Source organism: Aeromonas sp. 5HA1 (genome assembly GCF_029237245.1).
Lineage (GTDB): Bacteria > Pseudomonadota > Gammaproteobacteria > Enterobacterales > Aeromonadaceae > Aeromonas > Aeromonas salmonicida.
In genome coordinates this window covers 1-55,672 of record NZ_JAACFW010000026.1, presented here as the reverse complement: position 1 = coordinate 55,672, position 55,672 = coordinate 1, and the positions used below count along the sequence as shown (strand labels likewise).

Annotated in this window: 54 protein-coding genes and 1 pseudogene (1 of these 55 cut by a window edge); 27 read left to right on the top strand and 28 right to left on the bottom strand. The window is 59.4% G+C overall.

What is annotated here, in order from left to right; all coding sequences use genetic code 11:
• The 5 genes from trxA to fre all read left to right on the top strand — a co-directional run.
• Nucleotides 1–235, top strand: the 3' portion of a protein-coding gene (gene trxA, locus GWQ27_RS19300) for a thioredoxin TrxA (protein WP_275908094.1). Its footprint begins 92 nt before the window's first position; the window shows 235 of its 327 coding nt (coding positions 93–327); its start codon lies off the left edge, out of view; the stop codon is at nucleotides 233–235.
• Nucleotides 236–441: 206 nt separating this feature from the next.
• Complete coding sequence (gene rho / locus GWQ27_RS19295; protein ID WP_005320670.1) at nucleotides 442–1,707, top strand: transcription termination factor Rho; 1,266 nt, start codon at nucleotides 442–444, stop codon at nucleotides 1,705–1,707.
• A gap of 106 nt (nucleotides 1,708–1,813) precedes the next feature.
• The gene (locus GWQ27_RS19290) at nucleotides 1,814–2,821 is read left to right on the top strand and encodes a hypothetical protein (protein ID WP_275908093.1); all 1,008 of its coding nucleotides are present in this window, start codon (nucleotides 1,814–1,816) and stop codon (nucleotides 2,819–2,821) included.
• Nucleotides 2,822–2,854: 33 nt separating this feature from the next.
• The gene (ubiD, locus tag GWQ27_RS19285) at nucleotides 2,855–4,324 is read left to right on the top strand and encodes a 4-hydroxy-3-polyprenylbenzoate decarboxylase (protein WP_005320666.1); all 1,470 of its coding nucleotides are present in this window, start codon (nucleotides 2,855–2,857) and stop codon (nucleotides 4,322–4,324) included.
• Between the two features lie 143 nt (nucleotides 4,325–4,467).
• Entirely contained in the window at nucleotides 4,468–5,166 is a 699-nt protein-coding gene (fre, locus tag GWQ27_RS19280) for an NAD(P)H-flavin reductase (protein ID WP_275908092.1), read from the top strand.
• Between the two features lie 169 nt (nucleotides 5,167–5,335).
• On the opposite strand, the gene GWQ27_RS19275 is transcribed toward fre, so the two are convergent.
• A complete protein-coding gene (locus tag GWQ27_RS19275; RefSeq protein WP_005320662.1) occupies nucleotides 5,336–5,593 on the bottom strand; it encodes an accessory factor UbiK family protein in 258 nt (85 codons plus the stop codon).
• A 300-nt stretch (nucleotides 5,594–5,893) separates the two neighbouring features.
• Here GWQ27_RS19275 and GWQ27_RS19270 point away from each other — a divergent pair, with 300 nt between their 5' ends.
• Nucleotides 5,894–8,314 (top strand): VolA/Pla-1 family phospholipase, encoded by a 2,421-nt coding sequence (locus tag GWQ27_RS19270; RefSeq protein ID WP_275908091.1) that lies wholly within the window; start codon nucleotides 5,894–5,896, stop codon nucleotides 8,312–8,314.
• 66 nt (nucleotides 8,315–8,380) lie between these two features.
• Here the strand turns inward: GWQ27_RS19270 and glpG are convergent, their stop codons facing one another.
• Both glpG and glpE read right to left on the bottom strand, forming a co-directional pair.
• Nucleotides 8,381–9,214 carry a rhomboid family intramembrane serine protease GlpG gene (gene glpG / locus GWQ27_RS19265; protein ID WP_265458000.1) on the bottom strand — a complete coding sequence of 278 codons (834 nt, stop codon included), beginning with the start codon at nucleotides 9,212–9,214 and terminating at the stop codon, nucleotides 8,381–8,383.
• The gene (glpE, locus tag GWQ27_RS19260; protein ID WP_096117913.1) at nucleotides 9,211–9,534 is read right to left on the bottom strand and encodes a thiosulfate sulfurtransferase GlpE; all 324 of its coding nucleotides are present in this window, start codon (nucleotides 9,532–9,534) and stop codon (nucleotides 9,211–9,213) included. The genes glpG and glpE overlap by 4 nt, the downstream gene beginning before the upstream one ends.
• A gap of 169 nt (nucleotides 9,535–9,703) precedes the next feature.
• Between glpE and GWQ27_RS19255 the strand changes: the two genes are divergently transcribed.
• Nucleotides 9,704–10,297, top strand: a complete 594-nt coding sequence (locus tag GWQ27_RS19255) for a LysE family translocator (RefSeq protein WP_265431603.1) — start codon at nucleotides 9,704–9,706, stop codon at nucleotides 10,295–10,297.
• Here the strand turns inward: GWQ27_RS19255 and GWQ27_RS19250 are convergent.
• From GWQ27_RS19250 to GWQ27_RS19225, 6 genes are all read right to left on the bottom strand, one after another.
• Complete coding sequence (locus tag GWQ27_RS19250; RefSeq protein ID WP_275908090.1) at nucleotides 10,276–11,124, bottom strand: AraC family transcriptional regulator; 849 nt, start codon at nucleotides 11,122–11,124, stop codon at nucleotides 10,276–10,278. The genes GWQ27_RS19255 and GWQ27_RS19250 overlap by 22 nt on opposite strands.
• Before the next feature lie 3 nt (nucleotides 11,125–11,127).
• Nucleotides 11,128–11,829 (bottom strand): ATP-binding cassette domain-containing protein, encoded by a 702-nt coding sequence (locus GWQ27_RS19245; RefSeq protein ID WP_005320651.1) that lies wholly within the window; start codon nucleotides 11,827–11,829, stop codon nucleotides 11,128–11,130.
• 10 nt (nucleotides 11,830–11,839) lie between these two features.
• Nucleotides 11,840–12,616, bottom strand: coding sequence for a high-affinity branched-chain amino acid ABC transporter ATP-binding protein LivG (gene livG, locus GWQ27_RS19240; protein WP_275908089.1), 777 nt, complete (start codon nucleotides 12,614–12,616; stop codon nucleotides 11,840–11,842).
• Complete coding sequence (locus GWQ27_RS19235) at nucleotides 12,613–13,881, bottom strand: high-affinity branched-chain amino acid ABC transporter permease LivM (protein WP_005320647.1); 1,269 nt, start codon at nucleotides 13,879–13,881, stop codon at nucleotides 12,613–12,615. The genes livG and GWQ27_RS19235 overlap by 4 nt, the downstream gene beginning before the upstream one ends.
• Nucleotides 13,878–14,804 carry a high-affinity branched-chain amino acid ABC transporter permease LivH gene (gene livH, locus GWQ27_RS19230; RefSeq protein WP_275908088.1) on the bottom strand — a complete coding sequence of 309 codons (927 nt, stop codon included), beginning with the start codon at nucleotides 14,802–14,804 and terminating at the stop codon, nucleotides 13,878–13,880. The genes GWQ27_RS19235 and livH overlap by 4 nt, the downstream gene beginning before the upstream one ends.
• A 63-nt stretch (nucleotides 14,805–14,867) precedes the next feature.
• Nucleotides 14,868–15,989, bottom strand: coding sequence for a branched-chain amino acid ABC transporter substrate-binding protein (locus GWQ27_RS19225; RefSeq protein WP_021139526.1), 1,122 nt, complete (start codon nucleotides 15,987–15,989; stop codon nucleotides 14,868–14,870).
• Between the two features lie 435 nt (nucleotides 15,990–16,424).
• Here GWQ27_RS19225 and GWQ27_RS19220 point away from each other — a divergent pair, with 435 nt between their 5' ends.
• On the top strand, nucleotides 16,425–17,429 hold the full coding sequence (locus GWQ27_RS19220) for a substrate-binding domain-containing protein (RefSeq protein WP_005320642.1): 1,005 nt from the start codon (nucleotides 16,425–16,427) through the stop codon (nucleotides 17,427–17,429).
• An 80-nt stretch (nucleotides 17,430–17,509) separates the two neighbouring features.
• On the opposite strand, the gene GWQ27_RS19215 is transcribed toward GWQ27_RS19220, so the two are convergent.
• A complete protein-coding gene (locus GWQ27_RS19215) occupies nucleotides 17,510–18,835 on the bottom strand; it encodes a 6-phospho-alpha-glucosidase (RefSeq protein WP_275908087.1) in 1,326 nt (441 codons plus the stop codon).
• Nucleotides 18,832–20,421: an alpha-glucoside-specific PTS transporter subunit IIBC gene (locus GWQ27_RS19210; RefSeq protein ID WP_275908086.1), complete on the bottom strand. Its 1,590-nt coding sequence runs from the start codon at nucleotides 20,419–20,421 to the stop codon at nucleotides 18,832–18,834. Before GWQ27_RS19210 ends, GWQ27_RS19215 begins: the two co-directional genes overlap by 4 nt.
• Before the next feature lie 284 nt (nucleotides 20,422–20,705).
• Here GWQ27_RS19210 and GWQ27_RS19205 point away from each other — a divergent pair, with 284 nt between their 5' ends.
• Entirely contained in the window at nucleotides 20,706–21,413 is a 708-nt protein-coding gene (locus GWQ27_RS19205) for a GntR family transcriptional regulator (protein ID WP_275908085.1), read from the top strand.
• A gap of 108 nt (nucleotides 21,414–21,521) precedes the next feature.
• Here the strand turns inward: GWQ27_RS19205 and norR are convergent, their stop codons facing one another.
• A complete protein-coding gene (norR, locus tag GWQ27_RS19200) occupies nucleotides 21,522–23,051 on the bottom strand; it encodes a nitric oxide reductase transcriptional regulator NorR (protein WP_275908084.1) in 1,530 nt (509 codons plus the stop codon).
• Between the two features lie 171 nt (nucleotides 23,052–23,222).
• On the opposite strand from norR, the gene norV reads away from it, so the two are divergent.
• The 8 genes from norV to GWQ27_RS19160 all read left to right on the top strand — a co-directional run bounded on the left by norV (nucleotide 23,223) and on the right by GWQ27_RS19160 (nucleotide 30,842).
• Nucleotides 23,223–24,788, top strand: coding sequence for an anaerobic nitric oxide reductase flavorubredoxin (gene norV, locus GWQ27_RS19195; protein WP_265422473.1), 1,566 nt, complete (start codon nucleotides 23,223–23,225; stop codon nucleotides 24,786–24,788).
• The gene (norW, locus tag GWQ27_RS19190) at nucleotides 24,785–25,951 is read left to right on the top strand and encodes an NADH:flavorubredoxin reductase NorW (RefSeq protein ID WP_275908083.1); all 1,167 of its coding nucleotides are present in this window, start codon (nucleotides 24,785–24,787) and stop codon (nucleotides 25,949–25,951) included. The genes norV and norW overlap by 4 nt, the downstream gene beginning before the upstream one ends.
• 51 nt (nucleotides 25,952–26,002) lie before the next feature.
• Nucleotides 26,003–26,344 (top strand): DUF1971 domain-containing protein, encoded by a 342-nt coding sequence (locus GWQ27_RS19185; protein ID WP_087756857.1) that lies wholly within the window; start codon nucleotides 26,003–26,005, stop codon nucleotides 26,342–26,344.
• 116 nt (nucleotides 26,345–26,460) lie between these two features.
• Nucleotides 26,461–27,678, top strand: coding sequence for a 4Fe-4S binding protein (locus GWQ27_RS19180; RefSeq protein ID WP_275908082.1), 1,218 nt, complete (start codon nucleotides 26,461–26,463; stop codon nucleotides 27,676–27,678).
• A 289-nt stretch (nucleotides 27,679–27,967) separates the two neighbouring features.
• The gene (locus GWQ27_RS19175; protein ID WP_275908081.1) at nucleotides 27,968–29,194 is read left to right on the top strand and encodes an aromatic amino acid transporter; all 1,227 of its coding nucleotides are present in this window, start codon (nucleotides 27,968–27,970) and stop codon (nucleotides 29,192–29,194) included.
• A 202-nt stretch (nucleotides 29,195–29,396) separates the two neighbouring features.
• Nucleotides 29,397–29,777 (top strand): amino acid-binding protein, encoded by a 381-nt coding sequence (locus GWQ27_RS19170; RefSeq protein ID WP_256686300.1) that lies wholly within the window; start codon nucleotides 29,397–29,399, stop codon nucleotides 29,775–29,777.
• A gap of 24 nt (nucleotides 29,778–29,801) precedes the next feature.
• Nucleotides 29,802–30,479 carry a metalloregulator ArsR/SmtB family transcription factor gene (locus GWQ27_RS19165; protein ID WP_275908080.1) on the top strand — a complete coding sequence of 226 codons (678 nt, stop codon included), beginning with the start codon at nucleotides 29,802–29,804 and terminating at the stop codon, nucleotides 30,477–30,479.
• A gap of 63 nt (nucleotides 30,480–30,542) precedes the next feature.
• Nucleotides 30,543–30,842, top strand: coding sequence for a toxin (locus tag GWQ27_RS19160; RefSeq protein WP_021139539.1), 300 nt, complete (start codon nucleotides 30,543–30,545; stop codon nucleotides 30,840–30,842).
• 94 nt (nucleotides 30,843–30,936) lie between these two features.
• On the opposite strand, the gene GWQ27_RS19155 is transcribed toward GWQ27_RS19160, so the two are convergent.
• From GWQ27_RS19155 to GWQ27_RS19145, 3 genes are all read right to left on the bottom strand, one after another.
• Nucleotides 30,937–31,413 carry a DM13 domain-containing protein gene (locus tag GWQ27_RS19155; protein WP_275908103.1) on the bottom strand — a complete coding sequence of 159 codons (477 nt, stop codon included), beginning with the start codon at nucleotides 31,411–31,413 and terminating at the stop codon, nucleotides 30,937–30,939.
• A 159-nt stretch (nucleotides 31,414–31,572) separates the two neighbouring features.
• Entirely contained in the window at nucleotides 31,573–32,340 is a 768-nt protein-coding gene (locus tag GWQ27_RS19150) for an EAL domain-containing protein (RefSeq protein ID WP_275908079.1), read from the bottom strand.
• 137 nt (nucleotides 32,341–32,477) lie between these two features.
• Nucleotides 32,478–33,275: a hypothetical protein gene (locus GWQ27_RS19145; protein ID WP_275908078.1), complete on the bottom strand. Its 798-nt coding sequence runs from the start codon at nucleotides 33,273–33,275 to the stop codon at nucleotides 32,478–32,480.
• Nucleotides 33,276–33,619: 344 nt separating this feature from the next.
• Between GWQ27_RS19145 and GWQ27_RS19140 the strand changes: the two genes are divergently transcribed.
• Entirely contained in the window at nucleotides 33,620–34,126 is a 507-nt protein-coding gene (locus tag GWQ27_RS19140; RefSeq protein WP_275908077.1) for an AAA family ATPase, read from the top strand.
• A gap of 96 nt (nucleotides 34,127–34,222) precedes the next feature.
• Here the strand turns inward: GWQ27_RS19140 and GWQ27_RS19135 are convergent, their stop codons facing one another.
• On the bottom strand, nucleotides 34,223–34,654 hold the full coding sequence (locus GWQ27_RS19135) for a hypothetical protein (protein WP_275908076.1): 432 nt from the start codon (nucleotides 34,652–34,654) through the stop codon (nucleotides 34,223–34,225).
• A gap of 378 nt (nucleotides 34,655–35,032) precedes the next feature.
• Between GWQ27_RS19135 and GWQ27_RS19130 the strand changes: the two genes are divergently transcribed.
• Nucleotides 35,033–35,653 carry a DUF4019 domain-containing protein gene (locus tag GWQ27_RS19130; protein ID WP_275908075.1) on the top strand — a complete coding sequence of 207 codons (621 nt, stop codon included), beginning with the start codon at nucleotides 35,033–35,035 and terminating at the stop codon, nucleotides 35,651–35,653.
• A 114-nt stretch (nucleotides 35,654–35,767) separates the two neighbouring features.
• On the opposite strand, the gene glyS is transcribed toward GWQ27_RS19130, so the two are convergent.
• Complete coding sequence (glyS, locus tag GWQ27_RS19125; protein ID WP_275908074.1) at nucleotides 35,768–37,837, bottom strand: glycine--tRNA ligase subunit beta; 2,070 nt, start codon at nucleotides 37,835–37,837, stop codon at nucleotides 35,768–35,770.
• Between the two features lie 9 nt (nucleotides 37,838–37,846).
• Nucleotides 37,847–38,770 carry a glycine--tRNA ligase subunit alpha gene (gene glyQ / locus GWQ27_RS19120; RefSeq protein WP_005320598.1) on the bottom strand — a complete coding sequence of 308 codons (924 nt, stop codon included), beginning with the start codon at nucleotides 38,768–38,770 and terminating at the stop codon, nucleotides 37,847–37,849.
• 221 nt (nucleotides 38,771–38,991) lie between these two features.
• On the opposite strand from glyQ, the gene GWQ27_RS19115 reads away from it, so the two are divergent.
• On the top strand, nucleotides 38,992–39,564 hold the full coding sequence (locus GWQ27_RS19115) for a DNA-3-methyladenine glycosylase I (RefSeq protein ID WP_111589755.1): 573 nt from the start codon (nucleotides 38,992–38,994) through the stop codon (nucleotides 39,562–39,564).
• 255 nt (nucleotides 39,565–39,819) lie between these two features.
• Nucleotides 39,820–40,476, top strand: coding sequence for an OmpA family lipoprotein (locus tag GWQ27_RS19110; RefSeq protein WP_042468577.1), 657 nt, complete (start codon nucleotides 39,820–39,822; stop codon nucleotides 40,474–40,476).
• 73 nt (nucleotides 40,477–40,549) lie between these two features.
• Here GWQ27_RS19110 and GWQ27_RS22275 read toward each other — a convergent pair.
• The 3 genes and pseudogenes from GWQ27_RS22275 to tusA all read right to left on the bottom strand — a co-directional run.
• Nucleotides 40,550–40,639 (bottom strand): annotated as a pseudogene (locus GWQ27_RS22275) (endoribonuclease L-PSP); the annotation flags it as partial.
• Between the two features lie 28 nt (nucleotides 40,640–40,667).
• The gene (locus tag GWQ27_RS19105) at nucleotides 40,668–41,015 is read right to left on the bottom strand and encodes a RidA family protein (protein ID WP_111589754.1); all 348 of its coding nucleotides are present in this window, start codon (nucleotides 41,013–41,015) and stop codon (nucleotides 40,668–40,670) included.
• A gap of 19 nt (nucleotides 41,016–41,034) precedes the next feature.
• Nucleotides 41,035–41,280: a sulfurtransferase TusA gene (gene tusA / locus GWQ27_RS19100; RefSeq protein ID WP_058395855.1), complete on the bottom strand. Its 246-nt coding sequence runs from the start codon at nucleotides 41,278–41,280 to the stop codon at nucleotides 41,035–41,037.
• Between tusA and GWQ27_RS19095 the strand changes: the two genes are divergently transcribed.
• Together GWQ27_RS19095 and GWQ27_RS19090 are read left to right on the top strand one after the other, a co-directional pair.
• Nucleotides 41,261–41,464 carry a hypothetical protein gene (locus GWQ27_RS19095; protein ID WP_275908104.1) on the top strand — a complete coding sequence of 68 codons (204 nt, stop codon included), beginning with the start codon at nucleotides 41,261–41,263 and terminating at the stop codon, nucleotides 41,462–41,464. The two genes, tusA and GWQ27_RS19095, sit on opposite strands and share 20 nt — an antisense overlap.
• 104 nt (nucleotides 41,465–41,568) lie before the next feature.
• Complete coding sequence (locus tag GWQ27_RS19090) at nucleotides 41,569–41,760, top strand: hypothetical protein (protein ID WP_021140660.1); 192 nt, start codon at nucleotides 41,569–41,571, stop codon at nucleotides 41,758–41,760.
• 74 nt (nucleotides 41,761–41,834) lie between these two features.
• Here GWQ27_RS19090 and GWQ27_RS19085 read toward each other — a convergent pair whose 3' ends face one another.
• The 7 genes from GWQ27_RS19085 to GWQ27_RS19055 all read right to left on the bottom strand — a co-directional run bounded on the left by GWQ27_RS19085 (nucleotide 41,835) and on the right by GWQ27_RS19055 (nucleotide 51,186).
• Nucleotides 41,835–43,073 (bottom strand): ABC transporter substrate-binding protein, encoded by a 1,239-nt coding sequence (locus GWQ27_RS19085; protein WP_096117895.1) that lies wholly within the window; start codon nucleotides 43,071–43,073, stop codon nucleotides 41,835–41,837.
• A complete protein-coding gene (locus GWQ27_RS19080; RefSeq protein ID WP_272947615.1) occupies nucleotides 43,070–43,204 on the bottom strand; it encodes a hypothetical protein in 135 nt (44 codons plus the stop codon). The genes GWQ27_RS19085 and GWQ27_RS19080 overlap by 4 nt, the downstream gene beginning before the upstream one ends.
• A gap of 4 nt (nucleotides 43,205–43,208) precedes the next feature.
• Complete coding sequence (locus GWQ27_RS19075) at nucleotides 43,209–44,654, bottom strand: ATP-binding protein (RefSeq protein ID WP_021140662.1); 1,446 nt, start codon at nucleotides 44,652–44,654, stop codon at nucleotides 43,209–43,211.
• A 51-nt stretch (nucleotides 44,655–44,705) separates the two neighbouring features.
• Nucleotides 44,706–45,428: a response regulator transcription factor gene (locus GWQ27_RS19070; RefSeq protein ID WP_005320571.1), complete on the bottom strand. Its 723-nt coding sequence runs from the start codon at nucleotides 45,426–45,428 to the stop codon at nucleotides 44,706–44,708.
• A gap of 285 nt (nucleotides 45,429–45,713) precedes the next feature.
• On the bottom strand, nucleotides 45,714–46,898 hold the full coding sequence (fadA, locus tag GWQ27_RS19065) for an acetyl-CoA C-acyltransferase FadA (RefSeq protein WP_198519299.1): 1,185 nt from the start codon (nucleotides 46,896–46,898) through the stop codon (nucleotides 45,714–45,716).
• Complete coding sequence (fadB, locus tag GWQ27_RS19060) at nucleotides 46,899–49,046, bottom strand: fatty acid oxidation complex subunit alpha FadB (protein ID WP_275908073.1); 2,148 nt, start codon at nucleotides 49,044–49,046, stop codon at nucleotides 46,899–46,901.
• 202 nt (nucleotides 49,047–49,248) lie between these two features.
• The gene (locus tag GWQ27_RS19055) at nucleotides 49,249–51,186 is read right to left on the bottom strand and encodes an acetoacetate--CoA ligase (RefSeq protein WP_275908072.1); all 1,938 of its coding nucleotides are present in this window, start codon (nucleotides 51,184–51,186) and stop codon (nucleotides 49,249–49,251) included.
• Nucleotides 51,187–51,376: 190 nt separating this feature from the next.
• On the opposite strand from GWQ27_RS19055, the gene pepQ reads away from it, so the two are divergent.
• The 4 genes from pepQ to hemG are packed head-to-tail and all read left to right on the top strand — an operon-like array spanning nucleotide 51,377 to nucleotide 55,342.
• Complete coding sequence (gene pepQ / locus GWQ27_RS19050; RefSeq protein WP_275908071.1) at nucleotides 51,377–52,699, top strand: Xaa-Pro dipeptidase; 1,323 nt, start codon at nucleotides 51,377–51,379, stop codon at nucleotides 52,697–52,699.
• On the top strand, nucleotides 52,699–53,316 hold the full coding sequence (locus GWQ27_RS19045; protein WP_275908070.1) for a YigZ family protein: 618 nt from the start codon (nucleotides 52,699–52,701) through the stop codon (nucleotides 53,314–53,316). The genes pepQ and GWQ27_RS19045 overlap by 1 nt, the downstream gene beginning before the upstream one ends.
• Nucleotides 53,317–53,352: 36 nt before the next feature.
• Complete coding sequence (locus tag GWQ27_RS19040; protein WP_159167327.1) at nucleotides 53,353–54,810, top strand: TrkH family potassium uptake protein; 1,458 nt, start codon at nucleotides 53,353–53,355, stop codon at nucleotides 54,808–54,810.
• Between the two features lie 7 nt (nucleotides 54,811–54,817).
• Entirely contained in the window at nucleotides 54,818–55,342 is a 525-nt protein-coding gene (gene hemG, locus GWQ27_RS19035) for a menaquinone-dependent protoporphyrinogen IX dehydrogenase (protein WP_181455374.1), read from the top strand.
• Nucleotides 55,343–55,672 lie beyond the last annotated feature (330 nt).

Genomic DNA, 55,672 nt, shown 5'->3' with positions numbered 1-55,672 from the left:
ATGGTGTGGTCCGTGCAAGATGATTGCCCCTATCCTGAACGAAGTCGCCCAAGAGTATGCCGGTCGTGTGACAGTGGCGAAATTGAACATCGATCATAACGCCGACACGCCGCCCAAGTATGGCATTCGCGGTATTCCGACCCTCTTGCTGTTCAAGAATGGCGAAGTGGCTGCGACCAAGGTCGGCGCCCTGTCCAAGACTCAGCTGAAAGAGTTTCTGGACGTTAACCTGTAATAATCAAAAAGGAGCGCATTGCAATAATGCGCTCCTTGTGTTTTATCACCTAGACGCTCATCCCGATTGGTGCTAGCTTATCGTTCGTTTGCTAACCTTTTTGCCTGACTCTTTGCTTAGCAGCAGCCTGGCAAGTCAAATCCGATCAGCATCAATCCAGCAGACTGTCTCCTCATTTCAATCCTTGCTTACAGACTTTCACCACTATGAATCTGACTGAATTAAAGAACACTCCTGTGTCCGAGCTGGTAAAGCTTGGCGAATCCATGGGGTTAGAAAATCTGGCTCGGGCGCACAAGAAAGATATTATTTTCGCAATCCTCAAGGCGCACGCCAAGGGTGGCGAGGATATCTTTGGCGACGGTGTGCTGGAAATCCTGACCGACGGTTTTGGCTTCCTGCGTAGTGCAGATGGCTCCTATCTGGCTGGCCCGGACGATATTTATGTCTCTCCGAGCCAGATCCGCCGTTTCAACCTGCGAACCGGCGATACCGTTTCCGGCAAAATCCGGCCACCGAAAGAGGGCGAACGTTATTTCGCGCTGCTCAAGGTCAACGAGGTCAACTACGACCGCCCGGAAAACGTCCGCAACAAGATCCTGTTTGAAAACCTTACCCCCCTGCATGCCAACGAACGTTTGCGCATGGAACGGGGTAACGGTTCTACCGAAGATATCACAGCCCGTGTGCTGGACCTGGCTTCCCCCATCGGTAAAGGCCAGCGTGGCCTGATCGTGGCGCCGCCCAAGGCCGGTAAGACAATGCTGCTGCAGAACATCGCCCAGAGCATCGCCTACAACCACCCGGACTGTGAACTGATCGTCCTGCTGATCGACGAGCGTCCGGAAGAAGTGACCGAGATGCAGCGCATGGTGAAGGGTGAAGTGATTGCTTCCACCTTCGACGAGCCTGCTTCCCGTCACGTTCAGGTTGCCGATATGGTTATCGAGAAGGCCAAGCGTCTGGTCGAGCACAAGAAGGATGTGGTCATCCTGCTGGACTCCATCACCCGTCTGGCTCGCGCCTACAACACTGTCATCCCGTCATCCGGCAAGGTACTGACAGGTGGTGTGGATGCCAATGCCCTGCACAGACCCAAGCGCTTCTTTGGCGCAGCTCGCAATGTTGAGGAAGGCGGCAGCCTGACCATCATAGCGACAGCGCTGGTGGATACCGGCTCCAAGATGGACGAGGTTATCTACGAAGAGTTCAAGGGTACCGGCAACATGGAACTGCACCTCTCGCGCAAAATTGCCGAGAAGCGCATCTACCCGGCCATCGACATCACCCGTTCCGGCACCCGGAAGGAAGAGTTGCTGACCACCGGTGATGAGCTGCAGAAGATGTGGATCCTGCGCAAGATCATTCATCCCATGGGTGAGATTGACAGCATAGAGTTCCTGATCGACAAGTTGGCGGCCACCAAGACCAACGACGAATTCTTCGACTCCATGCGGCGTCAGCAGAAGTAATCTGGTCGGAAAATGAAAAACCGCGGCTCATGTCGCGGTTTTTGTTTATCTATTTTCCGGTCACCTGAGTAGTATGAAACCTCGATGTCACAAGGATAGAGACGTCATGAAGCTTGTATTCTGGATATGGCTGGGCTGGTTGATGGCCTTGCCGGCACATGCCTCGCCTCCTTCCCCACCCAGGGCTGCACTGGTGGCCGATGAAGGATTGCAGGGCCATCTCGATTTTCTGGCTGGCCGATTGCAGCAGGGGCAGTTTACCGCCATCGATGCGCTGTTGGACTCCCTGGCCGTGGGCCAGCGGGAATATCTGCTGTGCCAGCTGCTTGCCACCCTCGACAAGACTTCCGGGGCCAGTACCCCGGAGCAGCTTGCCTGGGTGCGCGCCCAGGCGGTCAAGGCACCCCGATGGCTGGTAGAAAAAGAGGTGGATGGCTTTCTGGTCCAGCTGCCCGCCTACGATTTTGCCGCTGCGGCGCGGCAGGTGCTGAACCGCTGGCAACAGCAGGCCTGGCAGGGCAATTATCGCCAGTTGCTGGCGCAGGACAGCTTCCAGTTCAAGCAGATATACAACAGCCGCAACCCTGAACTGGCCTTGCAGCAAGAGGCGCTGCTGGTGGTGCTCGATCAGCAGCCTGCCTCGGTTTTGCAGCGTGAAGCCCATCGACTTGCCGCCATGAACATTTTCCTGCCCGATAACCAGCTGCTGCGACAACTGGTCGAACGCACCGGCGATAGCGCTCTCTATCTAAAGCTGTGGCGTCAACCTGTGGATCACGACAGCGTGGCCGCCCTGAAAAGCGTGGCTCGTTTTCACCAGGGTCAGGATGCAAGCAGCCTGCTGATCGCCGCCAGCCGCAACAGTCGCCTGAAACAGCCGGCCCTGCACCAGCTCAGCCAGCTTTCCCCCTTGCCCGAGGCGGCACAGCAATTCCTGCTGGCCGAGCTTGGCAATCGCCATTACAGCGGTCAGGTCGCCAGCCTCTTGCTACAGATGGATGAACCCAGGTTGCTTGCCCAGTTCGCCGATCGGCTCACACGACAGGAAAAGCGCCATTCGAGTTCAGTGATGCTGCCTGATACGGGTACACCCGCTGCCCAGCCAGGGTTATAATGCGGCACCTCCTGAACCCGGTAGGGTACCTGCATGAAATACAAGGATTTGCGTGATTTCATCGCGCAGCTGGAACAAAACGGACAACTAAAGCGCATCACTCGCGAGATAGATCCCTATCTGGAGATGACCGAAATCAGCGATCGCACCCTGCGTGCGGGTGGCCCGGCCCTGCTGTTCGAGAATCCCAAAGGCTACTCCATGCCGGTGCTGACCAACCTGTTCGGCACCCCGGATCGGGTCGCCATGGGAATGGGCCAGCCCAACGTCGGCGCCCTGCGCCAGGTGGGCACCTGGCTCTCCTACCTGAAGGAGCCCGAGCCGCCCCGTGGGCTCAAGGAGCTGATGGAGAAGCTGCCCATCTTCAAGCAGGTGCTCAACATGCCGACCAAGCGGCTCTCCTCCGCCCCTTGTCAGCAACTGGTGCTGGAAGGGGAGGCGGTCGATCTGGACCAGATCCCGATCCAGCACTGCTGGCCCGGTGATGTGGCGCCCCTGGTCACCTGGGGTCTCACCATTACTCGCGGCCCCTACAAGAAGCGCCAGAACCTCGGTATCTACCGCCAGCAGAAGATCGGCAAGAACAAGCTGATCATGCGCTGGCTCGATCATCGCGGTGGCGCCATCGATTTTCGCGAGTGGCAGGAAGCTCACCCGGGGGAGCGTTTCCCCGTGGTGGTGGCGCTTGGCGCCGATCCTGCAACCATACTCGGTGCTGTGACCCCTGTGCCCGACTCCCTCTCGGAGTATGCGTTTGCCGGTCTGCTGCGTGGCAGCCGCACCGAGGTGGTAAAGGCCCTCAGTTGCGATCTGGAAGTACCCGCCAGCGCTGAAATCGTGCTGGAAGGTTATCTGGAGCCGGGCGAGTTGGCGCCGGAAGGACCCTATGGGGATCACACCGGTTACTACAACGAGGTGGATGAGTTCCCGGTCTTTACCATCACTCACATGACAATGCGCCGCGATGCCATCTATCACAGCACCTACACTGGCCGTCCACCCGATGAGCCTGCCGTGCTGGGGGTGGCATTGAACGAAGTGTTCGTGCCACTGCTGCAAAAGCAGTTCCCCGAAATCGTGGACTTCTACCTGCCGCCGGAAGGATGTTCCTACCGGATGGCGGTGGTCACCATCAAGAAGCGTTATCCCGGCCATGCCAAGCGGGTGATGCTGGGTGTCTGGTCCTTCCTGCGCCAGTTCATGTACACCAAGTTCGTTATCGTCTGTGACGACGACATCAACGCCCGTGACTGGAAGGATGTGATCTGGGCCATCACCACCCGGATGGACCCAGCCCGTGACACCACACTGATCGAACACACTCCCATCGACTATCTCGACTTCGCCTCGCCTGTGTCGGGTCTGGGTTCCAAAATGGGGCTGGATGCCACCAACAAGTGGCCGGGGGAGACCAACCGTGAATGGGGTCAGCCCATAGTCCAGGACGAAGCGGTGAAGCAGAAGGTGGATTCCATCTGGGCCGAGCTGAATATTCTCGGCTAAACACGGCTGCCATGGTGCAAAAGGTTGAGGATCTCCGGGCGGAATTGGGTATGCTCGGGGAACCTGACCAGATGCACTGGTCGTCAGTCCACAGTGAATCAATGAGCGAAAGCGGGCCGAGCGAGCCCGTCACAAGGATAAGAATGCAACGTATCAAGTGCCGCGTAGAGGAACTGCGCGAATATGTCGACACCATCTGGCACGTGGCCCTGACGCCGCAGCAAGAGATCAGCTTCAAACCCGGTCAGTATCTGCTGGTAGTGATGAGTGATTCGGACAAGCGTCCCTTCTCCATCGCCAACTCACCGACTCGCCCCGGTGTCTTGGAGCTGCAGATCGGTGCAACCCCGGAGAATGCCTACGCAGGCCAGGTGCTGGCCCGTATGCGCGAGCAGGGGGAAATAGAGGTTGAACTGGCGGCAGGCAAGGCCTTCCTGCGGGAAGAGTCGCCACGTCCACTGATCCTGATGGCGGGTGGCACCGGCTTCTCCTATGCCCGCTCCATCCTGGAGTATCTGATCGATACCGGCAGCAAGCGTCCTGTATTCTTCTACTGGGGTGTGCGTCAGGCCCACTGGCTCTACGAACTGGAGCAGATGCAGCAGTGGGCGAGCGATTATGCGCCGCTGACCTTCATCCCTGTGGTGCAGGAGCCGGAAAGCGGCTGGACCGGCAAGAGCGGGCTGGTACACAAGGCCATCATGGATGATTTCGTCAGTCTGCATGACTACGACATCTATGTAGCTGGCCGTTTCGAGATGGCGGGCGCGGCGCGGGAGGAGTTCAAGATCCTCGGTGCAGAGCCTGAGCGCATCTTCGGCGACGCCTACGAGTTCATCTGAGCTCAGCATGCGAATCGGCAGGTATCAAACCGGCGGCAGTCGTACATGTCGGCCGATTACGCTTCGCTAATCGACCCTGCCGGCTGCTCTTCGGCGAGCCAGAAACAACAAACCCCAGCCAGGCTGGGGTTTGCTTTATGTGCTGTGCGGGCCAGCGGCGACGGCCGGGTTATTCGCCCTTGGCGCCAAACTGCTGTTCCAGCTGTGCCAGCTTGGCCTCGAGGGCCGTCAGCTTCTCACGGGTGCGCAGCAGCACCTTGGTCTGCACGTCAAACTCTTCGCGACTGACCAGATCCAGCTTGTTGAGCTGAGACTGCAGCACCTGACGGATCTTCTTTTCAACCTCTTCACCCATGCTGCGAATGCCGGGCGGCAGGGAGTTGTGCACCTGTTTGGCGATCTCTTCCAGTTTCTTCGGGTCGATCATGTGATTCTCCTTAAGCAATGGCGCCATTCTACCGACAATTCATCCCCTTTGCCGAGATCGGGGTGGCTTTTTGCCATCAGGAACACAGGGCGTGCTGGTCGGGTCTGGTATCCGGAATGAAGCTGTTAACCTATCGAGTCCCGTTTCTATTCCAATTCCTTGATGTTGTACACAAAAAAAGCAGATCAGATGACCGACCAGACGCTTAACAATTGTTGCGTTGCTGTTAAGATGGTTCGGTCGGGTTTTCACCCTCCCCCGTCAGCACATCATGGATAACAACTAAAAAGAGATAAGGATATGAAAAAGAAGCTAATTTACGCCGCAGTTGTCAGTGCCCTGTTGGCTGGCTGTGGTGGCAGTGACGATAACAAAGGCGATACCTCAAGCTATCTCGACTATCTGTTGACCGGTTCCAATGCGGTGCGCCCCAGTGCCCTGGCGGCACGGGCCAGCGATGGCACCCTGAAGTTCTCTACCGAGACGGCAGATCTCTCCAATCCGGTCTCTGCCATGTCAACGCTGGATGGCTGGTCCACGACCCAGGCTATCCAGATTGTGCCCGTCACCTCGTCCGGCATTCAGGTTCAGGCACCGACTGCGGCCGAGTTCAGTGCCTCTGTGGCACCGCTCTACCTGCTGGAGCTTGCCTTCGACAGCACTGCGCTGCGCCCGAATGGCGTGAAGAAGGTGCTGACCTACGGGGTGGACTTCGTGGTGGCCGCATCGGCTGGCAAGTTGAATCTGGTGCCGCTCAAGCCGCTCAATCCCTCTTCCTACTACATGATAGTGGCCACCGATTCGCTGAAAGACAGCACCGGCAGCCCGGTACGGGCAGGTAGCGACTACAGCAACTACAAGAACAACGCGGGCAGCAATGCGCAGGAGCAGACCATCAATGGTCTGATCGCGCTGCAGGAAGGGTTGTTCAAGGCGGCAACGGGTATCGCCACGGATCACGTGATCTTCTCCGACTGGTTCGGTACCCAGTCAGGCGCTGATGTGCTGGTGGCCGTGAAAGGCGCCGCCGCATCTGTCGTGTTGCAAGGGCTGGATGCCGCCAAGGTATGGAAGCAGGATGCGTTGGGCAATACCAGCCTGCCCGGTACCTATACCCTGGCCGTGACCGGCAACGATGACTTCCTGACCCAGCTGGACAATGAGCAGTTCCTGCCGCAGGAGCAGAAGGATGCCATTGCCGCCGCCGTCGCCGCTAGCCCGACTCTGACCGGCATCGCCGGCATGACGAAGGTCTACACCGGTACGGTCAAACTGCCCTATTTCCTCTCCTCACCGGCGACCGCAGGTTCCTGGAGCAAGGCCAAGACCCAGTCTTGGCACGGCGCCATCCCCAGCCTGTACGCCATCGCCAATGCGCTGAAGGCATCTGACAGCGAAGTGATCGCCGGTCTGGTGGGCGCGGGTGTGGATCCGGCTTTGCTGGCAGAGTTGATGGCCGATCCGACTCGTCAGAGCGAGTTGCTGGCCGAGGCGAGCAAGCTGGTCGGGGTGACCCTCACCTCCGGCGGCAAGCCGCTGGATGCCGAGCAGAACATTGGTCGATTCAATCCGTTGCCGGCACTTGAAGAGGTGCAATCCGTGCCGATGCGCATCTTCGCCAAGGATGGACTGAACACCATCACGGACGTGATCATCTATCAGCACGGGGTCACCTCGGTGAAAGAGAACGCCTATGCGCTGGCACTGGGTCAGATTGGCGCAGGTATGGCGGCGAGCAAGAAGGTGGCGCTGGTGGTGATCGATCATCCGCTGCACGGTGAACGTGGCTTCGCCTTGAGTGGCAGCATGGATACGGTGACCACTTCCGACAATCCGACGCCGTATCTGAACCTGAGCTACCTGACAGTGGCGCGGGACAACCTGAAACAGAGCGTGGCGGACCTGCTGGGTTTGCGCATGGCGGTGGGTCTTGCCAACGCCAATGGGTTAGGTACTCAGCTCGGTGGTGCCGGCCTCAAGGTACATTTCCTGGGTCACTCCCTGGGCGCCATTGCGGGAGCCAACCTGCTGGCGGTTGCCAACCAGCCGATCGGCAACCCGACGGCGGATGCCCTGTTCAAGTTTGATACCGGTGGTCTGGCCATGCCGGGTGGCGGCATAGCACCGCTGTTGCTGAACTCGCCGACCTTCGGCCCGACCATCAAGATGGGCGTGCTGACCGGTGGCAGTGCCGAGCTGAAGGCGGCTTTCACCGCCTATGCGCCCAACTGCCAGACGGCAGTGCCAACCTGCTTCGTCAACGAGTTCCTGCCTAGCCTGGGTGCAACCACTCAGGCGGCCGCAGCCAGCACGCTGCAGAGCTACAGCTTTGCGGCCCAGTCGGTACTGGATTCGGCGGATCCGATCAACCTCGCCAGCGGCATCAAGGCGGATTTCCCGCTGTTTGCCACCGAGATAGTGGGTGACGGTGCCCTGAGTCTGTCGGATCAGGTGATCCCGAACAGCATAGCGTCCGCTCCGCTGGGGGGCACAGAGCCGCTGTTCAAGCTGCTGGCCCTGCAACCGCTGACCGCCACCGGCGCAGCCAACCACCATGCGGCTCGTTTCGTGGCTGGCGGCCACAGCTCCTTGCTGGCACCGGACGAGAACTTCGATCCGACCGGCGACGTCACTACCGAGATGCAGACCCAGTTCGGCAGCTTCTTTATGAGTGGCGGTACTGCGGTGCAGGTCACCGACAGTTCTCTGCTCAAGCAATAACCTGCAGACCATAAAAAACGCCGCCCCTCGAGGCGGCGTTCTCGTTTCTGCGACCGGGCCCGGCCGTCAGGCAGGCTGGTGGTGTCTGTCCAGCCAGCCTTGCAGCAGGCCCACCAGCAGGCCCACCAGATGGGCCATGTTGGCGGTGCTGGTGCCAAGCATGTCGAAGAAGCCGAGCACCAGCCAGAACAGCATGAAACCCATCAGGGCCGGTGGCAGGGTGATACCGCAGGCCGGCTGCAGTTTGCTGCGCAGCCAGCAGTAGCCCAGCAGGGCATAGACAACACCGGAGAGGCCGCCAAACAGCGGTCCGCTGACGAAGAACTCGGCGATATTGGGCAGGGCCGCCCCCACCAGCAACAGGACCAGCAGCTTGCCGCTGCCGAGGCGTTGCTCTATCTGGCCCCCCAGATACCACCACCACAGCAGGTTGAACACCAGATGCAGTATCGAGAAGTGGATAAAGGCCGGGGTGAAGTAACGCCACGCCTGCCAGTCGGTGAACTGGGCCAGGGTCGGGTGGAACGCCAGCTCGTCGAAGATGGGCAGGCCGATGGCATCCAGGGCATAGATGGCCAGACAGGCGATGATCACCACCAGGGTCAGTGGCCCCGCCTGATGGAGGAAATCGGTGACGGGATCCGTCATCCCCTTGCTGTAATCGATGCGGGCATCCGCCTGACCCGACTGCCAGGAGGCCTCCATGTAGCGGGGATGGGACGGATCGGCCAGAAAGCGCTTCACCTCCAGCTGGGCTTGGGCGAGGCGCTGTTCATCCGCCAGCCAGACCGAGACGCCGAGCTCTGACTGGGTCAGCTCGCACGAGATGCCGAGGGTGGCGAGATAGTCCACCAGCGCCTGGGCCATGCGGGCGTTGTCGAGCACCAGCAGTTGGATCATGCGTCGCCTGCCTCGATGGGAAACTCCCGGCGCCACGCCTCGAAGCCGCCATCCAGGCTATAGACTTCGTCATACCCCTGCTGCAGCAGGTACTGGGCAGCCCCCTGGCTGCTGTTGCCGTGATAACAGATCACGATGACAGGGGTGTCGAAATCCACCTCGTCCATGAAGCGCACCAGGGTGCCGTTGGTGAGGTGGAAGGCACCGACCGCATGGGCTGCCTCGAAGGATTGGGGATCGCGAATATCCACGAGGCGGGCTTCACCGGCAGCGAGCTTCTGGTGGGCATCATGGGCACTGATATGGGCAAACTGGTCCATTTGCATGTCCTGCGAATAGGTAACTGGAGGCCAGTTTACCGCAAGCCTGCGCTGGTGCTAAGCCCGCAATGTGTCCGGTCGTCCCGTCGGGAAGATCGCAATTTTCTTCAATATCAGAACCAGGCTCATGGGTAGGGTGAGATCTCGATATCTTCAACGAGCATTATCCATGGAAATGAGTCTGTTGTTATCCATGGCCGGGTTTGCCCTGGCCATGTCCATCTCTCCGGGGCCGGTCAATCTGGTCGCCCTCAGTGCGGGAGCGCAATATGGTTTTCGCGCCAGCCTGCGCCATGTGGTGGGGGCCACCTTGGGTTTCATCCTGTTGTTGCTGCTGATGGGGCTGGGTCTCGGCGCTGCCCTGTCGCACTGGCCAGTGGCGCTCGGTGGCATCCGCTGGGGAGGCATCCTCTTCCTGTGCTACATGGCCTGGCTGCTGATGATGGACAGCGGAGAGATAGAGCGTGAAGGCGGCACGCCACCCGCTTTTTTATACGGCGCCCTGATGCAGTGGCTCAATCCCAAGGCCTGGCTGGCGGCCAGCATGGGGATGGGGGCCTATGGAGCCGTGGGCGATGTGGGCCAGATAGTGTGGTTTACCAGCCTCTATCTGGTGATCTGTCTGGTTTCTATCGCTTGTTGGGCCTATGTCGGCAGCTGTCTGCAGGCAGTTTTGCTCTCGCCTCACCGCTTGCGCTGGTTCAACCGGGCGATGGCCATGTTGCTGTTGCTCAGTGCCGTTTATCTGGTTCTGGAACCTTGAGGAAGGCTCTGCGACTGGTATTGACCCGGGGTCGCGGCGACCAGCCGCTTGAACTGGCGCTGGAAGTGGGCCTGATCGGAGAAGCCCGTCGCCAATGCCACCTCGACCAGGGGCCGTCCCTGAGCGAGCAGGGCTCGGGCCTGGCGTATCCGCTGGTTGAGCAGGTAAGCGTGCGGGGTCATGCCGAAATGGCGGCTGAATACTCGCACCAAGTGGGATGGGGTCAGCCCGGCGACTGTGCTCAGGTGCTGCAAGGTGAGGGGCGTCGCATACTCGTCCTTTATCAGCTCGGCGGCGCGCCTCAGATGCAGGGGCGGTGGCTCGCTCCATCTGGCGGGCGTGAGCCTTGCCAGCAGCTGGTGGCTGAACAGGTGGCAGGCGACCTCCTTGGCGAGGCGATCTTGCTGGCCATCTTGCAAAGTACGATAGAGGCGTAGCAAACCTGTATACAGCACGGGATCCCGACTGGCCGTCATGTCGAAAGGGCGAAAATGGGCCCCCAGCCCGGCCTCCTCCTGCTGGCCGCGCAGCCAGTCGGTATCGAGGTAGAACATCAGATAAGACCAGGGGTGATCGGCGATGGGGTTGCAGGCATGCACCTCTTCCGGGTTCATCAGTACCAGGGTGCCTGCGTTGACCTCCTGTTTTGTCTGCTGGTTGAGATAGTGGCTGTGACCACCCGTGATGGCGCCAATGGAGAAATGGGCGTGGCTGTGCTTTTCATAGCAGACGCGGCGGCCATCCTGCACCGCTCGCGCCTCTATGAACGGCAGGGCAGGGTCACGCCAGAAGCTGTGGTGATCCGCCTCCACCCTGGCTCTGCTCATGGGTTAACCACCCAGGTAGGCCTGCCGAACGGCCGGGTTGGCCAGCAGGGCAGCCCCCGAGTCTTGCAGCACCACATGGCCGTTTTCCAGCACATAGCCCCGGTCGGCCAGCTTGAGCGCCTGGTTGGCGTTCTGCTCCACCAGAAAGATGGTCATCCCTTTCTGGCGCAGCTGCTCTATGGTGTCGAAGATCTGCTGGATGACGATGGGGGCCAGCCCCAGCGAGGGTTCGTCCAGCAGCAGCAGGCGCGGCTTGCTCATCAGGGCGCGGCCTATGGCCAGCATCTGCTGCTCGCCGCCGGACATGGTGCCGGCCCTTTGCTGCAGTCGCTCGTGCAGGCGGGGGAACAGGGTGAACACCTGATCCAGCAGGCCGTGCTGCTCTTCCTTGTCGACGAAGAAGGCGCCCATCAGCAGGTTCTCCTCCACCGTCAGGCGGGCGAAGATGCGGCGCCCCTCCGGCACCACGGCTATGTCCTTGCGCATGATGCGGGCCGTACTGAGGGAGCTTATCTGCTCCCCCTCGAACCAGATGCTGCCGCTGCTGGGCTTGGGCTCGCCGCACAGCGTCATCAACAAGGTGGTCTTGCCAGCACCGTTGGCGCCGATCAGGGTGACGATTTCCCCCTCTTTTACCTCGACGCTGACGTCGTGCAGCGCCTGGATCTTGCCGTAGTGGGTCGATACGTTGCGAAGTTCTAACATCTTGTGTTCCTTACGACTCGCCCAGATAGGCCTTGATCACAGCCGGATTGTTGCGGATCTCATCCGGCTTGCCGTGGGCCAGCGGCGCCCCCTGATTGACCACGAAGATGCGGTTGGAGATGCCCATCACCAGCTTCATGTCGTGCTCAATCAGCAGCACTGAGACACCGAATTCGTCCCGCAAGCTGATGATGAGATCGTTCAGCTCATCGGTTTCGTTCGGGTTGAGGCCGGCGGCCGGTTCGTCCAGCATCAGCAGGTCGGGCCGGGTCGCCATGCAGCGGGCTATCTCGAGGCGGCGCTGCTGACCATAAGCCAGGTTGCCGGCGGCCCGATTGGCGAGATCCTTGAGCCCTACCTTCTCCAGCCAGAAGGCGGCCTGTTCCAGCCCCTCCAGCTCGGCACGGCGAAAGGCCGCTGTCTTGAACAGACCGGCGATAAAGCCGGTGTTGAGGTGCCTGTGCTGGGCGACCAGCAGGTTCTCCACCGCTGTCATCTCCTTGAACAGCCGCACATGCTGGAAGGTGCGCACAATTCCCTTGCGCGCTATGAGGTGACCGGGCAGCCCCTGGATCTCCTCACCCTTGTAGCGGATGGTGCCGCCGCTCGGGCGGTAGAAGCCGGTCAGGCAGTTGAAGACTGTGGTCTTGCCCGCGCCGTTCGGCCCTATGATGGAGATGACCTCCCCCCTGTCGACATCCAGCTTGACGCCGTTGACTGCGAGCAGTCCACCAAAGCGCATCGACAGATCAGAGACTTCCAACAACTTGTTCTGATTCGCGCTCATTTTTGTAGCTCCAGGTGAGGTCTGGTCATCGGCAGCAGTCCTTGTGGCCGCCAGATCATCATGAACACCATCAAGAGGCCGAACATCAGCATGCGGTACTCGTTGAATTCACGGGCCAGCTCCGGCAGCACAGTCATGACGATGGCCGCCAGCACCACCCCTATCTGGGAGCCCATGCCGCCCAGCACGACGATGGCGAGCACTATGGCCGACTCGATGAAGACGAAGGATTCAGGGCTGATAAACCCCTGACGGGAGGCGAAGAAACTGCCGGCGAACCCCGCAAAGGTGGCGCCTATGGTGAAGGCGGTCAGCTTGATGATGGTGGGGTTCAGCCCCAGGGACTTGCAGGCGATTTCGTCTTCCCGCAGCGCTTCCCAGGCTCGGCCCAATGGCATGCGCAGCAGGCGATTGATCACGAACAGGGTGGCGACAACCAGCACCAGTGCCATCAGATAGAGGAAGATCACCTTGTGGTTGGCGTTGTAGGCGATGCCAAAGAAGTCGTGGAAGGTACCAAAGCCCCCATCTTTGACGGTACGGTTGAATTCCAGTCCAGCCAGGGTCGGCTTGGGAATGCCGGAGATGCCGTTCGGGCCGCCGGTGAGGCTGGTCATGTTGTTGAGCAGGATGCGGATGATCTCGCCAAACCCCAGGGTGACGATGGCCAGATAGTCCCCCCGTAGCCGCAATACTGGAAAGCCGAGCAAAAAGCCGAAGGTGGCGGCCATCAGGCCTGCGATGGGCAGGCACTCCCAGAAGCTCAGGCCGAAATAGGTGTTGAGCAGGGCATAGCTGTAGGCGCCGACGGCGTAAAAGCCCACATAGCCCAGATCCAGCAGGCCAGCCAGACCGACCACCACGTTGAGCCCCAGCCCCAGCATGATGTAAATCAGCGCCAGGGTCGCCAGATCGATGGCACCGCGAGAGGCCATGAAGGGCCAGCTCACCGCAAACAGCAGCACCAGAATGGCGGTGACATTGTAGAGCCGTGGCGCCTCTTCCGGGCTTGGCAGCACCAGCTTGGTGAAACCGGTGGAGAAGCCGCTGATGGAGGCCTGAAACAATCTGCCGATCTGGCCACGCAACAGCTGGAACCAGAACACCAGTGCCGCGCCACCCACCAGCCAGGCCAGCGATATGTCGAGGCGGCTCACGACCAGCAACTGGCTGCCTTCCGTCTCGAGCCGAAAACCAAGCAACCAGAAGGAGAGCACCATCAGCACCAGACTGGCGATGCAGGCATGAATAAATTGATGTTTCATACTTTTTCGACCTCCGGACGACCCAGAATGCCGGTGGGCATGAACAGCAAGACACCGATCAGCAGGACGAAGGCCATCACATCCTTGTATTCGGTGCTGAGATAGCCAGCGGTGAGCGCTTCAACCACCCCCAGCAGCAGGCCACCGAGCACGGCGCCAGGTATGCTGCCGATGCCGCCCAATACAGCCGCGGTGAAGGCTTTCAGCCCGGCCATAAAGCCGAGATAGGGATTGATGACGCCGTAGTACATGCCGAGCAGCACGCCGGCGACGGCGGCCAGGGTGGCCCCCAGCACGAAGGTGATGGAGATGACCACATGGGTATCAATCCCCAGCAGGTTGGCCATCTTGATATCTTCCGAACAGGCCCGGCAGGCCCGTCCCATACGGGATCGGCCGATGAACTGGGTGAGTGCCAGCATGGTGATGAAGGTCACCACGAAGATGATGAGCTGCATGTAGGAGAGGCTGGCCTGAAAGCCGTCTTCTCCACCCAGGGTCCAGCCCCCGGAGATCAGAGTGGGCATGGCGATATCCCGCGAGCCCTGCGCCATTCGCATCATGTTTTGCAAGAAGATCGACATGCCGATGGCGGAGATGAGGGGGATGAGGCGGTTGCCGCCCCGCAGCGGGCGATAGGCGACCCGCTCTATGGTCCAGCCATAGGTTCCGGTGATGATGATGCTGACCAGGAAGGCGCCTCCCAGCAGCAGGAAGGTGCTGTCGATGCCCATCATCATGAGCCCGGCCATCACCATAAAGGCGACATAGGAGCCGATCATGTAAACCTCGCCGTGGGCGAAGTTGATCATGCCGATGATGCCATAGACCATGGTGTAGCCGATGGCGATCAACGCATAGGTGCTACCTATGGTTAACCCGTTCAGCAGTTGCTGAATCAGGTAAAGGAGGTGTTCGGACATACTACGTTCCCTGTGCTTGCCCGCAAGAAGGGAGGGGTGACTCACGTCACCCCGACCGGCAGATTATTTGACTTGAGTGGAGGTACCGTCGGCGTGCCACTGGAACACACCGAATTCAAAGCCTTTCAGGTCGCCACTCGGTGCCCAGCTCAGGGTGCCCATGACGGTCTCGATCGGCGTGGCCTTGATGGCGGCAGCGACGGCAGCCGGGTCATCTTCACCCGCCTTGGCGATACCGGCAGCCAGGGTTTGCACCGCGGCGTAGGTGGTCCAGACGAAGGGACCGGAAGAGTCCTGTCCCTTGGCCTTGAACGCGGCGACCAGCGGGGCGTTGGCCGGCACCAGATCGTATTTGTTCGGCAGGGTGACCAGCAGGCCTTCTGAAGCCGGGCCACCGATGGCGGAGATGTCCTTGTTACCTACCCCTTCCGGACCCATGAACTTGGCCTTTAGCCCTTTCTCGGCCGACTGGCGCAGGATCAGACCCAGCTCGGGGTGATAGCCGCCGTAGTAGATGAAGTCGACGTTCTCTTTCTGCAGCTTGGCGATCAGGGCGGAGAAGTCCTTGTCACCGGCTGTGATGCCTTCGAACGCCACCACTTTCACGCCGGCTTTATCCAGCGAGGCTTTCACGCTGGAGGCGATGCCTTCACCGTACTGCTTCTTGTCGTGGATGACGGCCACGCGCTGGGGCTTGACCTGCTCGATGATGTACTTGGCGGCAGTCGGGCCCTGATCGCTGTCCAGACCAATGGTGCGCAGGGTCAGCTGGTAGCCACGTTCGGTGATCTTGGGGTTGGTGGAAGCGGGGGTGATCATCAGCACGCCTTCATCTTCATAGATGTCGGAGGCTGGCAGCGTATTGTCGGAGCAGAGGTGGCCGACCACGAACTTGACCCCGTCGTTGATCACCTTGTTGGCGATCGCCACCGCCTGCTTGGGATCGCAGGCATCGTCATAGATGACGGCTTCGATCTGCTTGCCTGCGATACCGCCAGCCTTGTTGATCTGTTCGACCGCCATCTTGCCACCGGTGAACTGCATGTCACCGTATTGGGCGACCGGGCCGGTCACGGGGCCGGCGATGCCGATCTTGATGGTGTCTGCCGCATGGGCCAGCGATACCGATCCGAACAGAGCCATAGAAACCGCTGTCCTGACTGCAATTTTGCTCAACTTATTCATCGATTCGTCCCTTAATCAGTGGATTGTTTCATTTTCCGTGTGTCATTCCGAACCAGGATCCCGCCAGTCCGGCAATAGGTATGGTTCTATCATTCCTCGCTGGGCAATAACAAGCTGTTAAAGATACTAACCAGAGAGGGGGGAACAGGGCTTTTTTGAAACAAATAACTGATATTGTTAGTTTGTGCGGGTGTTGATGCTGATTTATCCAGTTAACATCTTCACAACAAGGTGTACTGGTGGCAAATAGTAGAGGAAAAAACTGACGATATTTTACTCTGACTCTGCTCCCAATTTGACCAAAATCCGTTTGCGCAAATGGAGGTGACCTCCTAGATTAGCCAGCATTGACAAATCATTGGCAGTGCCCGTTAAAACCAAGCCTTTATTCGGGAAATCTGCTAATGTTCCGCCTTTGATATTCAGGAGACAGAGATGGCCACTATCAAGGATGTCGCCTCGCGCGCAGGCGTATCCATCTCCACCGTCTCACATGTACTCAATCACACCCGTCGGGTTAGCGAAGATGCAACCCAAAAAGTGCTTGAGGCGGTGGCAGAACTCAACTACGCGCCCAACTCGGTAGCGCGCAGCCTCAAGATAAACTCAACCAAGACCATAGGCATGCTGGTGACCACCAGTGCCAACCCCTTCTTTGCGGAAGTGGTGCAAGGAGTCGAAGCTTACTGCTTCGAGCAGGGCTACAGCCTGATCCTGTGCAACACCGAAAACCAGCCGCCCCGCCAGCAGCATTACCTGAGAATGCTGATGGAGAAGCGGGTCGATGGCCTGCTGGTGCTGGGGACCGACATCGACACCCCGCTGCGCGACATGCTGCGCATCCACAAGAATGTGCCACAAGTGGTGCTGGATTGGGGAACCGAGTGCGATTTCGCCAACGTGATCAATGACAACGCCCGCATAGGTGCGCGTCTGGCCGTGCGCCATCTGCTGGAGCAGGGTCACACGGACATCGTCTGTATCACGGGCCAGATCTCCAAGCCGACCACCCAGCAGCGACTGGCCGGGGTACGCGATGCCCTGGGCGAGCAGGGTCTGACTCTGAAAGAGGAGCAGATCTTCGAAGGGGATTACGAGAGCCAGAGCGGTTTCGATGCCATGCAGCGCATCCTGGCCCTCACGCCTCGCCCGACAGCTGTGTTTGCCTTCGATGATCCCATGGCCATAGGTGCTATCTGCGCTGCCTGGGAAGCCGGGGTCAAGGTGCCGGATGATATCTCCATGATCGGCTATGACGACGTGGAAATGGCGCGCTTCTCCAGCCCGCCGCTCACCACCATACGCCACCCCAAGGCCGAGCTCGGCCTGCTGGCGGTGAAGCATCTGGTGAGCCGCATCCGCAACAAGGCGCTGGAAGTCGAGTCCATGACGGTAGAGCCCGAGCTTATCGTCCGTCGCTCGGTCAAATCCCTGCGCTGACCGCCACGCCGTATTGCACGGCATAGTCGGCACCACGAAAAACCCCCTCTTTACCGAGGGGGTTTTTGTTTGCGGGCGATTTATTGCAGCGCTGGCCAGAAATCCTTGTTGGCGGCCACCAAGTCATCCAGGATGGCCTTCGCCACCGAGGCACTCGGCACCGTCTTGGACAAGGTGATCGCCTGCCACAGCTTCTGGTAAGAGCGCTCGACCCAGGCTTCCACCACCAGCTTCTCGACGGCCACCTGCTGGCCCATCAAGCCTTGCTGGAACAGGGGGATATCGCCGACCTGCAAGGGCTCGGGCCCGCTGCTGCCCACCAGGCAGGGGATTTCGACCATGGCCTCGGGGTCGAAGTTGTTGATGGCCCCCCGGTTGGGGACTATCAGCAGCATCCGCTCCTGGGTGTTGAAGGCGATGGCGGTGGCCAGATCCACTATATAAGAGGCGTGTTCGTCGATCTCCAGCTCGCCCGCTTCTGAGTGACCCGCTTTGACGATGGCGCGGCAGGCACTGAACACCTGTTTCTCGCGGTGCTCCATCACCTCGTTGGCGCGGGTATGTTCCGGGTTGGCGTGGGCCACCACATAGTCAGGGTAGAGGTAGTACTTCAGGTAGGTGTTGGGCAGAGTATCCGGATCGAGTGCCCACACATCCTTGGCCTTGGCGAAGGTATCGTTCCAGCTTGCCTCGGCATGGCTGGCACTGTTGGGCACATAGCCGTGGCGGGCGACGTGCTCCTTGATCGTCGGCATCAGGTCGTTGCCTGCCAGATCCTCGATGCGGGTCCACCAGCCGAAGTGGTTGAGGCCGTAGTAGCGCACCCGCATCTCTTTACGGGATTTAAGGCCGGCGATCTGGGCCATGCGGCCCTCGATCCCGATAGGCATGTCACAAATGTTCAGGATCTTGGCGTTGGGGCGCAGGCGACGGGTTGCTTCCGCCACTATGGCGGCCGGGTTGGAGTAGTTCAGCATCCAGGCGTTGGGGGAGTACTGCTCCATGTAATCGACCAGCTCCAGCACGCCACCGATGGAGCGCATGCCGTAGGCGATGCCGCCCGGGCCGCAGGTCTCCTGACCGACCACGCCGTGGCGCAGGGGGATCTTCTCGTCCAGCTCGCGCATGGGGTATTTGCCGACCCGGATGTGGGCCATGACGAAATCCACTTCGCTGAATGCGGCCTTGGGATCGGTACCGTAGCTGAAGGCAATCTCGGGTGCCTTCTCTTTCAGCAGTATCCTGCATGCCTCGGCGATGACTTCCTGGCGGGCACCATCGTTGTCGTAGAACTTGATCTCCTTGAGCGGGAAACGATGCTGGTTCTCGAGCAGCATGAGGACGATACCCGGTGTGAAAGTGCTGCCGCCGCCGGCGATGACTACAGAGAATTTTTTCATGTTCATGACTCCGTTACGAAAGAAGAGGATTGAGTGGGGTTGTTCATTATCGATTCCATATTTTCACGTACCTGTGGCACATGCAGACCTATGATTATTTGAATGCTGTCGCCATGACGAACCACTCCATGGGCGCCCAGTTGTTTGAAAACTTCATCTGCTGCGACCGAGCTGGCATTTATCAGCGACATTCTTAATCGGGTGGCACAATTATTCAGGCTTCTTATATTTTTGCTGCCGCCGAGTGCTTCGATGATTTGAGTCGCAATATCACCACCCCGCTGTTGTTTGGCTGCCTGATAATCTGCTTTTGAATAAAGCTTTATTTCGCTGTCTTCCCGTCCCGGGGTTTTTAAATTGAATCTCAGAATGAGGCTTCTGAATATCAGGAACCAGAGTCCGGTGAACGCCAGGCCTATGGCTATCTGGGTAAACATCATGCCGGCATGGTTGTGGAACATGGGGATCCAGTTCTGCGGCAGGAACTGGTCGAGCAGGCCGCCGCCCATGTTGCCGACGACGCCGAACAGGTACATGACGGTGGCCATGGTGGCAGCCAGCAGGGCATGGATGGCAAACAGCAGAGGCGAGATGAAGAGGAAGGTGAACTCCAGCGGCTCCGTGATGCCCACCAGCATGGCGGTCAGGGTTGCCGGGATCAGCAGACCGGCCACTTTGGCCTTGTTTTCACGGGCGGCAGTGGCATAGATGGCCAGGGCAATCCCCATGGCCCCGAAGATCTTGGAGTTGCCGTGCAGGGCGAAGCCACCCTGGGGGAACAGCTCGATGAGCGGACGGGTGCTCTGGCTGAACTCCTGCAGATGCTGGGCCCAGTAAAGCTGGATGCCGCCTTCCACCGCGGCCGGGCCGAAAATGAAGGGGCCATAGATGAAGTGATGCAGGCCGGTCGGGATAAGAATACGCTCGAGGAAGGTGTAGACCCAGACACCGAGCGGGCCCGAAATCAGCATGAACTCCTGCAGGGAGGCGATACCCATCTGTACCTTGGGCCACCCCAGCAGGGTCAGCCAGGCACAGGGGATCATGACGAAGAAGGCGATGATGGTGACAAAGGAGCTGCCCTGAAAGATGCCGAGAAAGACGGGAAGCTGTCGATCAAACAGGCGGTTGTGCAGGGCGGTGACGATACCCGAGATGACGATGGCCCCTATGATGCTGGTATCCAGCGTCTTGATCCCGGCCACCATGGCCAGGCCGCTTTCACCGCCGACCGTCTGGCTGAAATCGACTCCGAAATAGTCGCCCCAGGTCATCCCCATGGCATTGATGAAATAATTCCAGGTCATGAAGCTGACCAGGACGGAGAGACAGGCTCGTGCCTGCGCCTTATTTGCCAGCCCAATCGGCAAACCAATGGCAAATATCAGCGGCATGTTTCTGAATACGGTCCAGCCACCTTCTTCAATAATATGTACTATTTGAAAAAACAAACCTTGCGGGTTTGCCAGCGCCTCTCCCACGAACATGGGATTTTTCAGCATGATTGCAATGCCCACTACCATACCTGCAAATGGAAACAGTAGTACAGGAGTAAACATTGCTCCGCCAAAGCGTTGAATTTGACTGAGCATATATAGTCCCTTTATTAAAAGAGTTTTTGATGGGGTGTTGTCTGTGTTGCTGAATTGAACCTAACAACAATGAGTCAAGCCCTCATGAAATATGTGGTGGTTATGTGATCCGGCGCATGCTCTTATTTAGACAAAGAGATCTAAATTTTGAGATATTGTTGTACATCTTGTTTTTGTGACGTTATTGTCGTTTTATTTGAATTTAAAATTGTTTATTTTCAATTGGTTGAGCCTGGAGCCTCTGAATGAGAGGGCCGCGGGTACAGGCCGGGAGAGGTCTATCAGTGATCTATAAATCGGTGGCAGATCGGCTGCGTATCCGGGTCAATGGCGCGGATTGCCGGGTGGGAGACGTATTGCCGAGCGAGAAAATGCTGGCGAGCCAGTTCGGCGTGTCACGCATGACGGTGCGCAAGGCAGTGGACATGCTGATCGAATGGGGGCTGGTGGCGCGGCGCCACGGCAGCGGCACCTATGTGACCAAGAAGGATGTCCAGCATGAGACCAAGGGGCTGAGCGGCTTTACCGAGCTGATGCGCGATCAGGGTCGTCTGCTCACCAGCAAGGTGCTGGAGTTTCGTACCATGCCGGCTCCACCGGCAATTGCCAGCCAGCTCAGGGTCAAGGTAAACGAACCCGTCTATTTCTCCAGCCGGGTGCGTTCTGTGGACGGTCGGGCCCTGCTGGTGGAGGAGAGCTACATGCCGGTGCGGCTGTTTCGCACCCTGTCGGTGGCCCATCTGGAGGGCTCCAAGTTTGCCTATATCGAGAACGAGTGCCAGCTCCCCATCGCCGGCAACTACGAGAGCTTCAGCGCCGTGCTGGCCGACCGGCAGATGGCCGAGCTGCTGCATATCGAGCCGGGGGCGCCCATCCTGCGGCTGACCTCCCTCTCGTATGGCGAGAACGGGGAATTTCTCAACTACTCCATCATGTTTCGCAACGCCAACGACTATCACGTCGACTACCACCTGCGCCGTGCCCGCGACTGACCCCGCCGCCGATGGACCATGCCGTTGCCCCTGTCACAGCACAGGCACCACGAAACCACCCCCTCGTCACCGAGGGGGTGGTTGTTTGTGGACCTAGTGCGGCGGGGCTCAGGGCTTGAGGCCGAGCCGTCTGGCGAGCCGGTGCAGGTTGCCGCCGTCCATCTCCAGCGCTCGGGCGGTGGCGGCCCAGTTGCCGTGCTGGGCTGCCAGGGTCTGCTCGATCAGCCGGAGCTGGAATGCATCGGTGGCCGTGCGCAGTCCAATGCCAGCCGTCATCTGCTGCGCTGCCTGTTCCACAGGAATGCGGCTGGATGAGGAGGCGCTGCCGGTGGCAAGGTTGAAGTGGTGGCAATCCAGTGCCGGGGCCTGACTGCCCTGCTCGGCCCGCGCCAGCACGGCGGCTCTGTGGATGGCGTGCTCCAGCTCCCGCACGTTGCCCGGCCAGTCGTAGCTGGCGAGCAGTTGCAGCGCTCTGGGCTCGATGCGCAGCCGCTCCAGCCCCAGGCTGACCCGGCAGCGTTCGCAAAAATAACCGGCCAGCAGGGGGATGTCGTCCGGCCGCTCCCGCAGGGCGGGGGCGTGGATCGGGAAGACGCTCAGGCGGTGGTAGAGATCGCTTCGAAATTGCCCCTCGACCACCGCCTGTTTCAGATCCCGGTTGGTGGCGGCCAGGATGCGTACGTTCACCTTGAGGGGGGTGTCGTCACCGATGCGCTGCAGATCGCCGTATTGCAGCACCCGCAGCAGCTTGGCCTGCAGCGACAGGGAGAGCTCGCCGATCTCGTCCAGGAACAGGGTGCCCTTGTCGGCCAGCTCGAACTTGCCCGCCCGGTTGTGAATGGCGCCGGTGAAGGCCCCCTTCACGTGGCCGAACAGCTCGCTCTCCGCCACCGATTCCGGCAGGGCGGCGCAGTTGAGATAGACCAGCGGCGCGCTGGCACGGGGTGAGCCCTGATGCACCGCCTTGGCGATCAGCTCCTTGCCGACCCCCGTCTCCCCCAGGATCAGCACGTTCAGCTCGGAGCTCGCCACCACGTTTATCTCGTGGCGCAACCGGTCCATGGCCGGGGAGCGGCCAATCATCTCGGGCTGGCCCGGCCCATTCTGGGTGGAGGGGGCGAGGGGTTCGCTGCTCTGGCGGGCGAGCCGTTCCAGCAACAGGGCGTTGCTGAGGGCGGCGGCAGCCAGGGCGCCCACCAGTCGCAGCTCCTCGTCGCTGATGCCGTCGAACTGGGTCGGGTTCATGCCATCTATGGTCAGGGCGCCGATGAGCGTCTGATCCGAAAACAGTGGCAGGCCGACACAGGCGTGCACCCTGAAGTCGTCGTGATCCGGGATCAGGCCGTCATAGGGGTCGGGCAGGTTGCTGTCGGCGGGGAAGCGCACCACGTCACCGGCACGGGCGATGGCCTCCATGCGCGGATGGTCCGCCAGCGCGAAGCGGCGGCCCAGCACGTCCTGCATCAGGCCGTCGATGGCCAGCGGTATGAACTGGCCCCCCTCGTAGCGCAGCAGGGCCGAGGCGTCCGAGTGCAGCAGGCTGCGCACGCTCTGGATCAGACGGTGGAACCTGTCCTGATGGGAGATGCCGAGTTGCAGGTCTAGGGCGATGCGCGCCAGGCTGTCGGTTGAAATCACGAGAATTGTCCAAATGACAGTGTCTTTGTGTTTTTGACTATGAAGAGTAAGTGTCTAAATGACAATGCATGAAATCTGTTTTCTATAAAAACAATGAGTTATGAGTTGGCACGTCAACTGCAATAGTCCGTTCAGTCGCACATTCGCTATTGCATTCTGAGGAACAACTTGATGACCATTCACGTCAAAAACAACATTCACTGGGTCGGCCAACGGGACTGGGAGGTGCGCGACTTTCACGGCACCGAGTACAAGACCCACAAGGGCACCAGCTACAACAGCTATCTCATCCGCGAAGGCAAGAATGTGCTGATCGATACGGTCGATCACAAGTTCAGCCGCGAGTTCGTGCAGAATCTGGCGGCCGAGATCGATCTCGCCTCCATCGACGTTATCGTGATCAACCACGCCGAGGAGGATCATGCCGGTGCCCTGACCGAGCTGATGGCCCGCATCCCGGGCACCCCCATCTACTGCACCCACAACGCCATCGACTCCATCACGGGTCACCATCATCATCCTGAGTGGAATTTCCACCCGGTGAAAACCGGCGACAGCCTGGATATCGGCAACGGCAAGCAGCTGGTGTTTATCGAGACCCCTATGCTGCACTGGCCCGACAGCATGATGACCTATATGACGGAGGATGCTGTGCTCTTCTCCAACGACGCCTTCGGTCAGCACTACTGCGACGAGCACCTGTTCAACGACGAGGTGGATCAGATTGAGCTGATGGAGCAGTGCCAGCGCTACTACGCCAACATACTCACCCCCTTCAGCCCGCTGGTGACCGCCAAGATCAAGGAGGTGCTGGGCTTCAACCTGCCGGTGAGCATGGTGGCAACCTCCCACGGCATCGTCTGGCGCGACGATCCCACCCAGATCATCCTGAAATACCTGGAGTGGGCCGACCACTACCAGGAGGATCGCATCACCCTCTTCTACGACTCCATGTCCAACAACACCCGCATGATGGCCGATGCCATCGCCCAGGGCATCCACGAGGTGGACCCCGGGGTGGCGGTGAAGATCTACAACGTGGCGCGCCACGACAAGAACGAGATCCTGACCCAGGTGTTCCGCTCCAAAGGGGTGCTGGTGGGCTCCTCCACCATGAACAACGTCATGATGCCCAAGGTGGCGGGCATGCTGGAGGAGATCACCGGCCTGCGCTTCAGAAACAAGCGCGCCTCTGCTTTCGGCAGCTACGGCTGGACCGGCGGTGCCGTTGACCGGATCCAGACCCGGCTGATGGATGCGGGATTCGACATCAGCATCTCCCTCAAGGCCAAGTGGCGCCCCGACGGATCGGCGCTGGCCCTGTGCCGCGAGCATGGTCGCCAGCTCGCCCGCCAGTGGGCACTGCACCCGCTCGAGGCGCCCCGTCCGATCACCACAACTAGCGCCGCAGCGGCTCCGGTAGTTGAGGCAGGAGTTGTGGTTGAGATGAGTGTCCCAGCTTCTGCTGGTGTGGTTGAGGTGGGTGTCCCCGCTTTTTCTGGTGCGATGGAGCTCCCGGTATCTCGCGGCGTGGCCCCGATCACCTGCGAGCAGGACGATGACCAGCCCATGCTCTGCACCGTCTGTCAGTGGATCTATGACCCGGCCCTCGGCGAGCCGGATCAGCTGGTGGCTCCGGGTACCCCCTGGGCCCGGGTGCCTGACAGCTTCCTCTGCCCGGGCTGTGGCATCGGCAAGGAGGTATTCGAGCCCTGCGCGGTGGAGGCCTGTGTATGAAGGCTGCGACTCTGAGTGAGGCCGGTGTCAGCCGGGAGATATTGGTGATCGGCAGCGGCTTCGCTGCCCAGCAACTGGTCAAGAGCCTGCGCAAGCTGGATACTGAGCAGCCCATCCGTCTCATCACAGCCGACAGCGGCGACGAGTACAACAAGCCGGATCTCAGCCACGTGGTGAGCCGAGGTTGTACCGCCGCGGCCATGACCCGGCTGAGCGGCAGCGACTTTGCCGAGCAGCAGCGCATCGCGTTGCTGCCCCACTGCCCCGTGCTTGGCATCGATCCCGCTCGTCGTATTGTGATGACCGGGCAGGGGGAGTTTGCCTATGGTCAGCTGGTGCTGGCCACCGGCGCCAGCGCGGCCCGCCCAGCCATACTGGGCGGTGAGCAGCTGGTGACCCTCAACAGCCTGCAAGAGTACGCCGCTGCCGAGGGGCCAATCCAGCAGGCCCGCCGCATCATGGTGCTGGGGGCAGGACTGATTGGCTGCGAGCTGGCGATGGACATGGCGAGCTATGGTCGCGAGGTCACTCTGGTGGATCTGGCCGACAGCCCGCTCAGCGCCCTGTTGCCGGCAGTACTGAGTCAGCCACTGCAGCAGGCACTGCGCAGTCAGGGGGTCAGCCTGCAGTTCGGGCTGGGCATCGCCAGGATAGATGCCCAGCCCGGCGACGGCTGGCGGGTGACCCTGACCGATGGCCGCACCAGCGAGCAGGATCTGGTGATCGCCGCCATCGGCCTTCGGCCGAATCTGGCCCTGGCCCAGGGGGCCGGGCTGGAAGTGGAGCGTGGCATCCTGGTCGACGACAGCTTGCAAACCAGCGATCCCCATATCTTCGCACTGGGTGATTGCGCCCAGTGGCGAGGGCAGCTGCTCCCCTTCTTGCAACCCATAGTGCTGGGGGCCAATGCGCTGGCGCGTACCCTGCTTGGCACGCCGACCCCGCTGACCCTGCCGCCCATGCTGGTGAAGGTGAAGACGCCGCGTTATCCCTTGCAGCTGGCGGGCCGCACCAAGGGCGAGGATCTCGCCTGGCAGTGCCGCTGGAACAGCCACGGCATGGTGGCCGAGGCGCACGGCGAGGATGGCGAGCTGTGCGGCTTCGTGGTGGGGGGCGATCAGATGAGCGCCGCCTTCCCGCTGCTGCGCCAGTTGCCCCGTTGATTCATTGATAACGTCAGGCCGGGTTGACCCGGCTACTTGAGGAGAATTGATATGTCCATGCAACTTATTCCGTCTCACTGGGTGGTGCGTCGTTCCACTCCCTTCTTTACCCGCGAGAATGTGCCCCAGGCCCTGCTCAGCCACCACAACACGGCGGCCGGGGTGTTCGGCCAGCTCTGCGTGATGGAGGGTACAGTCACCTACCACGGCTTTGCCAACGAGCAGGCCGAGGAGCCTGAGATAAGCCTGGTGATCCATGCCGGCCAGTTTGCCACCAGCCCGCCCCGGTACTGGCACAGGGTCGAGCTGTCGGAGGATGCCCGCTTCAACATCCACTTCTGGGCCGAGCAGGCAGAATCCGATCAGCCCCTGTTCAACAGCCGAAAAGGGTGAGATCGGGTGGGGGCCAATCCGGGTGAATGGCCCCCTCTGCCCATGCAGATCAAAATAATCAACTCAGATGTTGGTTATTCTGTGCCCCTGAGTCGAATGAGTGCTGTGGGGGAAGAATGAGCGTGATCGAAGCCGTGACCCTGGCCTGTGGCTTGGTCTATCTGGTCCTGTTGCAATGGCAGGCAGGGCCCGGCTGGTCATGGCGCCTCTCCATCGGCTTGCTGCTCGTCGGCTGGTTGGTGGCGGTGGATCTCACCCTCTGGCTCGCACTGGGGCTGGTGGTCGTCCCCCTCGCTCTGTGGCACAAATACCGGCCGCTGCCGGCACTCAGCGGGATCAACAGCCAGCCGCTGCGGGCCTGGACCCGCCATCTACTGCTGCTCGGCTGGGGATTGGTGACTGTGCAGTATGGCCTGCATATCTGGCAGCTGGGGCAGGGGATACCTCCCTGGCTGGTGCGTCCGGACGTGGTCGATGGCTTTCTGCCCATCGCCGGCGGGCTCGGGCTGCGGGCCTGGCTCAGTCAGGGCATAGTGGATCCCCATCATCCGGCGGCGACCGTCACTGTGCTGGTGCTCTGCCTGTCGGCCCTGCTGCTGGGGCGGGCCTTCTGCGCCTGGTTCTGCCCGATCGGGCTGGTGGGTGAGTGGCTGCATCGTCTGCGCAGTCGATTGATGGTGGGGGAGTGGACGCCGCCGTGCTGGCTCGATGCCGTGCTGCGTTCCCAGAAATTCCTGGTGCTCGGTTTTTTGCTCTTCATTATCCTGCTGGCGGTGCCCGCTGCCGCCCTACCCGGCTACTTCACCAGCCCCTACCATCAGGCGGCGGACATGAAGATGGGCGCCTTCTTCTTCAATTTGAACCTCATCTCCGGCCTCTGTCTGGGCTGGGTGCTGCTGATCGCTGCCCTTTTTCGGCAGGGCTTCTGCCGCTACCTCTGCCCCTACGGCGCCTGGCTCGCCCTGCTGGGCTTGTTGACCCCGCTGCGCATTCGCCGCGACCCGGCCCGCTGCCTGCGAAGCGTTGGCCATGACTGCGACAAGTGCAGCCGGGCCTGCCCGTCCCGCATTCAGGTACATCAGCTGATCGCGGTGCGCAGTCTGGAGTGCAGCAGCTGCCTGAGCTGTGTCGCCGCCTGCCCCAAACGGGCCGATGCGTTGCACCTTGGCAGCAAAACGAGCAGGCTCACTCCTCGCTGGCTGCTGGGTATGCTCTGCCTGCTGTTGTTGATACTGCCGCTGCTCTCCTACGGCCAGCTGGATATCTGGGTCAGCCAGACACCGCTGGCGGTGCGGGCTCAGCTGCTACAGCTGTTGCCCCAACTGGCTCATTGAGTACCGATGCGCCAGTTGCAGGCGGTCTGTTGAGGGGCCGCCGGGCGCTCTGAAGATGCATCCGCATTTGATACCTGAGGGGTAGCAGGGTAAAGTCCCTTCCCCGACATGATGGCCCTGCTGCCATGTCGTGCCGGCAGCTAGCCCCGGTCACACCTTGCTTCGCTTTCGAAGCAGCAAGCACTGGGCGCCGGCAGCATAGATGAGCGCGATCTACCATGACAACCGGCGTAGCAAATGCAACGGTCCGCGGTCGCGATCAGATCAACAATCGTCTTTGGAGAAGTAAATGGGACAGAAACCATCTTTGGTGGGCGGGGCATGCATCATTGCCGGCGTCTGTGTGGGGGCCGGCATGCTGGGCTTGCCGAGTGCCGGGGCGGGCGCCTGGACCATCTGGTCCATCCTGGCCATTACCCTGACTATGGTGGTGATGACGGTCTCCGGCTGGATGCTGCTGGAATCCTATCAGGGCTATCCGCTGCGGGTGTCGTTCGATACCGTGACCCGGGAGTTGCTGGGAGAGAAGGTCAACGCCTTCAACAACATCACCGTCTACTTCGTCGGTGGCATACTGCTTTACGCCTACATCACCTCGGCCGGTCTCATCATAGATGGGATGACGGGGATCGGCAGCCACTGGGCCTCAGTTCTGTTCACCCTGGGCTTCTCCGGGCTGGTATGGCACTCGACCCGGGCTGTGGATCGCATCTCGGTCGTGCTGGTCATCGCCATGGGGCTGAGCTTCGTGTTCGGCATCTCGGGTCTTTCCCTCAACATCAAGCCGACCCTGTTGTTCGATACCCTGAGCGAGCACGCCAGCTATGCACCCTATGCGCTTGCCATGCTGCCGGTGGCACTGACCTCGTTCGGTTATCACCACTCTGTCTCCTCCATGCGCGCCTATTACGGTGAGGAGCGCCGTGCCCGTTACGCCATTCTCGGTGGCACCGCCATAGCGCTGCTGTTCTACCTCATCTGGCTGGTGAGCGTGTTTGGCAACCTGCCGCGCAGCGAGTTCGGGCCCGTGGTGGCGCAGGGCGGCAACGTCGACGTGCTGCTCAAGGCCTTGGCTTCGGTGATAGAGTCGGAGGCCGTCTCCAACGCCCTCAACCTCTTCTCTATGGCCGCCATCCTCTCCTCCTTTATCGGGGTAGGTCTGGGGGTGTTCGACTATCTGGCGGATCTGTTCAAGTTCGACAACAGCCCCAAGGGCCGCGCCAAGTCATGGGGCGTGACTTTCCTGCCACCGCTGCTGCTCTCCCTGCTGTTCCCGTTCGGCTTCCTGATGGCCATCGGCTACGCTGGCGCAGTGGCGACCCTCTGGACCTGCATCATACCGGCCCTGCTGGCCTGGAAGGTGCGCGCCGGCAAGAGCGAGCAAGGCGGCAAAGGCGATGGCTTTCGCGCGCCGGGCGGCCTGCCGATGATAGTGGGGGTCTTGCTGTTCGGTGTGCTGACCGCCCTCTTCCACCTGCTCAATATGGCGGGTCTGCTGCCTGTCTATACCGGCTGATCAAGCCTGGCCAGTCCCACCTGCACTTGTGGGGGATCAACAAAACGGCGCCTTCGGGCGCCGTTTTGGTATAAGGCCAGTGCCCCAGTCTTCCTTTGCATCCTGGCCATGCGCCCAACAAGGGCACACTTCGCTCGCCATCGAAGCGTTGCCGCTGCATCCCCCTTAATCTGCTGATTCTTATCGCAAAGGAGAGGCAAGGATGTACGATATTCACGTGATGTTGCCCGATAACCCGGGCTCGCTGGGGCAGTTTGGTCTCTTGATGGGACGGGCAGGCGTCAGCCTGGAAGGCGGGGGCATGTTTACTGCGGGTGGAGCAGGTCATGCCCATTTTCTGGTTGAGAATGGTGCCAGGGCGGCTCAGGCTGCAGAGCAGGCAGGTCTGGAGGTGGTCGCCGTACGTGAAGTGCTGGTGCGCCGTCTGAAACAGGAAGTACCGGGTCAGCTTGGCGCCATCTGCAGCGCCTTGGGGGATGCATCGGTCAACATCATCATCCTGTACAGTGACCATGCCAACCAGCTGATACTGGTGACGGATGATATCGACAAGGCCCGCACTGTCACGGCCGAGTGGCAATAGCAACGACGAGCAGAGCGTAGCGATATGAGCGAACAGGACACCCTTGAACAAGGTCTGGCACAGGTGGCGGCCGCCATTGCCGACAGTAGTCGCGCCCGCATGCTGTGCGCCCTGATGGATGGCCGTGCCTGGACGGCCACCGAGCTGAGCACTGTGGCCGAGGTGTCGGCATCCACTGCCAGCAGTCACCTTGCCATGCTCCAGCAGCAGGGACTGACGGCCTGTGTCCGGCAGGGCAAGTATCGCTACTACCGCATCGCGAATCATGAGGTGGCGAGGGTGGTGGAGCAGTTGATGGGGCTGGTAGAGCAAGGTTCTCTTCGTAGCAAGACCCCGGAACGACTGCGCTTTGCCCGCACCTGTTATGACCATCTGGCGGGCGAGCTGGGGGTGAGATTCCATGACAGCCTGATTGCCCGAGGTTGGCTGGACGCCAGCAGTTATGCCCTGACTCCTGAGGGGGAGCACCATTTCGCGCAGCTTGGGGTTGATTGCCAGCCGAGTGGCAAGCGCCACTTTGCTTGCCACTGTCTCGACTGGAGCGAGAGGCGCATGCATCTGGGAGGCGAGCTGGGAACCCGGCTGCTTGCCCATTTTTTGGACAAGGGGTGGCTGGTGCGAGGACTGGGTAGTCGTGAGCTGATCCTGACCGCCCGTGGCCAGCGGTTGCTGCAACAGCAGTTCGGGGTCGTGCCACTGTAGTCTGCCATTCAGCTGGTTTGGGCTATAGTTTGGTTCTCTTTGGAGCCTGACTAGGAGATGGCTATGGCATGGACTATCGATGATTCTCAACCCCGGATCCTCTACAACAAGGACAAGCATGTTGCTGTGACCCCGTCGGCCATGAGCAAGTATCACGAATGGCGGCGGGAGATCGAGCGCGGCTCGGATCCCAAGAGTGCCGCCGGCAAGGTCGGCGATATGCACTACGAGCAGCTGAGCGGCAACAACAAGGGGGTCTACACGATCCGGCTCAGTCAGGAGCACAGGGTCGCCTTTACCATCAATGGCACCCTGCAGCAGGTCAAGGTGATCAGCATTGGCGGCCACTTCCCTCCGAGTTAGTGTGAGGGGGTGTGCTGCAACAAGAAAAACGGCGCCTTTTGGCGCCTTTTTTGATGGTGAAAACCAGCCGACTGGGGGCCATCTGACATCGAACTCAGCGATAGCGGGCTGCTGTGATGAATTGGCCGAAGGTTTCACACCAGACGATCACGCTGCTGTAGCGGGCTGGATCGATGCTGGTGGGCAGTGGCACGATAAAGTTGTCAAAGGTTTTGACTGGCCCCACGTGCACCATCTGCGCTTTCAGGCGGGAAAAATCCGCCTCGGTTTCGACAAATTCCGGTGATAGATAGAGCTGGTAATCGGGCCCCGGCGCCAGCTTGCCCATCAGGCTGATGGCATCGGGCCCTATGCTCACCTTGCCTTCCCCCCAGTGCAGCCGGTCGCTGTCTTTGAGATCCCGGCGAAAGGTGCCGCTGAAACTGGCCTGCTGCTGGCTGGCCGCTACCGCTTCACTGCTCGGTGCGGGTGGGGCTATCAGTATGGGCAGGGTATAGATGCCGGCGGCAAACCCCAATCCCCCGATCAGCAGATGAGTCGCCAGCAGCAGGGCCAGGGTCTTGCGTTGCATCATGTCTCTCTCCTTGATAAATGGATGGCAATATCGCTAGCAGCGGCATCCCCACAGATGGGTCACGCTGCTCGCCATCATGCTCCCGGGTAAGGTGAGCGATGGGGTGGATTATGATGATCGATGGCGGGGCAGTTTGCCTGACTCGCCCTTCCCGCTTTACTGAATGGCATCGAAGTCCACGGGGGGCAGTATTTCGAAACCGGGTTTGGCAAACAGATAACCCTGCATCAGGTCTATCCCCATCTCCTGCAGACATGCCATTTCATCCCGGGTTTCGATCCCTTCCGCCAGGGGGGTGATGTTCAACTCCTCAAAGAGGGCGAGACAGTGGCGCACAATGGCCTGGCGGACCTTGTCTTTATCGATCCCCCTCAACAGATGCATATCCAGCTTGATGATGTCTGGCAGAAAATCTGCCAGCAGATTGAGACTGGAATATCCGGCGCCAAAGTCATCCATCGCCGTCTTGAAGCCGAGTGCCTGATAGTGATCCACTATGTGGCGAATATGCTGGTTATCCGCCACGCGCTCCACTTCGGTGAACTCGAACATGATCTGCTCGATGGGAAACTGGTGCTCCCGCGCTGCTTGCAAGGTGGTGCGGATGCAGCGCTCCGGACGATAAACCGCATTGGGCAGGAAATTGATGCTCAGCATTCCCTGCATCTTGAGTTTGGCCGCCAGTGCAATGGCTTTGATCCGGCAAAGCTGATCAAAGCGGTAGCGATTGTCATCGTTGACCCGTGAAATCACTGAGTGGGCGGGTTCGTTATTGATCCCCCTGACCAGCGCTTCATAGCCAAATATGGTACGGGTACGACAGTGGACTATGGGTTGAAAGGCCATGGTGAAATCGAAGCCGAGATCCCCGCTTTCCTGGCACTGCTGGCACGATAGCTGGGGGGGAGCAGAAGGTATGTCCATGCTTTCCTCATACAGGGGGACTGGTGAGCAGGGTCGCGATATCAAGCCTATATCCAGCTTCAAATGATAACAAGCCTGGATACCGCCCGGAAAATGGTCTGCCAACAGGTGAACTTGCTGCCATTGAACACTAAACGCTATCTGCCGGAAAGAGGCCAGGCCGGTTGCCAGGGTGTGCTCTCTTGCAGCGCTTGTTGTTGATAACGGGCTATGGCGCCTTCCTGTTTCATCTGGCGGATAACGAGCGCCAGCTGGGGAACCAGGGTTTTATGTTTCTCGTGCAGATAAACATATGAGTCAAGGGTATCCATGATGCCTGCGGAGTAGATCCTGGTGCCGGCTTCAGACCTGATGATCAGCGCGGCTATGGCCTGTCTGGCTACCATGGTTTGCTCAATATAGAGATCGCTGCGCCCCTTGAGCAGTTTGCCCATTCCCTGATCCACAGTGCTGATATCAAACAGCTGGGCGGGCGCCACCACCCTGGACAGTGCCAACTCTGGCAACTTGGCCCCGCGGCGGTATTCCACCCGATAAGAGGTGCCGAGCAGGCTGCTCCACCCCTTGAGCTGAATACCTGGAATGGCGGCATACGCCTCATAGGAGAGGGTGAAGTGGGATTCGGGGACTTTCAGCAGGTGGCGGGTTTGCAGTTGATATTCGGTGGCACGATGTATCTCGCCATCGACCTCGCCACTTTCGGCCATATGGGGGGCTCGCCCGCCCGGGTAACCGGCATAGATGAAGTCGTAGCCAAGGCGTGCAAAAGCATCCTGATAAATCAGCTTCAGCCAGCGGCCGTACATGGACTCCTTGGTATCCAGCGAGCTCACCAGAGTAATGGTGCCTTTGGTCGGTGCGCCCATTACCAATGAGGCGTGCAGCAGGAGCAGCATGGTAGAAAAGAAGAGGCAGAAGCTGGGTCTCTGCAGCATGAATTTCCCTGATGGTCAGCGGCTATTAACAGGAGGTTGCTTTCCTCATCCTAGCCCACGGTCGTCGCCGATTCAGATTTTTCGGGGGTGAACCGTGCCTGAAAAAGCGATGAGTGAGCCAGCTATGTTACGCCCGGTCACGGCTCGGCGCGACCGGTGCGATCAGGCTCGGCAGGACATGGAGGGGGGAGTGAGTTGTCAAAGGCTGGAACTAGATGGGTGTCCCAGTTTTGGTCAGCTTTGTGTCGTGGGGATCGGGCGAGCGTGCCGGCACACCGGCGCTGGACTCAGTGCCTCCATCGCGGGGAAAATGCCGGCAAGCCTTTTCATCACAAGGGAACACGATGCTGATTATCTTCAGTGGTTTGCCGGGCAGCGGAAAGAGCACGATTGCGCGTGTCTTGGCCCAGCGGTTGGGGGCTGTCTATTTACGCATTGATACCATAGAGCAGGCCATTCGTGACGCTGAACGGACGGGTGAAGAGATGGGGCCCGCCGGGTATTTCGTTGCCTATGAGCTGGCCAGAGAGAACCTGAAACTCGGCTCGACCGTCATCACGGATTCCGTTAACCCCATCCAGCTCACTCGGGATGCTTACCACGACATAGCCCTCTCGGTCGGGGTGCCCTGTCTCGATATCGAGGTGGTCTGCTCCAACCCTAAATTGCACCGCGAACGGGTCGAGAGCCGGACGGCCGATATTGCGGGATTTGCATTGCCGGACTGGCAGGCTGTGCTCGACCGCGACTATGAACCCTGGGACAGGGAGCGCCTGATACTGGATAGCGCCACCCTGTCAGTAGACCAGAGTGTGGAGCAGATCATTGCCGCGTTGGCAAAGGAATCGTAGGTTCGATTAGCGCAGCGTAATCGGACGAACGAGAGGCTGTTGCTGCGAGTCAGCGGCGGCCAGCCGGAGGGGAAATGTGGCTGGCCGTTATGGCGATTAGAATGGAAGACCTCCATTGATGGGGATCAAGAACCCCATGCTGTAGTCTTTTGACGCACTACCATAGTATCCACTAGCCACCACAAATACTTGCCCTGTAGATGCATCGAGAGGTTGACTATCAATCACACCATACCCCGGTGTTATTTTTTGAGCATCACGAAGGCAGAAATGAGCAGTTTTTCTTGGTTCTAGAACAAATGGAGTATTGAGGCTCGGGATAATGTTCCAAGGAACAAAAGTACCATTAAAATTCTCGCCATTTTTGCCATATATTCTGACTGATACTTGAGCAGACTCCCCAGAAATATTTGATATCTTAATGCATGTCTGACCTACTTGCTCCAAGGTGTAAAAGTCTGGAATTATTGCTGTCCCTGCGAATGACAAGCTAGGTACGAGTAGTAGTGCGCTGGCTAAATATTTCACGTTAATCTCCTATGCATAATAAAGCATTCAATATAGTATGTTAATTAACGTTTTTAGTAAGTGTCCATATGAGGGATGTTTTATTATCTCATAAAGAGATATATGAGGGATATATTGGTAGCAAAGGATGTGGATCCCAGAATCAAAGGCGTCGTAGGTCAGATTAGCGCAGTATAATCGGATGACTGAGATGCGGTACTCCCGGTTGTTGCTGTGAGTCTGCGGTAGACCGCCGGAGAGGGAAATTCGGGTAGCTGTTATAGCGGGAAGAGTGACTTACGCGAATGTCCGATTACGCCTGACGGCATAATTTATGCGCTGACGATATACCGGTGAACTATGCTTTGGGCAGATAACTTATTTCAAGGAGCGACAAATATGACAGAATACCTCGATATTCCACGCATACTTAGTATAGGAACTATTGGTCTTGGTTTTCTCTTGGCTTTATTGGCATTCCGTCTGCTGAATAGAGAGCAAAGCGAAACAAAGTCGCGAGATAAAATGCTTAACGCCATAACTCGATTTATGATTTTCTCATTCAGTTTATGTGTTATTGGTCTTTCGTCTGAAATATATAGGACCTATGCCTCATCAAAAATATCTACCTCTGCTCAACAGGTGCAACCAGGATATTTCGTTTTCTTGTCACCCGAAGAATTACAATCAGCTAGAACGGTAGCCGAAAAATTTCTAAATCAAATTGATAAAAAGTATTTTCAAGAGGCCTATGATGGAACACCAAAACAAGTTAAAAAGTTAATGGGATTTGATGATTTCAAAAGCCAGGCCATAAGAACATCTAATTTAACTGGGGACATTAAGGCAAGGAAATTTTACTTTGCTCAAAAGGGGCCAGGACAAACTCCCGATGGAATGTCAACCCTGTATTACATTACTTTTGTGTCTTCTTACAGCAAGATAATAAATGCTGCTGATACAGTTACTCTTGTTAAAGATGGAGATGTATTCAAAGTTGTTAACTATATGAAAGTTTAGGATCGGCAATCTCTATATTTTAGTAGCAGGTTTGATTCAACTCTGAAGTGCAACTCCTGTTATAAAAATGGCGCCTTAACGGCGCCGTTTTTTATATCACTAACCCAACCCACATCACTGCAGCAGGGAGATATCCGCTACTTGCAGGAACAGGTTGCGCAGGTTGTTCAGCAGTGCCAGACGGTTGGCCTTGAGGCCCTCGTCGTCGGCCATCACCATCACCTCGTTGAAGAAGGTGTCGACCGGCTCGCGCAGGGCGGCCAGACGGGTAAGGGCAGCCTGATAGTCACCGGCCGCGAACAGCGGCGCCAGTTCGGCTTGCAAGGCAGCAACCTGAGTGGCCAGCGCCTTCTCGGCGGCGTCCTGCAACAGCTCGGCCTTGACCACGGTCGGCAGCTCGCCTTCCACCTTGGCCAGGATGTTGCTCACGCGCTTGTTGGCGGCGGCTAGGGCAAGGGCTGCATCCAGGCTGCGGAAGTGGCTGACGGCCTTGACGCGGCGATCGAAGTCCAGCGGACGGGTCGGGCGGCGGGCCAGCACGGCCAGCACCACATCGGCACCTATGCCTTCGTCCTGATAGGCGGCGCGGAAGCGGCCCAGCATAAAGTCGACCACGTCGGTGACGACGGTTTGGTTGGTCAGCTTGTCGCCGTAGACACGTACCGCCTCTTCCACCAGTTCAACCAGATCCAGATCCAGCTGCTTCTCGGTCATGATGCGCAGGGCACCGATGGCGGCGCGACGCAGGGCGAACGGATCTTTGTCACCCTTGGGCAGCATGCCGATGCCAAAGATACCGGCCAGGGTGTCGAGCTTGTCGGCCAGCGCCACGGCGCAGGCTTCCAGAGCGGATGGCAGGGCATCGCCGGCAAAGCGCGGCATGTACTGCTCGTTGAGGGCCACGGCCACCACTTCGTCTTCGCCATCGTGACGGGCGTAGTGCATCCCCATCACACCCTGGGTGCTGGCGAACTCGCCGACCATGTTGGTCATCAGATCACATTTGGAGAGCAGACCGGCACGCTTGGCCTGAGCCACGTTGGCGCCGATGCGCTCGGCGATAAAGCCGGCGACGGTCTCGATGCGCTCGACCTTGGCCTTGACTGTGCCCAGCTGTTGCTGGAACAGCACGGTTTCAAGGCGCGGCAGGCGGGAGGCCAAAGTTTGCTTGAGGTCGGTCTTGAAGAAGAACTCGGCGTCAGAGAGACGGGGGCGAACCACCTTCTCGTTGCCGCTGATGATCTGGCTCGGGTCTTTCGACTCTATGTTGGTGACGAAGATGAACTTCGGCAGCAGCTTGCCGTTCTTGTCGTAGACCGGGAAGTACTTCTGGTCACCCTTCATGGTGTGAACCAGCGCTTCAGCGGGAACGGCCAGGAACTTCTCTTCAAAGTTGGCGGTTAGCACTACAGGCCACTCGACCAGTGCGGTGACCTCTTCCAGCAGTGCGTCGTCCAGATCGGCAACGCCACCGAAGGCGGCAGCGGCCGCTTCGGCGTCAGCCTTGATCTTGGCCTTGCGCGCCATAAAGTCGGCAACCACTTTGCCTTTTTCCAGCAGGATCTGCGGGTACTGGCTGGCGTTGTCGATGGTGAACTCGGGCTCGCCCATAAAGCGGTGACCGCGAATGGTGCGGGCGGAGTCGATACCCAGAATGTGAGCGGGCACCAGATCCCCATCCAGCAGCAGGGTCACGGTGAACACCGGACGCACGAACTGGATGGTCTTGTCGCCCCAGCGCATCATCTTGGGGATGGGCAGCTTGGCCAGTGCAGCAGCGACCAGCTCGCCCAGCAGATCTTTGGCCGGACGGCCTTCGACCTTGGCGGTGTGAACCAGCCACTCACCCTTGTCGGTGACCAGACGCTCGGCCTGTTCAACTGTGATGCCGTTGCCACGAGCCCAGCCTTCGGCAGCCTTGGTCGGCTTGCCTTCGGCATCGAACGCCTGGGAGACGGCCGGGCCGCGCTTCTCGACGCTCTTGCTCGGCTGCTCGCTGGCCAGCGCGTGTACCTTCAGCGCCAAACGGCGCGGTGAGGCGAACCACTCGACGTCGCCGAAGGCCAGGTCGGCCTTGGTCAGCTCAGCTTTGAAGTTGTCGGCAAAGGCTTCGGCCAGGGAGCGCAGGGCTTTTGGCGGCAGCTCAGCTGTGCCGATCTCTACCAGAAATGTATGTTGTGCCATGTCCGTTCCTTAACCTTGCTTGTTCTCAGTGCGCTTGCACATGGGGAAACCCAGCGCTTCGCGGGAGGCATAGTACGCCTCGGCCACGGCCTTGGTCAGGGTGCGAATGCGCAATATATAGCGCTGACGCTCGGTGACCGAGATGGCCTTGCGGGCATCCAGCAGGTTGAAGGAGTGGGCAGCTTTCAGAATGCGCTCGTAAGCGGGCAGCGGCAGCGGCGTTTCCAGTGCCAGCAGGTGCTGGGCCTCTTTCTCGTACTGCTCGAAGCAGTGGAACAGGAAGTCCACGTCGGCGTGTTCGAAGTTGTAGGTGGACTGCTCCACTTCGTTCTGGTGGAACACGTCGCCATAGGTGGTCTTGCCCAGTGGGCCATCGGACCAGACCAGGTCATAGACGCTGTCTACGCCCTGAATGTACATGGCCAGACGCTCGAGACCGTAGGTGATCTCGCCGGTGACCGGCTTGCACTCCAGGCCGCCAACTTGCTGAAAGTAGGTAAACTGAGTCACTTCCATGCCGTTCAGCCACACTTCCCATCCCAGACCCCAGGCACCCAGAGTCGGGTTTTCCCAGTTGTCTTCCACGAAGCGGATGTCGTGGATTTCAGGATCCATGCCCAGCTCTTTCAGGGAGCCCAGGTAGAGTTCCTGAATGTTGTCGGGGGACGGCTTGATGATCACCTGGAACTGGTAATAGTGCTGCAGGCGGTTCGGGTTTTCACCGTAGCGGCCGTCGGTCGGACGGCGGGACGGTTGCACGTAGGCGCAGGCGATGGGCTCCGGGCCCAGAGCGCGCAGACAGGTCATGGGGTGTGAAGTACCGGCACCCACTTCCATGTCCAGCGGCTGAATAATGGTACAGCCCTGGCGGGACCAATAGTCCTGCAGCTGCAGGATCAGGCCCTGAAAGGTTTTGACATCGAATTTTTGCATAGTGTTTTTCGCGCGAAGTGAAATCAGAGCAAGATTTGCTGAATGTGAACCGAAGGAGTATACCGTCTGGCATGGTCGGATAATAGGCGAAATTGTAGGGGATTCATGGGGCGGGGCTGCGCCGGGCCTGGTTGGCCCGGGATGGAAGCCCCCTCATGTGGCCGATGAAATCCCCTTGTCGGACAGAGAGTTGGGCAGAGAAAAATAACAGGAGATGAAGAATGGAACTGCGCTGCGCCTGGGTAACCAAGGACCCGGAATATATCGAATACCATGACAAGCAGTGGGGCCGGCCGGTTTATGACGCCCGCGAGCTGTTTGCCAAGCTCTGCCTCGACGGCCAGCAGGCGGGACTGTCGTGGATCACCATCTTGAAGCGCACCGACAGCTACCATCGCGCCTATGCGGATTTTGATCCCGTGCTGATCGCCCGATTCGACGAGCAGGATGTGGAGCGGCTGATGCAGGACACCGGCATCATCCGCAACCGCCTCAAGGTGCAGTCGATCATCAAAAACGCCCGCGCCTATCTGGCGTTGCAAGAGCAGGGGATCGACTTCGCCGATTACCTGTGGGCCTTTGTCGGCGGCGCCCCCATGGTTAACCAGCGGCAGGGCAACGGCGATATTCCGGCCACATCAAAGGAGTCGGATGCCATGTCCAAGGCGCTCAAGAAGCTCGGCTTCAACTTCGTCGGCAGCACGATTTGCTACGCCTTCATGCAGGCAGTGGGGATGGTGAACGATCATCTGGTCAGCTGCCCCTGCCACGCCGAGTGTCAGCAGCCCGCCTGAGGCTGCTTATCGACCGTGCCAGACTCCCGCCAATAGGCTATCGGTCAGGCCGAATGGCCGGGGGCTGTCGGCCACCCTCTTCCTTGTGACAAATTCGGCTGCATTTGTAGCCGAATTTGGTCCGCCAAGCGCCGCTGGCGCACAAAAAACACTCACTCTCGCCAGCCGTTCAGACCTGCGTCAGACAATGGCGTGATGGCGCGTTACAATCCTGCCCCCGGCATGGTGCCGGACTGTATTCATAGAGGTTTTTTCATGCGAGCCAAGATACTGGTGCCAGCCCTGGCACTGACCATTGCCCTGACCGGCTGTACTACCAATCCCTATACTGGCGAACAGCAGACTGGCAAGGCCGCCTGGGGTGCGCTGGCCGGCGCCGCGACGGGCGCCGCCGTGGGGGCGCTCTCCTCCAGCAAGGGGGATCGCAAGAAGGGGATTCTGACTGGCGTGGCCGCCGGTGCCGCCCTAGGTGGCGGTATCGGTTACTACATGGACGTGCAGGAAGCCAAGCTGCGCGAGAAGCTGCAGGGCACTGGTGTCAGCGTGACCCGCAATGGCGACGAGCTGATCCTCAATATGCCGAACAACGTCACTTTCGATAGCTCCAGCGCCCAGCTGAAAGCGGCCGGTGCCAATACCCTGTCCGGCGTTGCCATGGTGGTTGCCGAGTTCGACAAGACCCGCCTGAACGTGGTCGGTCACACCGACAGCACAGGCTCTCGCGATCTGAACATGAAGCTCTCCGCCCAGCGTGCCGATGCCGTAGCTGCCCAGCTGATCGGCCATGGGGTAACGGGTAGCCGTATCTCCACCCAGGGTGTGGGCCCGGATCAGCCGGTTGCCACCAACAGCACTGCCGCTGGCAAGGCTCAGAACCGCCGGGTGACCATCACCCTGATCCCCACCGCCTAAGTCGTCCCGGTTTGTGGTAACGAAAAGGCCCCGCCAGTGATGGCGGGGCCTTTTGCTATCTGGTGTTGCGGACTTAGACGGCCGCAGTCAGTTGGATTTCCACCTTGTAGCCTTCGTGGGCAAGGCGGGCTTGTACGCAGGCACGTACCGGTGCCGTGTTTGCGTCAGGGGATCCAGGCATCCCGCTCGGCTTAGACAGCCGCAGTCAGCTGGATTTCCACCTTGTAGCCTTCGTGGGCCAGGCGAGCCTGTACGCAGGCCCGGACAGGCGCCGTACCCGCCGGGATCCAGGCATCCCACTGTTCGTTGAAGGCGGCGATGTCCGCAATGTCCTTCAGATAGATGTTGGCCATCAGGATCTTGTCGACCCCGGAGCCGTTGGTTTCCAGCAGGCGCTGCAGGCTGGTCAGCACTTCGCGGGTCTGCTGGTGAATGTCGGCGTCATCCGTGGCGGGCACTTCCACCACGTAGAGGGTGCCGTTGTGGATGACCACGTCTGACCAACGCTGGGTGGTACCGATTCGGGTAATGGCTGTCATGTTTGCTCCGAAACTGGGCTTATTGACCCTTGCGGATCAGATAGCGGTAGGGGGCCTGCTCTGTCTCGCTGGCGACCAGGGTGTGATCCATGAAGCGGCAGAAACTGGGGATGTCGCGAGTGGTTGAGGGATCGTCGGCGCTGACCAGCAGAGTCTCGCCCTGGGCCATCAAGCGCACTTTTTTACGCACCATCATTACGGGTTCCGGGCAACGAAGCCCGATTGCGTCCAACTCATGAGTCGCATTGCAGAATAAAGTAGTCATCAATAATCAACCTTCAACCTTCAACCGCACTTTCTTGCGCGCTATCGTCACGGGTTCGGGGCAACGAAGCCCGATTGCATCCAACTCATGGGTTGCGTCGCAGAATAAAGCACTCATCAATAATCAACCTTCAACCTATTCAGCTGCCAATGATACTCAAGGCGAAAAAATAATCAAACAATGAGGCCTGAATGCAGCATATGTAACCAAAGTGTGATCTGGCCCTACCCACATCTCGCCTTATGAGTAATATAAAAATTGAATCATATTCAACAAGGAGGTGTGAATATGCAGGTCTCCTACGGCAGATTGCAAGCCTACGCAGGCATGGGGTTCTTGGCTTTCGCCATGATAGTGATGGGCAGCCCGATCGGTAATACCGGCACCTGGTTCGGTGCCATGGTGATGATAGGGTTGGGGCTCTGGATCGAGCTCAGCGATTACTACGACGAAGATGAGGACGAAAACGACAACACTTAGCTCCCGGATTTCTCCCACAACGACAAAGGCGGATCACCATCCGCCTTTGTCGTTTCTGGCTGTCGAGAAAGGGACTAGCGGGTCGAGCGCATGGCCCGCTCCAGATGCAACGCCGTCTGCTGCGGATTGGCATTGGGATCGTTGAAGAAGTTGCTCAGCACATCCATGATCGCCTGGCGCATGTTGGTCGGCGTTGCCATCCCTTCCGCCATGCTGGGCAGCAGATTGCCCTCTCGCTCCGCCAGCAGGAAATCCTGATAGGAGCGCAGGGCGCAGCGATCGAACTTGCTCATGTCCGGCTTGGTGAGGGCGGGGATTGAGCCCTTCACCCGGTTGAACTCCTGCTGGAATTTCGGCGTCATCAGCAGCTGGGCCAGTTCACCCTGTGCCTGCAACTGGGCGGGATCCCGCTGCTTGAACATGGCGATAGAGTCCAGGTTATAGCTGAACAGACCGTCGCTGCCCGGGCTGGGCAGACACTCTATGTCTTCCCCTGGCCTGTAGTTGCTCACGCTCAGCTCCCCCTTCACCCAGTCCCCCATCAGCTGCATGGCGGCTTCGCCGGTTTCCAGCTGGGTGGTAGCTTGATGCCACTTCAAACCGACGAAGCTCTTGGGTACGTAGGCGCGCAACTGCTGGAAGCGGGTCAGCACCCGTACCATGTCGGGGCCGGTCAGGGTCGCGCCGTCCAGTTCGACGAAGGCCTTGCGATAGAAATCCTTGCCTCCCTCCCCCAGCGCCACCGTTTCGAACAGCACCGCCAGCTGCCAGGGTTCGTTGCCGATGGCGAGCGGTGTGATGTTCTGTGCCTTGAGCTGCTCTGCCACCACCACGAACTGGTTCCAGTCGGTGGGCGGGGTCAGCTCCAGCTTGTCGAAAACCTTGCGGTTGAGCCAGAGCCAGTTGACGCGGTGAATACCGGTTGGCACCGCCATCAGGGCACCATTCTGGCTGAGGGTTTCGCGCACCATGGCCGGTAGCTGCGGATACCAGCCGAGGTGTTCGGCCATGGGGGTGAGGTCGCGCAGAAAGCCTAGTCCGGCCCACTCCCGCAACTCGTAGCCCTTGAGGTGTGCCGCTTCCGGCGGGTTGGCCGCCAGCGCCCGGCTCTTGAGTACCGTCATGGCGCTCTTGCCACCGCCGCCCTGCACAGCGAAATCGTTCCACTGGTTGCCCTGCTCGGTCCACTCGGACTTGAGCACCTCCACCGCCTTGGCCTCGCCACCGGAAGTCCACCAGTGCAGCACCTCCACCTGGGAGGCGCCTACAGGCAGGGAGAGCAGGGCGACAATGGCAAACGGGAACAACTTCATACTGTGACAGCCTTGAGTGAAGGAGAGTGGTCGGTGCCGACCGCACGCCACCCGTGCAGCACCCCGACACGCTGGGAGGCGGCAATGGGCGAAGAGATCAGGGCGATGACAGAAAAAGATAACCACTTCATAAGGTTACTGCCTTGGTAGGGAGAGGGTGGCCTGCAGGCCGCCCTGCGGGCGATTTTCCAGCACCAGATCGCCGCCGTGGGCGTGGGCTATGTTGCGGGCTATGCCCAGACCAAGGCCGGTACCGGCCAGATCCGTGCTGAGCCGGTAGTAGGGCTCGAAGATGCGCTCGAACTGATCGTCCGGCAGGCCTGGGCCCTCATCCATGATAAAGAGGATCAGCATCTCCTCGTCGTCCATGATGATGATGCGCACCTTCTGGCCGTACTTGATGCCGTTGTCCACAAGGTTGCCGATGCAGCGCTTGAGCGCCAGCGGCTTGCCACGGTAGAGCTGCTTGCAGTGGCCCTCTATGGTCAGCCGTTCGTCATGCAGGTTCATGGACTCGGCCATCTGCTCCAGCATGGCGTCTATGTCCAGTTGCTCTATGTTCTCGTGGATGTCGGTGTCTTTCACCGTCTGCAGCGCCCCCTTGACCATCAGCTCCAGCTCGTCCAGATCCTTGTTGAACTTGCCGATCTGCACCTCGTCGTCGAGCAGTTCGACTCTCAGCCGCAGCCGGGTGATAGGGGTCTTGAGATCGTGGGAAATGGAGCTGAACAGTCGTTCTCTATCATCGATATAACGGCGGATGCGGTGCTGCATGATGTTGAAGGCGCGGGTCGCCGCCACGATTTCCGATGCCCCTTCCTCTTTGAGGGATGGCTGGTCTATATCCTTGCCCAGGTTGACCGCCGCCTTGGCGAGCCTACGCAGCGGGCGGGTCTGCCAGCGCACCAGCAGGAAGGTGAAGAAGCAGAGAAACACCGTCATCAGGGCGATGAAACGCACCTGGTTGCTCGGCATCACTGTATCGTCGAGGGTCATGTAGGGGGCGGGCAGCAGGGCCGCCAGATAGAGCCATTCACCCGGCTCTATCTCTATCTGGGTCACCAGCACGGGCGGATTGAGCGGTTCCAGCGACAGGGTATAGCGGGCCCAGGAGGAGGGCAGATCCGCCAGCAGGGTGTCGTTGTTGAAGACGTGCAGGTCCTCGGGTCGGGAGAAATCCACCTTGATGGCCATGGCGTCCGAGAGCTTGCGGACCAGCACCCCTTGTACCTCTTTGAGCACCAGCGTCTTGCGCTCGCTGTCGGGGATGGCGCTGATGTGGATCTCTTCCTCGTTGAGTGACACGAAGAAGCGGCTCCCCCCCATATTGCGCAGCTGATCCAGCGCGATATGGCGGTACTGCAGCGGCAGGGATTTGAAGAAGTTGACGGTGGAGGCGGCCGACAGCGCCAGATTGCGGGTGGTGCTGAGCATGCCTTCCAGCTCCCGTTTCTGGATCTGCTGCATCCAGATACCGGTGAGAATGGTCTGGGAGAGCAGGATGGCGAGCAGCAGCAACAGCAGCATCCGCGACAGCAGGGAGCGGGGGACCAGCGCCCGCCAGAACCAGCCACTCCTCATGGGATCTCGTGCCTTTTGTCGTTCAGCATGCCGTTGCTACCTTTTTACTCTTCACGGGATCTCGTGTACTTCGGCAATCAGCATATAGCCGCTGCCGCGTATGGTCTTGATGATGCGCGGGCTCTTGCCGTTGTCACCCAGCTTCTGGCGCAGACGGCTGATCTGCACGTCGATGCCACGCTCCATCGGCAGACTCTCGCGGCCCCGCGTTGCATCGGAGATGGTGTCCCTGTCCAGCACCACGCCGGGTTGCTGCAGGAACATGCCGAGCAGCAGGGCGTCACTGCCGGAGAGATCCAGCAGGCTGCCATCGTCGTGGGTCAGCTGGTGGCTCAGGGTATCCAGGGTCCATTCGGCAAAACGCAGGCGGCGGCTCGGTTCTTTCTCTTTTTCCGGCTGGCGGAATTCGGCGCGGCGCAGCAAGGCCTTGATGCGAGCCTGCAGCTCGCGCGGGCTGAATGGCTTGGCGATGTAGTCGTCGGCGCCGAGTTCGAGGCCGATCACCCTGTCTGCCTCATCGGAGGCTGCGGTCAGCATAATGATGGGTACCTGGGAGTCGCGACGGATCTGTTGGCACAGGGTAAAGCCGTCGTCGCCGGGCATCATGATATCGAGAATAATCAGGTCCGGGCTGTGCAGGGCGAGCTGCTGGCGCATCTCGTTGCCTTCCGCCGCCGTCAATACCTGGAAACCGGCCCTGGTCAGGTATTCATTGAGCAGCTCGCGGATCTCTTGGTCGTCGTCGACGATCAGCAGTTGTTTGCTCGTTGACATATGTATGTGCATCCACCCATTTTTTTGTGCAGATTGAACCTGTCGGGGGAGCAAAAAGCAAGCAAGCCCCCCATCTAATGTGAGGTTATGGGCAATATCCTCCCATATAGCGCTCTCTAAATAAAAAAGGCCGACCCAAACGGGGCGGCCAACACGCAGATTCCGACGACAGGAGATCACCCCGTGTGGCGATCTCGACAGACTCGATGACGGGCCGGCAAGGCCGACCCCAAAAAGACAATTCTGGCTCGCCCTCACTGTCGCAGTGAGGGCGAGCCGTTGACATCACACCCGTTCGAACACTGTGGCTATGCCCTGGCCCAGACCAATACACATGGTGGCAAGACCCAGATTGGCGTCCTTCTCCTCCATCAGATGGATCAGTGTGGTGGAGATGCGGGAGCCGGAGCATCCCAGCGGGTGACCCAGAGCGATGGCACCACCGTTCAGGTTGACCTTCTCTTCCGCCACGTCCAGCAGTCCCAGATCCTTGACGCAAGGCAGTGACTGGGCGGCGAATGCCTCGTTCAGCTCGACCAGATCGATGTCGCCTATGGTCAGACCGGCACGCTTGAGCGCCTTCTGGGTAGCAGGCACAGGGCCATAACCCATGATGGCGGCATCGCAACCGGCCACTGCCATGGAGCGTACTCTGACGCGCGGGGTCAACCCCAGCGCCTTGGCACGATCCGCGCTCATCACCAGCATGGCTGAGGCGCCGTCGGACAGGGCCGAGGAGGTGCCGGCGGTCACTGTGCCGTTGACCGGGTCGAACACAGGGCGCAGCTGGCTCAGGGTTTCGACCGTGGTCTCCGGGCGGATCACCTCGTCGTAGTCGTAGAAGAAGCGGGCGCCGCTGGCGTCATGCCCTTCCAGACCAACGATCTCTCTGGCGAAGCGTCCTTCCACGGTCGCGGCATAGGCGCGGCGGTGGGAGCGGGCGGCAAACTCGTCCTGCTGCTGGCGGCTGATGCCGTGCAGCTTGCCCAGCATCTCGGCGGTCAGCCCCATCATGCCGGATGCCTTGGCCACCGACTTGGCCATGCCGGGGTGGAAGTCGACCCCGTGGCTCATGGGCACATGGCCCATGTGCTCGACGCCGCCGATGATGAAGATGTCCCCATCACCGACCTGGATGGCGCGGGAAGCATCATGCAGCGCCTGCATGGAGGAGCCACACAGCCGGTTGACGGTGACAGCACCTACCTGCTTGGGGATCCCCGCCAGCAGGGCAGCGTTGCGGGCTATGTTGAAGCCCTGTTCCAGGGTCTGCTGCACGCAGCCCCAGTAGATGTCCTCGATCTCGTTCGGGTCGAGGTTGGGGTTGCGCAGCAGGATGGAGCTCATCAGGTGCGCGGACAGATCTTCTGCACGCACGTTGCGGAAGGCGCCGCCCTTGGACCGGCCCATGGGGGTCCGGATACAGTCGACAATGACTACGTCTTTCATGAATGGATCTCCTTTCCGCAATCAGTAGAAGGTTTTGCCCTGGGCAGCCATCTCGCGCAAGCGGTCGCTGACACGGTAGAGCGGGCCCAAGTCGGCATACTGGTCGGCCATGGCCACGTAACGATCCAGACCTATGGTGTCCAGATAGCGGAACACGCCACCACGGAAGGGAGGGAAGCCCAGACCATAGACCAGTGCGATGTCGGCCTCGGCCGGCGTGGCGACTATGGCCTCTTCCAGGCAGAGCACCACCTCGTTGATCATGGGGATCATCATGCGGGCTATGATGGCTTCCTTGTCGAAATCCTGTTTCGGCTTGGCAATGGGGGCCAGCAGCTCGTAAGCGGCCACATCGGCCACCTTCTTCGGCTTGCCCTTCTTGTCCTGCTCGTAGGCGTAGAAGCCCTTGCCATTCTTCTGACCGAAGCGGCTGGCGTCGTACATCACATCGATGGCGGTACGGCCTTCCTTGCTCATGCGCGCCGGGAAGCCCTGCGCCATAACGTCACCGGCATGGTGACCTGTGTCGATGCCGACCACGTCCAGCAGGTAGGCGGGGCCCATGGGCCAGCCAAACTCCTTCTCCATCACCTTGTCGACGGCGGCAAAGTCGGCGCCATCGGCGACCAGCTTGTTGAAGCCGAAGAAGTAGGGGAAGAGCACGCGGTTGACGAAGAAGCCCGGGCAGTCGTTGACCACCACCGGCGACTTGCCCATGGCGGCGGCGTAGGCCACCACGCGGTTGATGGTTTCATCGGAGGTCTGCTCGCCGCGGATGATCTCCACCAGAGGCATGCGGTGCACAGGGTTGAAGAAGTGCATGCCGCAGAAGTTTTGCGGGCGCTTCAGTCCCTTGGCCAGCAGGGAGATGGGAATGGTGGAGGTGTTGCTGGCGAGCACGGCGTCTTCGCCAATGATCCCTTCCACTTCGCCCAGCACGGCTGCCTTCACCTTGGGATTCTCGACCACGGCTTCGACCACCAGATCCACGTGCTTGACGTTGTCATAGCTCAGGGTCGGGGTAATGGCGGAGAGCACCTGGCCCATCTTGATGCCATCGATGCGGCCCTTCTCGAGCTGGCCGTTGAGCAGCTTGGTGGCTTCACCCATGCCCAGCGCCAGCGCTTTCTCGTTGATGTCCTTCATCACAGCCGGAATGCCCTTGCTGGCAGACTGGTAGGCGATGCCGCCACCCATGATGCCGGAGCCCAGCACGGCGGCGTGGCTAGTGGCCTTAGCAGCCTGCTTGGCGGCCTTCTTGGCCAGCGCCTTGATGTGCTGATCGTTCAGGAAGATGCCGACCAGCGCCTTGGCGACGTCAGTCTTGGCCAGCTTGATAAAGCCTTGTGCCTCGACCACCAAGGCTTCGTCACGGCTCATGCCGGCGGCGGCTTCGACGGTTTTCACCGCCGTCATGGGGGCCGGATAGTGCTTGCCCGCCACGGCGGCAACCATGCCGGCGGCGGTGCTGAAGCTCATCATGGCTTCCAGCTTGGAGAGACGCAGCGGGGCCTTCTTGGCGGCGCGGCGACTCTGCCAGTTCAGCTTGCCCGCGATGGCATCTTTCATCATCTGTACGGCGGCGCTGTGCAGCGCCTCAGGCGCGACCACGGCATCGACGGCACCCACCTTGAGGGCATCATCGGCACGGTAATCCTTGCCTGTGGTGATCCACTCCAGCGCGTTGTCGGCACCGATGAGGCGCGGCAAACGAACAGTGCCGCCAAAGCCTGGCATGATGCCGAGTTTGGTCTCGGGCAGGCCAATCTTGGCGCTGGTGTCGGCCAGACGAAAATCGGTGGAGAGTATGGTCTCGCAGCCGCCGCCCAGGGCGTGGCCCTTGATGGCAGAGAGGGTCGGTACCGGCAGATCTTCGATGGCGCTGAAGATGTCGTTGGCCTTTTTCAGCCAGCCGAGCAGATCTTCTTGCGGCAGATCGAACAGTTCCAGGAATTCGGTAATGTCGGCACCGACGATAAAGGCGTCTTTGCCGGAGGTGAGGATCAGACCTTTTAGTTCACGTTCTTGTTTTAATGCGGCGATCGCTTCGCTCAGTGAGAGCAGGGTAGCGCGATCCAGCTTGTTGACTGAACCCGGGGCATCAAACCTCAGTTCGGCAATGCCGTTTTCGAGGTAGCTGACCGACAGGGTTTCGCCTTGGTAGATCATGAGAGTGTCTCCTTGTTCCCACTCGGTGGGGGGTGTTGCTCCTTTATCCCCAGCAGGGGGCGAGGCTCACTATTGATCCAAAAGAAGACAATTTCAACACCTATTTAAAACATTTGTTTAACAGGTTTCGAGTAAAAGCTCGCCTCAGGTTAACAGTCAAAATAAAGGCGTCTGATGACGCCTTTATTAATCTTGAACCTTGTCAGCTGGCTAGTTCAGGCCGATCCCGATACTGGCTCAGCACATCGGGATCGGCGAGAGCGTGGGTGTTGTTGACGGGCCGGTTGTGCACCACTTCCCGCACCGCCAGCTCCACTATCTTGCCGGACTTGGTGCGCGGAATGGCGTCCACCTGCAGGATGCGGGCCGGCACGTGGCGGGCGGTGCAGTGCTGGCGCACCTGCTGGCGGATGCGCTCGCGCAGTGCTTCGTCCAGCTTGAGACCAGGCTTGAGCTTGACGAACAGCACCACCCGCTCGTCTTGCTGCCACTGCTGGCCGATGACGATGCTCTCTTCCACCTCGTCCAGCTGCTCCACGTAGCGGTATATCTCGCTGGTGCCGATGCGCACGCCCCCCGGATTGAGAGTGGCATCGGAGCGGCCATAGAAGAGGATGCCGCCAGTGTCGGTCAGCTCGATCCAGTCGCCGTGGCACCAGATGTTGTCGAATCGTTCGAAGTAGGCGGCGTGGTACTTGTCCCCGCTCTCGTCCCCCCAAAAGCCGATGGGTTGGGCCGGGAAGGGCTTGGTGCAGACCAGTTCCCCCTTTTCCCCCTGCACCGGCTGGCCCGCCTCGTTGAACACCTGTACCGCGAGGCCGAGGCCGCGTCCCTGGCTCTCGCCGCGATAGACGGGGCTGATGGGATTGCCGATGACGAAGCAGGAGCAGATGTCGGTGCCGCCGGAGATGGAGCTCAGTTGTACATCTTTTTTGATGCCTTGATAGACGTAGTCGAACCCTTCCGGTGAAAGCACAGAGCCTGTGCTGCAGATGAGCTGCAGCTGTGGCAACTCATGGGTCTTGATGGGGGCATAACCCTGCTTGTGCAGGGCATCCAGGTACTTGGCCGAGGTGCCGAACAGGGTAATCTTCTCGTCTCGCGCCAGATCCCACAGCACCTTGCCGTCCGGATAGAAGGGGGAGCCGTCATAGAGCACCAGAGTGGCGCCGGAGGCGAGTGCGCTCACCAGCCAGTTCCACATCATCCAGCCGCAGGTAGTGAAGTAGAACACCCGCTCCCCCGGCTTGATGTCGCAGTGCAGCTGATGCTCCTTGAGATGTTGCAGCAGGGTGCCGCCTATGCCGTGGACGATACATTTTGGCTTGCCGGTGGTGCCGGACGAATAAAGGATATAGAGCGGATCGTTGAAGCCCATGGGCTCGAACTGCAGACTGGCATCCGGCTGGCTGGCCAGCACTTGCTGCCAGTCGTGGCCCAGTTGCAGGGGATTGCCGAGCAGGGGAATCATCACCACCTGCTCTATGCTGTCGATCTGGCTGACCACGCCGGCCACTTTGGCCTGGATGTCGATGGCCTTGCCGTTGTAGCGATAGCCGTCTACCGCAAACAGCACCCTGGGCCGGGTCTGGCCGAAGCGCTCCACCACGCTGGCCTCGCCAAAGTCGGGGCTGGTGGAGGTCCAGATAGCGCCCAGGCTGGTGGTTGCCAGCATGGCCACCACGGTTTCCGGGATATTGGGCAGGTAGGCGGCGACCACGTCGCCCCGACCTATCCCCTGGCTGCGCAGCCACTGGGTCAGTCTGGCCACCTGATCCGCCAGTTCACGCCAGCTCAGGGTGCGGCTTGGGCTGCCTTCGATGCGGGAGATAATGGCCGGACTCTCATCCTGGCGGCGCAGCAGGTTTTCGGCGAAGTTGAGTCGGCTATCGGGAAACCAGCGTGTGTGCTGCATATCCTGGCGGTTCTCTGCCACTATGTCGCCGAGTTCCCCTTTGACACCGCAGTGCTGCCACACCAGAGGCCAGAAGCGAGTGGTCTTTTCCACCGACCACTGATAGAGCTGGGCATAGCTGTGCAGTTGCAGGCCGTGGAAGCGGTTGACCTCGCCCATAAACTGCTGGAGATTGGATTGTTGAATCCTGTCCTGATCCGGTTGCCACAGGCAAAGATTGTGCATGAGTAGTCCCTGACTGCATGTATCTACCGGCAGTGTATTGAATTGTTTTTTATTTGTTAATGATTGGTTTTTGTTTCATAACAAAAGCTTTGTAACGTATGCGTTACCTCACGAAGCGATAGCTTGACGGTTCGAGCCTTGATTCGCTTGATGTTATGCTGAAATCACATTTCTCCCGGAGCAGGACGCCATGAGCAGCTACAGCCAACTTTTTGCCCAGCACCTCGATACCTTGCAGCATCGCACCCGCGACATACTGCAACAGCAGGGGCTCAGCGGCCTGGCCATCCACTCCGGCCAGACCCACCGCATCTTCCTCGACGACCAGGATTACCCCTTCAAGGTGAATCCGCACTTCAAGGCCTGGTTGCCGGTACTGGACAATCCCCACTGTTGGTTGCTGGTGGATGGTGTAAGCAAGCCGGTGTTGCTGTTCTACCGGCCGGTGGATTTCTGGCACAAGGTGGCAGAGCTGCCCAATGCCTTCTGGGTCGACTTCTTCGACATCCGCTTCCTGACGAGGCCGGAGCAGATCGCCGATCATCTGCCTGCCAGCAAGCAGGAGTGGGCTTATCTGGGCGGTCATCTGGAAGTGGCCGAGCTGCTGGGGCTGGGTCAGCCCAACCCGGAAGCCGTGCTCAACTATCTGCACTATCACCGCGCCTACAAGACGCCCTATGAGCTGGAGTGCCTGCGCGAAGCGAATCGCATCGGTGTGCGTGGCCACATCGCTGCCAAGGACTCCTTCATGGCGGGGGCGAGCGAGTTCGAGATCAACCTGGCTTATATGAAAGCCGTTGGCCAAGGGGCCAATGACGCGCCTTACGGCAATATCGTTGCCATCAACCGCAATGCGGCCATCCTCCACTACACCCACTTGTCTGCCTTGCGGGTGCCGGATGCGGAACGTTACTCCTTCCTCATCGATGCAGGGGTGGACTTTCACGGTTATGCCGCCGACATTACCCGCACCTGGGCCTGGCGCAGGGGCGAGTTTGCCGATCTGATTGCGACGCTGGACTCACAACAGCAGGAGATTATCGAGGAGATAAAGCCGGGGCGGCGCTACAGCGAGCTGCATCTGCAGATGCACCACAAGCTGGCGCGACTGCTGCAGTCCGTGGAGTTGGTTGACATGTCAGTGGATGAGATGATCCACACCGGCGTGACCAATGTCTTCTTCCCCCACGGCCTGGGTCACTTCCTTGGCCTGCAAGTTCACGACGCGGGTGGTTTCATGCAGGATGAGCGCGGTACGCACCTGTCTGCTCCCGAACAGTTCCCCTACCTGCGTTGCACCCGGGTGATGGAGGTGGGCCAGGTGTTCACCATAGAGCCGGGTCTCTACTTCATCGATAGTCTGCTGGAGCCACTGCGTCAGAGTGAGCAGGGCAAACGGGTCAACTGGAACAAGGTGGAAGCGCTGCGTCCGTTCGGCGGCATCCGTATCGAGGACAACATAGTGTTGCATGCCAACGGGGTGGAGAATATGACGAGACAAGCGGGTCTCTGATGGCGGCTGGCTATTCCATCCCTGCCGTGCCGCTGGAGCTCAGTGAAGAGATCAAGAAGAGCCGCTTCATCACGTTTATTGCCCATACACCGACGGTCGAGGTGGCCAAGGCGTGGGTAAACGAGATAAAGCAGTTGCACCCCGGGGCCCGGCATCACTGCTGGGCTTTTGTTGCCGGGGCGCCGCAAGATAGTCAGGTTTACGGCTTCAGCGATGATGGCGAGCCTTCGGGGACTGCTGGCAAGCCTATGTTGGCACAGCTGATGGGATCCGGACTGGGTGAGATAGCCGCCGTTGTTGTGCGCTACTACGGTGGCGTGCTGCTGGGTACCGGCGGTCTGGTCAAGGCCTATGGTGGCGGTGTCGGTGCAGCCCTCAAGCGACTCGAGACTCAGATCAGGCATCAGCAAACCCCTTCTCTTATCCAGTGTGATTACACCGACATGGGCGCGGTAGAGGCGCTGCTCAGCAGCCATCACGGTCAGGTACTGGATGCCGATTATGGTGCTCGCGTCACTTTGCAGGTCGCGTGGGAATCCTCTGTTTGGGCCCAGGTTGATCGGGAATTGACCGACCGAACCCATGGACGGGTATCCCTTCGCTCCTTAGATGGCTAGAATCCATCGCTCTTTTAGCCTGAAGAGGGAGCCGGAATGCACATTCTGAGCATTATTCGCATCGTTGGCCTGCTGGTTGCGCTGTTCAGCTCGACCATGTTGTTGCCCGCCATGGTTGCGTTTGGTTATCGGGATGGTGGTGGTGCCGAGTTCGTCAGCTCCTTTTTTATCGCGCTTCTGCTTGGCGTGCTGCTCTGGTTCCCCAACCGCCATCACAAGAAGGAACTCAGATCGAAAGAGGGCTTCCTCATCGTCGTCTTGTTCTGGACTGTGCTGGGCAGTGTGGGCGCCGTCCCGTTCATTATCGGCGACGTCCCCGGTATGTCGGTCTCGGAGGCCTTTTTCGAATCGTTCTCCGGCCTGACCACCACGGGAGCAACCGTGCTGACCGGGCTGGATAACCTGCCCAAGGCCTTCCTGTTCTATCGTCAGTTGCTGCAGTGGCTGGGGGGGATGGGGATCATAGTGCTGGCGGTCGCCATCTTGCCGCTGCTCGGCATCGGCGGCATGCAGCTTTACCGTGCCGAGATCCCGGGGCCGGTCAAGGATACCAAGGTGACGCCACGCATTGCCGAGACTGCCAAGGCGCTCTGGTTCATCTATCTCTTGCTGACCATGCTCTGCGCCCTTGCTTACTGGCTGGCGGGGATGTCGCTGTTTGACGCTATCTGCCACTCCTTTTCCAGCCTCTCCATCGGCGGTTTCTCCACCCACGACGACAGTATCGGCTTCTTTAACAGTCCGGCGATAAACCTCATCACAGTGTGCTTCCTGCTGATCGGCAGCATCAACTTCGGCCTGCATTTCATGGTGTTTACCCATACGCCGGTGCGTCTGCTGAGCTATCTGCGCGATCCTGAAGTAAAAGTGTTCCTCGGTATCCAGCTGTTCCTGTTTTTGTTCTGCGCGGTCGTGCTGCTGCATCACAACCACTATGAACATTGGCAGGAGACCCTCAACCACGCCCTGTTTCAATCGGTATCGCTCGGCACTACCACGGGTTACAGTACCACCAGTTATGCGGATTGGCCCTCTATCCTGCCCATGATGCTGATGTTCTCTTCCTTTATTGGTTGCTGCGCCGGCAGTACCGGAGGGGGCATCAAGGTGATGCGTTTCATGATCCTGTTCATGCAGGGGGTGCGGGAGTTGAAGCGGCTGGTGCATCCGCGCGCCGTCTATACCCTCAAGCTGGGCCGCAAGGCGGTGTCGGACCGCATCGTCGAGGCAGTATGGGGTTTCTTCGCCACTTACATTATTCTGTTTGTGCTGTTCATGCTGGCACTGATCGCCACCGGGATGAATGAGGTGACTGCTTTCTCTGCTGTGGCGGCGACGTTGACCAACGTGGGACCGGGTTTGGGGGATGTGGCCTCCAACTTTGCCGGTACCAGCGCCGCAGCAAAATGGATACTGATCCTGGCCATGTTGTTTGGTCGATTGGAAATTTTCACGCTTCTGGTACTGTTTACCCCCGCATTCTGGCGTAGTTGAGGTTGTTATGGACAAGATTCTGGTGCTTTATTCCTCTCGGGACGGCCAAACCCGCAAAATCATAGATGTCATGCTGGAGGAGATGCCGGGATGCGAGGTGGTGATGCATGATCTGCATGCCCTGCCCATGTGCAACCTCAGCAAGTACAAGAAGGTGCTGATCGGCGCATCTATCCGTTATGGTAATTTTCATCCCAGCTTGCTCAGCTTTATCCACGCTCATCAGGAGCAGCTGGAGGTGGCCAACGCGGCCTTCTTCTGCGTCAATCTGACCGCGCGCAAGCCGGAGAAACAAACGCCGCAGACCAATGCCTATATGAAGAAGTTCCTGCGCCTCTCTCCCTGGAAACCCAAGACCTTGGGAGTGTTTGCCGGTGCGCTTCAGTATTCCCGCTATAACTGGTGGCAGACCCGCATCATTCAGCTGATCATGAAGATGACAGGTGGTAGCACGGATACCAGCAAGGATCTCGAGTTTACTGATTGGGAAAAGGTGCGCAGTTTTGCCCGGGAATTCTGGTCAAAAAGATAGCAACCTGATGTGAATACAGGGTTTATTGCCCGAAGGAGCCCCGCTGATGCGGGGCTTTTGTTTAATAAAACAACGGTTGAACCGCAAAACCGCAGAAAGTGCCATTTTTTGCGGTTTTGCTCTTGTCATCCTGGCGCGGCTCCCTATAATGCGCCCCTACCAGTACGGCGGAACACGCCAACCTGATGAGCCAGCTTCCTTGTGAAGCCGGCGCCGAAAGAAAAGCGAAAACAACCGCTTGACTTTTGAAGTGAGGAGCGTAATATGCGCCTCCTCAACGCGACAAGCGTGACGCTCTTTAACAATTTGAATCAAGCAATCTGTGTGGGC

Coding starts and splice junctions, on each gene's coding strand:
- rho (WP_005320670.1), top strand. CDS start 442: ATGAATCTGACTGAATTAAAGAACACTCCTGTGTCCGAGCTGGTAAAG.
- GWQ27_RS19290 (WP_275908093.1), top strand. CDS start 1,814: ATGAAGCTTGTATTCTGGATATGGCTGGGCTGGTTGATGGCCTTGCCG.
- ubiD (WP_005320666.1), top strand. CDS start 2,855: ATGAAATACAAGGATTTGCGTGATTTCATCGCGCAGCTGGAACAAAAC.
- fre (WP_275908092.1), top strand. CDS start 4,468: ATGCAACGTATCAAGTGCCGCGTAGAGGAACTGCGCGAATATGTCGAC.
- GWQ27_RS19275 (WP_005320662.1), bottom strand. CDS start 5,593: ATGATCGACCCGAAGAAACTGGAAGAGATCGCCAAACAGGTGCACAAC.
- GWQ27_RS19270 (WP_275908091.1), top strand. CDS start 5,894: ATGAAAAAGAAGCTAATTTACGCCGCAGTTGTCAGTGCCCTGTTGGCT.
- glpG (WP_265458000.1), bottom strand. CDS start 9,214: ATGATCCAACTGCTGGTGCTCGACAACGCCCGCATGGCCCAGGCGCTG.
- glpE (WP_096117913.1), bottom strand. CDS start 9,534: ATGGACCAGTTTGCCCATATCAGTGCCCATGATGCCCACCAGAAGCTC.
- GWQ27_RS19255 (WP_265431603.1), top strand. CDS start 9,704: ATGGAAATGAGTCTGTTGTTATCCATGGCCGGGTTTGCCCTGGCCATG.
- GWQ27_RS19250 (WP_275908090.1), bottom strand. CDS start 11,124: ATGAGCAGAGCCAGGGTGGAGGCGGATCACCACAGCTTCTGGCGTGAC.
- GWQ27_RS19245 (WP_005320651.1), bottom strand. CDS start 11,829: ATGTTAGAACTTCGCAACGTATCGACCCACTACGGCAAGATCCAGGCG.
- livG (WP_275908089.1), bottom strand. CDS start 12,616: ATGAGCGCGAATCAGAACAAGTTGTTGGAAGTCTCTGATCTGTCGATG.
- GWQ27_RS19235 (WP_005320647.1), bottom strand. CDS start 13,881: ATGAAACATCAATTTATTCATGCCTGCATCGCCAGTCTGGTGCTGATG.
- livH (WP_275908088.1), bottom strand. CDS start 14,804: ATGTCCGAACACCTCCTTTACCTGATTCAGCAACTGCTGAACGGGTTA.
- GWQ27_RS19225 (WP_021139526.1), bottom strand. CDS start 15,989: ATGAATAAGTTGAGCAAAATTGCAGTCAGGACAGCGGTTTCTATGGCT.
- GWQ27_RS19220 (WP_005320642.1), top strand. CDS start 16,425: ATGGCCACTATCAAGGATGTCGCCTCGCGCGCAGGCGTATCCATCTCC.
- GWQ27_RS19215 (WP_275908087.1), bottom strand. CDS start 18,835: ATGAACATGAAAAAATTCTCTGTAGTCATCGCCGGCGGCGGCAGCACT.
- GWQ27_RS19210 (WP_275908086.1), bottom strand. CDS start 20,421: ATGCTCAGTCAAATTCAACGCTTTGGCGGAGCAATGTTTACTCCTGTA.
- norV (WP_265422473.1), top strand. CDS start 23,223: ATGACCATTCACGTCAAAAACAACATTCACTGGGTCGGCCAACGGGAC.
- norW (WP_275908083.1), top strand. CDS start 24,785: ATGAAGGCTGCGACTCTGAGTGAGGCCGGTGTCAGCCGGGAGATATTG.
- GWQ27_RS19185 (WP_087756857.1), top strand. CDS start 26,003: ATGTCCATGCAACTTATTCCGTCTCACTGGGTGGTGCGTCGTTCCACT.
- GWQ27_RS19180 (WP_275908082.1), top strand. CDS start 26,461: ATGAGCGTGATCGAAGCCGTGACCCTGGCCTGTGGCTTGGTCTATCTG.
- GWQ27_RS19175 (WP_275908081.1), top strand. CDS start 27,968: ATGGGACAGAAACCATCTTTGGTGGGCGGGGCATGCATCATTGCCGGC.
- GWQ27_RS19170 (WP_256686300.1), top strand. CDS start 29,397: ATGTACGATATTCACGTGATGTTGCCCGATAACCCGGGCTCGCTGGGG.
- GWQ27_RS19165 (WP_275908080.1), top strand. CDS start 29,802: ATGAGCGAACAGGACACCCTTGAACAAGGTCTGGCACAGGTGGCGGCC.
- GWQ27_RS19160 (WP_021139539.1), top strand. CDS start 30,543: ATGGCATGGACTATCGATGATTCTCAACCCCGGATCCTCTACAACAAG.
- GWQ27_RS19155 (WP_275908103.1), bottom strand. CDS start 31,413: ATGCAACGCAAGACCCTGGCCCTGCTGCTGGCGACTCATCTGCTGATC.
- GWQ27_RS19150 (WP_275908079.1), bottom strand. CDS start 32,340: ATGGACATACCTTCTGCTCCCCCCCAGCTATCGTGCCAGCAGTGCCAG.
- GWQ27_RS19145 (WP_275908078.1), bottom strand. CDS start 33,275: ATGCTGCAGAGACCCAGCTTCTGCCTCTTCTTTTCTACCATGCTGCTC.
- GWQ27_RS19140 (WP_275908077.1), top strand. CDS start 33,620: ATGCTGATTATCTTCAGTGGTTTGCCGGGCAGCGGAAAGAGCACGATT.
- GWQ27_RS19130 (WP_275908075.1), top strand. CDS start 35,033: ATGACAGAATACCTCGATATTCCACGCATACTTAGTATAGGAACTATT.
- glyS (WP_275908074.1), bottom strand. CDS start 37,837: ATGGCACAACATACATTTCTGGTAGAGATCGGCACAGCTGAGCTGCCG.
- glyQ (WP_005320598.1), bottom strand. CDS start 38,770: ATGCAAAAATTCGATGTCAAAACCTTTCAGGGCCTGATCCTGCAGCTG.
- GWQ27_RS19115 (WP_111589755.1), top strand. CDS start 38,992: ATGGAACTGCGCTGCGCCTGGGTAACCAAGGACCCGGAATATATCGAA.
- GWQ27_RS19110 (WP_042468577.1), top strand. CDS start 39,820: ATGCGAGCCAAGATACTGGTGCCAGCCCTGGCACTGACCATTGCCCTG.
- GWQ27_RS19105 (WP_111589754.1), bottom strand. CDS start 41,015: ATGACAGCCATTACCCGAATCGGTACCACCCAGCGTTGGTCAGACGTG.
- tusA (WP_058395855.1), bottom strand. CDS start 41,280: ATGACTACTTTATTCTGCAATGCGACTCATGAGTTGGACGCAATCGGG.
- GWQ27_RS19090 (WP_021140660.1), top strand. CDS start 41,569: ATGCAGGTCTCCTACGGCAGATTGCAAGCCTACGCAGGCATGGGGTTC.
- GWQ27_RS19085 (WP_096117895.1), bottom strand. CDS start 43,073: ATGAAGTTGTTCCCGTTTGCCATTGTCGCCCTGCTCTCCCTGCCTGTA.
- GWQ27_RS19080 (WP_272947615.1), bottom strand. CDS start 43,204: ATGAAGTGGTTATCTTTTTCTGTCATCGCCCTGATCTCTTCGCCCATT.
- GWQ27_RS19075 (WP_021140662.1), bottom strand. CDS start 44,654: ATGAGGAGTGGCTGGTTCTGGCGGGCGCTGGTCCCCCGCTCCCTGCTG.
- GWQ27_RS19070 (WP_005320571.1), bottom strand. CDS start 45,428: ATGTCAACGAGCAAACAACTGCTGATCGTCGACGACGACCAAGAGATC.
- fadB (WP_275908073.1), bottom strand. CDS start 49,046: ATGATCTACCAAGGCGAAACCCTGTCGGTCAGCTACCTCGAAAACGGC.
- GWQ27_RS19055 (WP_275908072.1), bottom strand. CDS start 51,186: ATGCACAATCTTTGCCTGTGGCAACCGGATCAGGACAGGATTCAACAA.
- pepQ (WP_275908071.1), top strand. CDS start 51,377: ATGAGCAGCTACAGCCAACTTTTTGCCCAGCACCTCGATACCTTGCAG.
- GWQ27_RS19045 (WP_275908070.1), top strand. CDS start 52,699: ATGGCGGCTGGCTATTCCATCCCTGCCGTGCCGCTGGAGCTCAGTGAA.
- GWQ27_RS19040 (WP_159167327.1), top strand. CDS start 53,353: ATGCACATTCTGAGCATTATTCGCATCGTTGGCCTGCTGGTTGCGCTG.
- hemG (WP_181455374.1), top strand. CDS start 54,818: ATGGACAAGATTCTGGTGCTTTATTCCTCTCGGGACGGCCAAACCCGC.